The sequence below is a fragment of the Listeria fleischmannii subsp. fleischmannii LU2006-1 genome (assembly GCF_000344175.1).
GTDB classification, from domain to species: Bacteria; Bacillota; Bacilli; order Lactobacillales; family Listeriaceae; genus Listeria; species Listeria fleischmannii.
On record NZ_ALWW01000008.1, the window covers coordinates 1 to 57,671 of the forward strand.

At 38.7% G+C, this 57,671-nt stretch carries 52 protein-coding genes and 7 pseudogenes (1 of these 59 running past the window's edge); 42 read left to right on the plus strand and 17 right to left on the minus strand.

Going from position 1 to position 57,671, the window contains the following annotated elements:
- A partial coding sequence (locus tag LFLEISCH_RS03800; protein ID WP_007473162.1) for an ABC-F family ATP-binding cassette domain-containing protein occupies positions 1-942 on the minus strand: 942 nt, incomplete at its 3' end.
- 283 nt (positions 943-1,225) lie between these two features.
- On the opposite strand from LFLEISCH_RS03800, the gene LFLEISCH_RS03805 reads away from it, so the two are divergent.
- The 17 genes and pseudogenes from LFLEISCH_RS03805 (at position 1,226) to LFLEISCH_RS03880 (ending at position 17,817) form a co-directional block, all read left to right on the plus strand.
- Positions 1,226-1,870 carry a redox-sensing transcriptional repressor Rex gene (locus tag LFLEISCH_RS03805; protein ID WP_007473164.1) on the plus strand — a complete coding sequence of 215 codons (645 nt, stop codon included), beginning with the start codon at positions 1,226-1,228 and terminating at the stop codon, positions 1,868-1,870.
- A 55-nt stretch (positions 1,871-1,925) separates the two neighbouring features.
- On the plus strand, positions 1,926-2,630 hold the full coding sequence (locus LFLEISCH_RS03810; RefSeq protein ID WP_099048759.1) for a DUF2238 domain-containing protein: 705 nt from the start codon (positions 1,926-1,928) through the stop codon (positions 2,628-2,630).
- A gap of 135 nt (positions 2,631-2,765) precedes the next feature.
- A complete protein-coding gene (locus LFLEISCH_RS03815) occupies positions 2,766-3,470 on the plus strand; it encodes a sirohydrochlorin chelatase (protein ID WP_007473168.1) in 705 nt (234 codons plus the stop codon).
- A gap of 2 nt (positions 3,471-3,472) precedes the next feature.
- Positions 3,473-3,910, plus strand: coding sequence for a precorrin-2 dehydrogenase/sirohydrochlorin ferrochelatase family protein (locus LFLEISCH_RS03820; RefSeq protein WP_007473173.1), 438 nt, complete (start codon positions 3,473-3,475; stop codon positions 3,908-3,910).
- Between the two features lie 96 nt (positions 3,911-4,006).
- Positions 4,007-6,412: a nitrite reductase large subunit NirB gene (gene nirB / locus LFLEISCH_RS03825; RefSeq protein WP_007473175.1), complete on the plus strand. Its 2,406-nt coding sequence runs from the start codon at positions 4,007-4,009 to the stop codon at positions 6,410-6,412.
- Entirely contained in the window at positions 6,409-6,723 is a 315-nt protein-coding gene (gene nirD, locus LFLEISCH_RS03830) for a nitrite reductase small subunit NirD (protein WP_007473177.1), read from the plus strand. Before nirB ends, nirD begins: the two co-directional genes overlap by 4 nt.
- Positions 6,724-6,725: 2 nt before the next feature.
- The gene (gene cobA, locus LFLEISCH_RS03835) at positions 6,726-7,517 is read left to right on the plus strand and encodes a uroporphyrinogen-III C-methyltransferase (protein WP_007473179.1); all 792 of its coding nucleotides are present in this window, start codon (positions 6,726-6,728) and stop codon (positions 7,515-7,517) included.
- A 352-nt stretch (positions 7,518-7,869) separates the two neighbouring features.
- Positions 7,870-11,521: pseudogene (locus tag LFLEISCH_RS03845) on the plus strand (nitrate reductase subunit alpha).
- Positions 11,511-13,076, plus strand: a complete 1,566-nt coding sequence (narH, locus tag LFLEISCH_RS03850) for a nitrate reductase subunit beta (RefSeq protein ID WP_007473183.1) — start codon at positions 11,511-11,513, stop codon at positions 13,074-13,076. The pseudogene LFLEISCH_RS03845 and the gene narH overlap by 11 nt, the downstream one beginning before the upstream one ends.
- Complete coding sequence (gene narJ / locus LFLEISCH_RS03855) at positions 13,069-13,644, plus strand: nitrate reductase molybdenum cofactor assembly chaperone (protein ID WP_007473185.1); 576 nt, start codon at positions 13,069-13,071, stop codon at positions 13,642-13,644. Before narH ends, narJ begins: the two co-directional genes overlap by 8 nt.
- Positions 13,634-14,311 carry a respiratory nitrate reductase subunit gamma gene (gene narI, locus LFLEISCH_RS03860; protein ID WP_007473187.1) on the plus strand — a complete coding sequence of 226 codons (678 nt, stop codon included), beginning with the start codon at positions 13,634-13,636 and terminating at the stop codon, positions 14,309-14,311. The genes narJ and narI overlap by 11 nt, the downstream gene beginning before the upstream one ends.
- Before the next feature lie 64 nt (positions 14,312-14,375).
- Positions 14,376-14,663, plus strand: coding sequence for a hypothetical protein (locus LFLEISCH_RS03865; protein WP_007473188.1), 288 nt, complete (start codon positions 14,376-14,378; stop codon positions 14,661-14,663).
- Complete coding sequence (locus tag LFLEISCH_RS14580) at positions 14,635-14,859, plus strand: hypothetical protein (RefSeq protein ID WP_007473190.1); 225 nt, start codon at positions 14,635-14,637, stop codon at positions 14,857-14,859. Before LFLEISCH_RS03865 ends, LFLEISCH_RS14580 begins: the two co-directional genes overlap by 29 nt.
- Complete coding sequence (locus LFLEISCH_RS14585; RefSeq protein ID WP_007473193.1) at positions 14,843-15,310, plus strand: PAS domain-containing protein; 468 nt, start codon at positions 14,843-14,845, stop codon at positions 15,308-15,310. Before LFLEISCH_RS14580 ends, LFLEISCH_RS14585 begins: the two co-directional genes overlap by 17 nt.
- Positions 15,311-15,326: 16 nt before the next feature.
- Positions 15,327-15,881 (plus strand): sensor histidine kinase, encoded by a 555-nt coding sequence (locus LFLEISCH_RS14590; protein ID WP_077907949.1) that lies wholly within the window; start codon positions 15,327-15,329, stop codon positions 15,879-15,881.
- Positions 15,878-16,528, plus strand: coding sequence for a response regulator transcription factor (locus tag LFLEISCH_RS03875; RefSeq protein WP_007473196.1), 651 nt, complete (start codon positions 15,878-15,880; stop codon positions 16,526-16,528). The genes LFLEISCH_RS14590 and LFLEISCH_RS03875 overlap by 4 nt, the downstream gene beginning before the upstream one ends.
- Before the next feature lie 110 nt (positions 16,529-16,638).
- Complete coding sequence (locus LFLEISCH_RS03880) at positions 16,639-17,817, plus strand: nitrate/nitrite transporter (RefSeq protein ID WP_007473199.1); 1,179 nt, start codon at positions 16,639-16,641, stop codon at positions 17,815-17,817.
- Between the two features lie 42 nt (positions 17,818-17,859).
- On the opposite strand, the pseudogene LFLEISCH_RS03885 reads toward LFLEISCH_RS03880, so the two are convergent.
- Positions 17,860-19,682: pseudogene (locus LFLEISCH_RS03885) on the minus strand (LTA synthase family protein).
- Positions 19,683-19,868: 186 nt separating this feature from the next.
- Here LFLEISCH_RS03885 and LFLEISCH_RS03890 point away from each other — a divergent pair.
- The 6 genes and pseudogenes from LFLEISCH_RS03890 to LFLEISCH_RS03915 all read left to right on the plus strand — a co-directional run bounded on the left by LFLEISCH_RS03890 (position 19,869) and on the right by LFLEISCH_RS03915 (position 27,545).
- Complete coding sequence (locus LFLEISCH_RS03890; protein ID WP_007473204.1) at positions 19,869-21,254, plus strand: branched-chain amino acid transporter BcaP; 1,386 nt, start codon at positions 19,869-19,871, stop codon at positions 21,252-21,254.
- Positions 21,255-21,342: 88 nt separating this feature from the next.
- Entirely contained in the window at positions 21,343-22,182 is an 840-nt protein-coding gene (locus LFLEISCH_RS03895; protein ID WP_007473206.1) for a VOC family protein, read from the plus strand.
- Between the two features lie 105 nt (positions 22,183-22,287).
- Entirely contained in the window at positions 22,288-23,241 is a 954-nt protein-coding gene (locus LFLEISCH_RS03900; RefSeq protein ID WP_007473208.1) for a magnesium transporter CorA family protein, read from the plus strand.
- A 22-nt stretch (positions 23,242-23,263) separates the two neighbouring features.
- Positions 23,264-23,905, plus strand: a complete 642-nt coding sequence (locus LFLEISCH_RS03905; RefSeq protein ID WP_007473210.1) for a GntR family transcriptional regulator — start codon at positions 23,264-23,266, stop codon at positions 23,903-23,905.
- Positions 23,906-23,920: 15 nt separating this feature from the next.
- Positions 23,921-26,610, plus strand: a pseudogene (locus LFLEISCH_RS03910) (YhgE/Pip family protein).
- Between the two features lie 281 nt (positions 26,611-26,891).
- The gene (locus LFLEISCH_RS03915) at positions 26,892-27,545 is read left to right on the plus strand and encodes a GntR family transcriptional regulator (RefSeq protein ID WP_007473215.1); all 654 of its coding nucleotides are present in this window, start codon (positions 26,892-26,894) and stop codon (positions 27,543-27,545) included.
- A 74-nt stretch (positions 27,546-27,619) separates the two neighbouring features.
- Here LFLEISCH_RS03915 and LFLEISCH_RS03920 read toward each other — a convergent pair whose 3' ends face one another.
- Together LFLEISCH_RS03920 and LFLEISCH_RS03925 are read right to left on the minus strand one after the other, a co-directional pair.
- Positions 27,620-28,153, minus strand: a complete 534-nt coding sequence (locus LFLEISCH_RS03920; RefSeq protein ID WP_007473217.1) for a GNAT family N-acetyltransferase — start codon at positions 28,151-28,153, stop codon at positions 27,620-27,622.
- Positions 28,140-28,997 carry a DUF975 family protein gene (locus LFLEISCH_RS03925; protein ID WP_007473219.1) on the minus strand — a complete coding sequence of 286 codons (858 nt, stop codon included), beginning with the start codon at positions 28,995-28,997 and terminating at the stop codon, positions 28,140-28,142. Before LFLEISCH_RS03925 ends, LFLEISCH_RS03920 begins: the two co-directional genes overlap by 14 nt.
- Before the next feature lie 185 nt (positions 28,998-29,182).
- On the opposite strand from LFLEISCH_RS03925, the gene LFLEISCH_RS03930 reads away from it, so the two are divergent.
- The 3 genes from LFLEISCH_RS03930 (at position 29,183) to LFLEISCH_RS03940 (ending at position 31,161) form a co-directional block, all read left to right on the plus strand.
- On the plus strand, positions 29,183-29,383 hold the full coding sequence (locus tag LFLEISCH_RS03930; protein ID WP_007473221.1) for an Lmo0654 family protein: 201 nt from the start codon (positions 29,183-29,185) through the stop codon (positions 29,381-29,383).
- 69 nt (positions 29,384-29,452) lie between these two features.
- On the plus strand, positions 29,453-30,160 hold the full coding sequence (locus tag LFLEISCH_RS03935) for a metallophosphoesterase (protein WP_007473223.1): 708 nt from the start codon (positions 29,453-29,455) through the stop codon (positions 30,158-30,160).
- 98 nt (positions 30,161-30,258) lie between these two features.
- The gene (locus LFLEISCH_RS03940; protein WP_007473225.1) at positions 30,259-31,161 is read left to right on the plus strand and encodes an alpha/beta hydrolase; all 903 of its coding nucleotides are present in this window, start codon (positions 30,259-30,261) and stop codon (positions 31,159-31,161) included.
- A 36-nt stretch (positions 31,162-31,197) separates the two neighbouring features.
- Here the strand turns inward: LFLEISCH_RS03940 and LFLEISCH_RS03945 are convergent, their stop codons facing one another.
- The 3 genes from LFLEISCH_RS03945 to LFLEISCH_RS03955 form a co-directional block, all read right to left on the minus strand.
- Positions 31,198-31,761: a DUF420 domain-containing protein gene (locus LFLEISCH_RS03945; RefSeq protein WP_007473227.1), complete on the minus strand. Its 564-nt coding sequence runs from the start codon at positions 31,759-31,761 to the stop codon at positions 31,198-31,200.
- A gap of 112 nt (positions 31,762-31,873) precedes the next feature.
- Positions 31,874-32,689, minus strand: a complete 816-nt coding sequence (pdxK, locus tag LFLEISCH_RS03950; protein WP_007473229.1) for a pyridoxine/pyridoxal/pyridoxamine kinase — start codon at positions 32,687-32,689, stop codon at positions 31,874-31,876.
- Positions 32,690-32,704: 15 nt separating this feature from the next.
- Positions 32,705-33,571 carry a Cof-type HAD-IIB family hydrolase gene (locus tag LFLEISCH_RS03955; protein WP_007473231.1) on the minus strand — a complete coding sequence of 289 codons (867 nt, stop codon included), beginning with the start codon at positions 33,569-33,571 and terminating at the stop codon, positions 32,705-32,707.
- Between the two features lie 155 nt (positions 33,572-33,726).
- Here LFLEISCH_RS03955 and LFLEISCH_RS03960 point away from each other — a divergent pair, with 155 nt between their 5' ends.
- From LFLEISCH_RS03960 to LFLEISCH_RS15805, 4 genes are all read left to right on the plus strand, one after another.
- Positions 33,727-34,284, plus strand: coding sequence for a maltose acetyltransferase domain-containing protein (locus LFLEISCH_RS03960; protein ID WP_007473233.1), 558 nt, complete (start codon positions 33,727-33,729; stop codon positions 34,282-34,284).
- Positions 34,285-34,288: 4 nt separating this feature from the next.
- Positions 34,289-34,558 (plus strand): YwdI family protein, encoded by a 270-nt coding sequence (locus tag LFLEISCH_RS03965; protein ID WP_007473235.1) that lies wholly within the window; start codon positions 34,289-34,291, stop codon positions 34,556-34,558.
- Between the two features lie 16 nt (positions 34,559-34,574).
- Positions 34,575-34,958 (plus strand): DUF423 domain-containing protein, encoded by a 384-nt coding sequence (locus LFLEISCH_RS03970; RefSeq protein ID WP_007473237.1) that lies wholly within the window; start codon positions 34,575-34,577, stop codon positions 34,956-34,958.
- Positions 34,959-35,598: 640 nt separating this feature from the next.
- Positions 35,599-35,832, plus strand: coding sequence for a hypothetical protein (locus LFLEISCH_RS15805; RefSeq protein ID WP_241432867.1), 234 nt, complete (start codon positions 35,599-35,601; stop codon positions 35,830-35,832).
- Positions 35,833-36,197: 365 nt separating this feature from the next.
- On the opposite strand, the gene LFLEISCH_RS03980 is transcribed toward LFLEISCH_RS15805, so the two are convergent.
- The gene (locus LFLEISCH_RS03980) at positions 36,198-37,019 is read right to left on the minus strand and encodes a helix-turn-helix transcriptional regulator (protein WP_007473241.1); all 822 of its coding nucleotides are present in this window, start codon (positions 37,017-37,019) and stop codon (positions 36,198-36,200) included.
- Between the two features lie 120 nt (positions 37,020-37,139).
- Between LFLEISCH_RS03980 and LFLEISCH_RS15595 the strand changes: the two genes are divergently transcribed.
- Positions 37,140-37,655: an NAD-dependent epimerase/dehydratase family protein gene (locus LFLEISCH_RS15595; protein WP_007473242.1), complete on the plus strand. Its 516-nt coding sequence runs from the start codon at positions 37,140-37,142 to the stop codon at positions 37,653-37,655.
- Between the two features lie 52 nt (positions 37,656-37,707).
- Positions 37,708-37,983 carry an NAD-dependent epimerase/dehydratase family protein gene (locus tag LFLEISCH_RS15600; protein WP_206538441.1) on the plus strand — a complete coding sequence of 92 codons (276 nt, stop codon included), beginning with the start codon at positions 37,708-37,710 and terminating at the stop codon, positions 37,981-37,983.
- A 163-nt stretch (positions 37,984-38,146) separates the two neighbouring features.
- Here LFLEISCH_RS15600 and LFLEISCH_RS03990 read toward each other — a convergent pair whose 3' ends face one another.
- Complete coding sequence (locus LFLEISCH_RS03990; protein ID WP_007473246.1) at positions 38,147-38,356, minus strand: lmo0673 family protein; 210 nt, start codon at positions 38,354-38,356, stop codon at positions 38,147-38,149.
- Positions 38,357-38,359: 3 nt separating this feature from the next.
- A pseudogene (locus LFLEISCH_RS03995) lies at positions 38,360-39,278 on the minus strand (DNA-binding domain-containing protein).
- A gap of 468 nt (positions 39,279-39,746) precedes the next feature.
- Here LFLEISCH_RS03995 and LFLEISCH_RS04000 point away from each other — a divergent pair.
- The 6 genes and pseudogenes from LFLEISCH_RS04000 to LFLEISCH_RS04025 all read left to right on the plus strand — a co-directional run bounded on the left by LFLEISCH_RS04000 (position 39,747) and on the right by LFLEISCH_RS04025 (position 47,778).
- Entirely contained in the window at positions 39,747-40,139 is a 393-nt protein-coding gene (locus LFLEISCH_RS04000) for a MerR family transcriptional regulator (RefSeq protein WP_007473251.1), read from the plus strand.
- 95 nt (positions 40,140-40,234) lie between these two features.
- A complete protein-coding gene (locus LFLEISCH_RS04005; RefSeq protein WP_007473253.1) occupies positions 40,235-40,588 on the plus strand; it encodes a MerR family transcriptional regulator in 354 nt (117 codons plus the stop codon).
- Between the two features lie 15 nt (positions 40,589-40,603).
- A complete protein-coding gene (locus tag LFLEISCH_RS04010; protein WP_007473255.1) occupies positions 40,604-41,599 on the plus strand; it encodes an aldo/keto reductase in 996 nt (331 codons plus the stop codon).
- A gap of 313 nt (positions 41,600-41,912) precedes the next feature.
- Complete coding sequence (locus LFLEISCH_RS04015) at positions 41,913-42,344, plus strand: MarR family winged helix-turn-helix transcriptional regulator (protein ID WP_007473258.1); 432 nt, start codon at positions 41,913-41,915, stop codon at positions 42,342-42,344.
- A 70-nt stretch (positions 42,345-42,414) separates the two neighbouring features.
- Positions 42,415-43,727, plus strand: a pseudogene (locus tag LFLEISCH_RS04020) (MATE family efflux transporter).
- Between the two features lie 592 nt (positions 43,728-44,319).
- Positions 44,320-47,778 carry an immunoglobulin-like domain-containing protein gene (locus LFLEISCH_RS04025; protein ID WP_007473259.1) on the plus strand — a complete coding sequence of 1,153 codons (3,459 nt, stop codon included), beginning with the start codon at positions 44,320-44,322 and terminating at the stop codon, positions 47,776-47,778.
- 71 nt (positions 47,779-47,849) lie between these two features.
- Here the strand turns inward: LFLEISCH_RS04025 and hemQ are convergent, their stop codons facing one another.
- The 3 genes and pseudogenes from hemQ to LFLEISCH_RS04040 all read right to left on the minus strand — a co-directional run bounded on the left by hemQ (position 47,850) and on the right by LFLEISCH_RS04040 (position 50,463).
- Positions 47,850-48,605 carry a hydrogen peroxide-dependent heme synthase gene (gene hemQ / locus LFLEISCH_RS04030; RefSeq protein ID WP_007473261.1) on the minus strand — a complete coding sequence of 252 codons (756 nt, stop codon included), beginning with the start codon at positions 48,603-48,605 and terminating at the stop codon, positions 47,850-47,852.
- Positions 48,606-48,720: 115 nt separating this feature from the next.
- Positions 48,721-49,667: pseudogene (manA, locus tag LFLEISCH_RS04035) on the minus strand (mannose-6-phosphate isomerase, class I).
- Between the two features lie 64 nt (positions 49,668-49,731).
- Positions 49,732-50,463: an NADPH-dependent oxidoreductase gene (locus tag LFLEISCH_RS04040; protein WP_007473269.1), complete on the minus strand. Its 732-nt coding sequence runs from the start codon at positions 50,461-50,463 to the stop codon at positions 49,732-49,734.
- A 125-nt stretch (positions 50,464-50,588) separates the two neighbouring features.
- Here LFLEISCH_RS04040 and LFLEISCH_RS04045 point away from each other — a divergent pair, with 125 nt between their 5' ends.
- Complete coding sequence (locus LFLEISCH_RS04045) at positions 50,589-50,825, plus strand: helix-turn-helix domain-containing protein (RefSeq protein WP_007473271.1); 237 nt, start codon at positions 50,589-50,591, stop codon at positions 50,823-50,825.
- Between the two features lie 18 nt (positions 50,826-50,843).
- Positions 50,844-51,257, plus strand: coding sequence for a VOC family protein (locus LFLEISCH_RS04050; RefSeq protein WP_007473272.1), 414 nt, complete (start codon positions 50,844-50,846; stop codon positions 51,255-51,257).
- A 55-nt stretch (positions 51,258-51,312) separates the two neighbouring features.
- Here LFLEISCH_RS04050 and LFLEISCH_RS04055 read toward each other — a convergent pair whose 3' ends face one another.
- On the minus strand, positions 51,313-53,436 hold the full coding sequence (locus LFLEISCH_RS04055) for an MMPL family transporter (RefSeq protein WP_007473274.1): 2,124 nt from the start codon (positions 53,434-53,436) through the stop codon (positions 51,313-51,315).
- Between the two features lie 130 nt (positions 53,437-53,566).
- Here LFLEISCH_RS04055 and LFLEISCH_RS04060 point away from each other — a divergent pair, with 130 nt between their 5' ends.
- Both LFLEISCH_RS04060 and LFLEISCH_RS04065 read left to right on the plus strand, forming a co-directional pair.
- A complete protein-coding gene (locus LFLEISCH_RS04060; protein WP_007473276.1) occupies positions 53,567-54,124 on the plus strand; it encodes a TetR/AcrR family transcriptional regulator in 558 nt (185 codons plus the stop codon).
- A 3-nt stretch (positions 54,125-54,127) separates the two neighbouring features.
- Positions 54,128-55,201, plus strand: a complete 1,074-nt coding sequence (locus LFLEISCH_RS04065) for a threonine aldolase family protein (RefSeq protein WP_007473278.1) — start codon at positions 54,128-54,130, stop codon at positions 55,199-55,201.
- 250 nt (positions 55,202-55,451) lie between these two features.
- On the opposite strand, the gene LFLEISCH_RS16585 is transcribed toward LFLEISCH_RS04065, so the two are convergent.
- The 3 genes and pseudogenes from LFLEISCH_RS16585 to LFLEISCH_RS04080 all read right to left on the minus strand — a co-directional run.
- Positions 55,452-55,709, minus strand: coding sequence for a FeoB-associated Cys-rich membrane protein (locus LFLEISCH_RS16585; RefSeq protein WP_479481407.1), 258 nt, complete (start codon positions 55,707-55,709; stop codon positions 55,452-55,454).
- Positions 55,616-57,606: pseudogene (gene feoB / locus LFLEISCH_RS04075) on the minus strand (ferrous iron transport protein B). The gene LFLEISCH_RS16585 and the pseudogene feoB overlap by 94 nt, the downstream one beginning before the upstream one ends.
- Positions 57,599-57,671, minus strand: partial view of a FeoA family protein gene (locus LFLEISCH_RS04080; RefSeq protein WP_007473285.1) — the 3' portion only. It continues 158 nt past the right edge of the window; only the last 73 of its 231 coding nucleotides appear in the window; its start codon lies off the right edge, out of view; its stop codon occupies positions 57,599-57,601. Before LFLEISCH_RS04080 ends, feoB begins: the two are co-directional and overlap by 8 nt.

The following is a 57,671-nucleotide window of genomic DNA, read 5'->3' on the forward strand; positions in this document are numbered from 1 at the left end:
TTCGTTACCTTCTGGCCGAGCTAGGCGGTCCATTTTTYCTCTTAATTTTTTACGCCGGCTTTGCGCCCGTTTTGTAGTGGAGGCGCGAACAATATTTCGCGCAACAAAATCTTCCAATTTCGCAATTTCCGTCTGTTGTTTCTCGAACTCTTTCCAGTCCTTCTCAAGCTGCTCCGCCTTTAAAACAAGAAAGCGACTGTAGTTTCCCGTATAGTGCGTAATTTTAGTGCGTGAAATTTCATAAACTTGATTCACGACGCGGTCCAAGAAGTAACGATCGTGCGACACAATTAAGAGCGCACCCGAATAATTTTGCAAATAGCCCTCAAGCCAAGAGAGCGTCGCAATATCCAAATGGTTCGTCGGCTCATCTAAAATCAACAGATCCTGTTTGGATAAAAGGAGTTTTGCCAGTGCTAGCCTAGTTTTCTGCCCCCCGCTTAAAGCTTCAACAAGCTTTTCATAATCCTCTTCAAAAAAATGTAGGCCGTGCAAAACGGACCGAATTTCAGCTTCATACGTGTAGCCGCCCTGTTCTTTAAAAAGGTGTTGCAAGGTATCGTACGTCTCTAGAGCTTGTTTAGCCGTTTCAGCATCCTCATACATCCCGCTATCCGCCATCTTAAGTTCCATTTCACGAAGTTCTTGCCCCGTTCGCCTTAAATCTTCAAAAACTGTCAACATTTCATTCCAAATGGTCTTACTGGATTCAAGGCCCGTATTTTGTGCCAAATAACCAATCTTTACGTGTTTGGGTTTTGACAATTGTCCAGCATCATAGCCAATTTGACCGGCAATGATTTTTAAAAGGGTAGATTTACCGGCCCCGTTTCTTCCAACGAGAGCAATTCGATCATTCGTTTTAATTTCTAATTTTATATTTTCCAAAATCGTTTCAGCACCAAAGTACTTCGCGATTTGTTGTACTTGTAAAAGAATCATTTTTTTCGCTCCTATCTCTACCTTAGTTTAGCTTAAAGGAGAGGGACTTGCAATCACACAATTAATTTTGTGAATATATTAGCATTTATTGTGATTTTGCGATACAATGAGAGTAGTAAAATAAATTAAAGCTGATAAAATAAAGCTTTCCCAAAAATTTGAGCAAAAAGTTTGTGCATTCTATGTGAAATGTTTATAGTATATAAGCAAGCATGTGAATGAAAGAGCAGTTCACGGACTTGAGGAACAACCATATTTTATCAGGAAGAAGGGACTAATTGGCATGATGGATGAAACGACAAAAATTCCACAGGCGACAGCGAAACGATTACCTTTATATCATCGCTATTTGAAATATTTACATGAATCAGGAAAAGAACGCGTATCCTCAGCAGAACTAAGTGAGGCAGTGAAAGTGGATTCGGCAACGATTCGCCGTGACTTCTCGTACTTCGGTGCGTTAGGTAAAAAAGGATATGGCTACAATGTTTCCTATATTCTAGACTTTTTTGGAAAAACACTCAGCCAAGATAAAGAAACGAACGTTGCTATTATTGGTGTGGGGAATTTAGGGACCGCACTACTTCATTATAACTTTATGAAAAATAATAATATTCGCGTTTGCGCAGCGTTTGACGTGGATCCTTCAAAAGTAGGTAGTGTACAACAAGATATTCCTATTTACCATTTAAATGATATGGAAGAAGTTTTAAAAGAAAATAATGTCGAAGTGGTCATTTTAACGGTTCCGTCTGATGAGGCACAAACCACTGTTGATAAACTAATTGCAGCAGATGTAAAAGGAATTTTAAACTTTACCCCGGCTCGAATTAGTGTTCCAAAACAAGTGCGTGTACATCATATCGATTTAACGACAGAACTGCAAACACTTATTTATTTCTTAGAAAATTATCCATCTAAAAACTAAAAGAACCAGCGTACTCGCGCTGGTTTTTCTCTAAAGAGGTGAGAGAATGAAACGAATAAAAGGCTTAAACTGGACGCAGTGGGTCGCCCTTTTTATTTTTGTTTCGATGGGGATTTCGATGATTGTCACCATTTTTGAAATTTTTACTGCCCCATCTGTCCAACCCGCATCGGGACCAAAAGTAACACTTAAAAGCGATTATATTTTCTTACTGGTAGAAATTATATTAGGTATTATTATTCTAGCGCTACCATCTATTATTTCAAGACGATTCAAATTTGAAATTCCTGGACTTGTTTATTTAATGTTTATTGTCTTTTTATATGCTTCGATTTATCTGGGCACCATTCAGCAATTCTATTCAAACGTACCGCACTGGGATAAAATTTTACATACATTTAGTGGTGCGATGCTAGGCGCGATTGGATTTTCTTTTGTGAGCTTGCTCAATGCGAATGAAAATGTTGTTTTAAAAATGAAACCAGGGTTTGTTGCGATATTCTCTTTCTGTTTCGCAGTCACACTAGGCGCATTTTGGGAAGTCTATGAATATACGTTTGATGCTATTTTAAATTTAAATATGCAGCGTTTTGCGCTTTCTAACGGAACGCCGCTAGTTGGGCGGGCTGCACTTGAAGATACGATGACCGATATTATTGTGGATATCATTGGGGCGCTAGTGATTGCAATAATCGGCTATGTAGCACTTAAAAAAGGTCGTCCTTGGATGAAACAGTTTGAATTTAAACGAAAAAAATAAAGTGTAAAAGCGTTAAAGTCGGCGAAAACCGTTCTTTAGCGTTTTTTATTGAAATGGGAATTTCCCTAATAGACATAAGGGCTAGCATCCTTTTATAGTGAAGAGATAAGTTTTAAACGGCTAGGGGGGGACAAAATGAAATCAGGAATTTTATATATCTCACACGGGAGTAGAGTGGCACAGAATAACGAAAAAGTATCTCAATTTGCATCTGATATGCTCGTCAAAATAGGAATAGAAACCCCACAACAACTCGCTTTTTTAGAAGGTGAAAATCATCCTATTTCAGCGGGTATTCAGGATTTAGTTCAAAAAGGCGTAAAGAAAATCATAGTAGTTCCGCTCTTGCTCTTCACCGCGACACATGTGGGCGTGGATATTCCGAACGCACTCACGGAAGTTAAAAAAGTTTGGCCAAAACTTCAATTTGTAACACTACCGCCCATTGCTGAAATAAATGGCATTGTAGATGTGCTTGTTGAGAGAATTTGTATGGATGTGCACACGGAAAAAGCCACGCTCTTTTTAATCGCACACGGTTCTTCTAAATATCCGGAAATTATTGAAAAACTAGATGAGATTTGCCAAAATGTGAATGGTCAGCTAGGCATAGAAGTGAAATCAGCTTTTTTACATGGAAAAAGGCCTTATAAGAGAGCGTTGCGGCAGGAAAATGGGGAAATTATCGTCTTTCCGTTTTTTCTTCTAGATGGTCTTCTTGTCTCGAACCTAAAAGAAGAGGTCGAGGAGGCATTCCCGGAAGCTACCATCTTACCTTCTTTTAATTTGGATGATCGGTTAAAAGAGATGCTCATCGCTGAAATTAGGAAGGAGCTGTAGGATTGAGTTATCTCATTAATTTATCGCTAGCCCATAAACAAATTGTCGTAATTGGTGGAGGAAAGATTGCAAAACGGAAGGTAGAGGGGCTTCTAAAAGCGTCAGAAAACTGTAAAATCCACATCGTGGCACCGGAAATTAGGAGTGATTTTCCAACGGCTCAAAACCTTACTTTTGCCAAAAAAGTCTATGAAAAAAAAGATTTACAGAAAGCCGATTTGATTTTTGCTTGCACAAATGATGCTTTATTGAACGCCACGATTTGTCGTGACAAAGCACCGTTTCAATGGGTGAACGACGTAAGTGACAAGTCGCGTAGTGATTTTTGGAATGTCGTTCTAACCGAGTATGAAAATTTCCAAATCGGAATGGCAAGCCGCGATGGAAATCCACAAGAAACACTCCAATTTAAGCAATACTTAGAGGAAAAGTTTAGGTAAATCCCTAATTCTTTCCCTCTTTTTTTAATGCTATCCTAAAAGTGATTATTCGTATCATTTTATGTTCAAAACATCACAATTTTAGGAGTGAATGGGATGGAAAAAGAAAAATTAGTTGTCATTGGAAATGGTATGGCAGGGCTCAGATGTGTAGAGGAAATTTTAGAGCGTGACGCAAAAAAATATCAAATTACGATTATTGGAGCCGAAAAATATCCCAACTATAACCGGATTATGCTATCCAATATTTTGCAAAATAAAATGACGGTGGAAGAAACTATTATGAATCCATTTGATTGGTATAAGGAAAATGGCATCGACTTACATAATCATAACCCAGCCGTTCGAATGGATTGTAGCTTGCAAAATATTGAATTAGCTGATGGGTCCGTGGTTCCATATGATCGTTGTATTTTAGCGACGGGATCCAAACCGTTTATTTTACCAGTAGAAGGAGCCGAACTAGAAGGCGTTGTCGCATTTCGTACAATAGATGACACTAAAAAGATTTTAGATTATGCCCGAAAGTATCAAAAAGCAACCGTGATTGGCGGCGGGCTGCTTGGTCTTGAGGCAGCAAAAGGGTTAGTGGATCAGGGAATGGATGTTACGGTCGTTCATTTGGAAAAATGGTTGATGGAAACACAATTGAATGAAGCGGCTGGCAAACTTTTAAAAACTGATTTAGAAAAACAAGGATTAAAATTTCGTATGGAAACAAAAACGGAAAAAATTTTAGGTGAGAGTCGGGTAACGGGAATCGCTTTTTCAGATGGCACGCAAATGGATACGGATTTAGTTGTGATGTCAATTGGAATTCGACCTGAAACAAGCCTTGCTAAAGAAGCTGGAATCGCAACAAATCGGGGTATTTTGGTGAATGATTATTTAGAAACTAGCGAAAAAAATGTTTATGCCCTTGGGGAATGTGTAGAACATGCTGGAAAATGTTACGGTCTTGTAGCACCACTTTATGAACAAGGAAAAGTATTAGCGGACCTATTAGCGGGCATTGCAACAGAAGGCTATAAAGGAAGCATGACATATACCGCTTTAAAAGTATCTGACTGTGACTTGTTTTCAGCAGGAACTATTTTGGCTGACGATGAAACAAAAGCGATTGAAGCACATGACGAATGGAATCATAGTTACAAGAAAGTGTTTATTAAAAATGGACAAGTCGTGGGGACTATTTTATATGGAGACATATCTGAAGAAAATCGCTTTTTAAAAATGATAACGCAAAAATTAGATATTAGTGGCCTCAGTCCGATTTCCTTACTAACTTCAGCGGATGACTTATCAGGTGATGATGTGACGACTTGGGAAAATAGTGATACCGTTTGCGGATGTAATGGCGTTACCAAAGGGAACATTTTAGAGGCGATAAAGGATAAACAATTAAGTTCCGTTGCTGAAGTGACAAAAGTGACTAAGGCAGGCGGTTCGTGCGGGAAATGCAAAGATAAAATACATGATTTACTCGGTTTCGCATTAGGCGGGGAGGCCATCGAAACGAGTAAGGGAATCTGTAGTTGCACCGACTTATCGCGCGATGAAATCGTGTTACAAATCCATAAAAAACAATTGAAGACAAGTTCAGACGTTTATGAAGCCCTCCATTTTAAACAAAAAGAGGGGTGTTCGAAGTGTCGCCCAGCTATTAATTTTTACTTAAATGTCGCCTTCCCAAATGAACACCAAGATGAAAAAGCTTCGCGCTATGTGAATGAACGACTATATGCCAATATTCAAAATGACGGAACTTATTCAGTCATTCCGCGGATGAGAGGTGGTAAAACGAATCCTGAGCAATTGCTTTTAATTGCCAAGACGGCTGAAAAATACAACGTTCCTTTAGTAAAAATAACAGGTAGTCAGCGAATTGGCATGTATGGTATTAAAAAAGAAGATTTACCTAAAATTTGGGAAGAGCTCGATATGAAATCTGCTGAAGCCTATGCAAAAGCAGTACGTTCAGTCAAAACCTGTGTGGGAAAAAATTTCTGCCGATTTGGCACACAAGATTCAATGGGGCTAGGCATTAAGTTAGAGGAACGGTATGAATTTATTGACACCCCGCATAAGTTTAAAATGGGCGTTTCAGCATGTCCAAGAAGCTGTGTAGAAAGTGGCGTTAAAGATTTTGGCGTCATTGGTGTGGAAAATGGCTTCCAAATTTATATTGGTGGAAATGGCGGTACAACAGTTGAAGAGGGCAAACTTTTAACTACTGTAGAAACCGAAGAGGAAGTGCTGGATATTTGTGGGGCAATGATTGCCTACTACCGTGAAACGGGAATTTATGGAGAGAGAACGGCTCCGTGGATGAAACGACTCGGTTTTATGCATATTCAAACGGTGCTTTTGGATGAAGAAAAACGTGCCCTTCTGTTAGAGTCTTTAGACAAAGCTGGTAAGCGAGATGAGCCATGGCAAAAGGTTTGCCGGGACAAAGCCATACAACAAAAACTTTATACAGTTGGGAGCAGTGAAGCATGAAAACGAAACAAAAATTTTTAGTAGGTCGTTTGGAAGATTTACCGAAACAGATGGGATATGAATGTTTAATAGCAAACGAAAAAATTGCCATTTTTAGATTAAGCGATGACCGTGTAAAAGCGATTCGTAATGTTTGCCCGCATAAAAATGGCCCCTTAGCAGAAGGAACCGTTTCGGGCGATTTTGTTTTTTGCCCCTTACATGACTATAAAATTTCCCTCCAAGATGGCCGAGTCGAGGAGCCTGATGAAGGTTGTGTCGAAACATATGAGGTGGATATTTTAGATGGCCTTGTATATGTGAGGATTTAGTGATGGGGAAAGTTTATTTAGTTGGAGCAGGTCCAGGTGATCCGGAACTTTTGACATTAAAAGCAATGCGCCTTTTAAAAACAGCGGATGTTGTGATTTACGATCGTCTTTGTAATCCTCTTTTTTTACATTTAACGAAACGAACAGCCAAACTGATTTATTGCGGGAAAAAACCTTACCATCATGCGATGAAACAAGAAAAAATCAATGAAGCCTTAGTGGAATACGGCAAAAGTGAGGGGGAAATTGTTCGTTTAAAGGGCGGAGATCCGAGTATTTTTGGACGTGTGCGTGAGGAAATTGATTGTTTGGAGCGAGCTAAATTGCCATATGAAATTGTACCGGGGATTACGGCTGCATCAGGCGCTGCCGCGTATGCGGGGGTGACACTAACGGACAGGGAGAGTAGTAGCCATGTCACGCTTTCGACCGCACACCGAAAAGGAGATCATGGGGAGAGCGAACAAATGGCGGGCTTTACGAAGCACGGAACGGCCTGTTTTTATATGGGCATGGAAAACCTTCCTTTTATTAAAAAAAAGCTTCTAGAACAGGCGGTAGCGTTGGATTTACCGGTTGCGATTATTTCGTGGGGGAGTTACGGACGGCAGAAAAAGATAGTGGGGACGCTTTCGTCGATTGAACAACTGGTAGAGCAAGCAGACCTTATTAATCCGGCGTTGATTATTGCCGGTGACGTTGTGAGCCGGGCGCCTGCTGAAAGTTGGTTCGAAAAATTACCCCTTTTTGGGAAAAAAAATTCTATATATCACAGAAAAACCTTTTTCTTTTGAGAAAATGGTGGAATTCACATCACGCGGAGCTGATATTTGGTTTCAAGAAGTGGGCCCAAATCGAGACAAGCGTTTTGATGCGCTCACAAAGAAGTTTTTAAAGGAAAATGATTTTACAGATTTTTACTTTGAAAATGAAGGAAGCGAAGCGTTGTTTAAAACGAAATGTTAGTAAGCGACATGGAGGCAGTTGTAAGAGATGCTAGAGCAGCTCTTGCAACTGTCTTTTTAACCAAATTAGAGAAATCCCTAATATATAAATCTGCTGACAATCAGTATAGTTGAGGGTAAGGAAGTCTCTTAATTTATAGACAGAGGTGAGAATCGTGAAGTATCGGAAAAAAGGACTGAAATTTTTTTAAAAAAGACGGAAAAATTTAATGGCAACTGGACGATTTTAGAGGAAAAGAGCCGTTCCTGGGAGAAAATGTACCGCGATAGATGGGCGCACGATAAAGTGGTGCGGACGACACACGGAGTGAATTGTACGGGGTCTTGTAGCTGGAAAGTTTTTGTGAAAAATGGGATTATTACGTGGGAAAATCAGGCTACGGACTATCCTTCTTGTGGTGTAGATATGCCAGAATTTGAACCCCGTGGTTGCCCGCGTGGTGCTAGTTTTTCATGGTATGAATATAGTCCACTACGCGTAAAATATCCGTATATTCGCGGTTTGCTTTTTAGAATGTGGCAAAATGCGTTAAAAAATCATCCGAATCCTGTTGCGGCTTGGGCGAGCATTGTCGAAGATCCTGAAAAAGCAGAAGCGTATAAAGCGTCGCGCGGTAAAGGTGGACAAGTTCGTGTCACATGGCAGGATGCTTACGAATTAATTAGCGCGATGTTACTTTATACAATAAAAAAATACGGGCCAGACCGGGTGGCGGGTTTTACGCCAATTCCAGCCATGTCCATGATTAGTTACGCAGCAGGTTCACGCTTTATTACATTACTTGGCGGCGAAATGCTAAGTTTTTATGATTGGTATGCCGATTTACCTCCCGCTTCCCCGCAAATTTGGGGCGAACAAACGGATGTACCAGAATCGAGTGATTGGTATAATGCAGGCTACATCATGATGTGGGGCTCAAACGTGCCGCTCACAAGGACGCCGGATGCCCACTTTATGACAGAAGTGCGCTATAAAGGAACAAAAGTCGTCGCAGTCGCCCCCGATTACGCAGAAAATGTAAAATTTGCAGATAATTGGCTAGCGCCGAATCCAGGTACAGACGCAGCACTAGCACAGGCGATGACACACGTTATTTTAAAAAGAGTTTTATGATGAAAAAAAAGAAACCTTGTTTTTAAACTATGCCAAACGATATACGGACTTACCATTTTTAATTTTACTGGATGAAGCAAAAGAGGGCTATCAAGCAGGAAGATTTCTTCGGGAAACGGATTTAGGCTTAGAGAGCGAACACGGTGAATGGAAAACCTGTTTGATTGACGAAAAAACAGACCGAATTATAACGCCTAACGGGACAATTGGACAGCGATGGGCTAAAAATGAAAAATGGAATTTAAGCCTCGAAAACGAAGACGGCACAGAAATCGCGCCTAAACTTTCATTAAAAGAAGAAGGCCATGTTGAAAAAATTGTTTTTCCTTTCTTTGATGAACTTGGAAATGGCACGTTTAGCCGCCACATACCCGTTCGGAAAATTACGCTTCATGACGGTAGCGAAAGACTTGTTGCGACTGTTTTTGATATTATGCTTAGCCAATACGGAATTAGCGCAGCAGAAGGCGATACACTTTCGGCAAAAAGTTTTGATGATGAAACAAGCCCGTATACGCCAGCTTGGCAAGAAAAAATAACAGGCGTAAAAGCAAGCATCGTCACACAAGTCGCGCGTGAATTTGCCCAAAATGCGATTGATACAAAAGGGTGCTCCATGATTATTATGGGAGCAGGAATTAATCACTGGTTTAATAGTGATACCATTTACCGTTCCATTTTAAACTTGGTTATTTTAACAGCCTCACAAGGTGTAAACGGCGGAGGATGGGCGCACTACGTCGGCCAAGAAAAATGCCGACCAATTGAAGGCTGGCAAACTGTCGCTTTCGCAAAAGACTGGCAAGGAGCTGTACGACAACAAAACGGGACTAGTTTTTGGTATTTCGCAACCGATCAGTGGAAGTATGAAGAGATGGAGCATTCCGCACTCCAATCACCACTTTCAAAAGATTTACGCTATAAGCACCCAGCCGATTATAATGTGTTAGCAGCACGCCTAGGCTGGCTACCTTCCTTCCCGCAGTTTGATAAAAGTTCATTATCTTACGGGGAGAAAGCACCAGAAAAAACGAATGAGGAGTTAATTCAAGAACTCGTAAAGGATCTTATCTCCGGTGAAACAAAATTCGCGATTGAAGACCCGGATAATCCTGACAACTTCCCAAGAGGACTTTTCGTCTGGCGCTCCAATTTAATGTCCTCAAGCAGTAAAGGACAAGAATACTTTATGAAACATTTGTTAGGGACAACCGATAATTTGCTATCCAAGCCAAATGATGAATTTCGTCCAGAAGAGATGGTGTGGCGCGATGAAGAGGTACGCGGAAAACTAGATTTACTTGTCACACTAGATTTTCGAATGACAGCTACACCCATGTATTCCGATGTGGTATTACCAGCCGCCACTTGGTATGAAAAAACCGATTTATCAAGCACCGATATGCATCCGTTCGTGCATCCATTTAACCCGGCCATTAACCCACTTTGGGAATCAAAATCAGACTGGAATATTTTTAAAGATTTGGCGCAAGTCTTTTCTAAAATGGCCCGCCACATTTTTGATAAACCAGAACGAGATATCGTAATGCTCCCGCTCGGTCATGATTCAGAAAAGGAAATTGCCCAACCATACGGAGAAATTAAAGATTGGAAAAAAGGAGAGATAGAGGCGATTCCAGGTAAAACTATGCCGATTTTCCAAGTTGTCGAACGCGACTATACACAAGTTTTCGATAAATTTATTTCGCTTGGCCCAAACGTTTCAAGTGGTCTCGTTGGTGCACACGGGACACAGTTTTCAGTGGCGCCTGAATATGAGGAAATCAAACAAATGAACGGCACATACCTAGATGATACGATTAAAAGTGGCAAACCGATTATTAAAGATGAACGGCAAGTCGCCGATGCGATTCTTAGAATTTCAAGCGCGACAAATGGAAAAGTGGCGGTGCGCGCTTGGGAAAGCGCCGAAGAAACAACCGGCGTAGCACTCACAGATCTGGCAAAGGACCGTGAGGCGGAAAAAATTACATTCCAAAGTATTACCGTTCAGCCGCGTGAAGTTATTCCAACACCTGTTTTTACGGGTTCGAATACGAACGGGAAACGTTATTCACCGTTTACGACCAATATTGAACGCTTAGTGCCGTTCCGTACGCTCACTGGAAGGCAGCAATTTTATATTGATCATGAGCTGTTTTTACAGTACGGCGAAGCCTTACCGATATACAAACCGACACTGCCACCTCAAGTTTTTGCCAAAAGAGACGATGTTAAAAAAGAAGCAAGTGAAAATACGCTGACGCTTCGCTATTTAACACCGCACGGGAAGTGGAATATTCACAGCATGTACCAAGATAACCAGCATATGTTAACGCTCTTCCGGGGCGGGCCAAATGTTTGGTTAAGCGATGAAGATGCCCAAGCTTCTGGGATAAAAGATAACGATTGGTTAGAGGTGTATAACCGAAATGGTGTCGTAACTGCAAGAGCGGTCGTGAGTCACCGGATACCTAAAGGCACGATGTTTATGTATCATGCGCAAGACAAACATGTAAATGTACCTGGTAGCGTCTTAACGGGAAATCGCGGTGGTAGTCATAATTCGCCAACTAAAATCCATGTGAAACCGACGCAAATGGTTGGGGGATATGCCCAGTTAAGCTATGGGTTTAATTATTACGGACCGATTGGGAACCAGCGTGATTTATATGTAAATGTGAGAAAACTAGAAGAGGTGAATTGGCTTGAAGATTAAAGCGCAAATTGGAATGGTGATGAACCTTGATAAATGTATTGGTTGTCATACGTGTAGTGTGACATGTAAAAATACCTGGACAAATAGGCCGGGTGCTGAATATATGTGGTTTAATAATGTAGAGACAAAACCAGGCGTCGGTTATCCGAAAAGGTGGGAAGACCAAGAAGAGTATAAGGGTGGTTGGACTTTAAATAAAAAAGGAAAACTTGAATTAAAATCGGGTTCAAAATGGAGTAAAGTGGCTCTTGGAAAGATTTTTTATAATCCAGATATGCCAGAGTTAAAAGATTACTATGAACCATGGACGTATGATTATGAAAATTTATTTTCTCCTGAACAAAGAAAAAACCAACCTGTTGCACGTCCCAAATCGGTTATATCGGGTGCGAATATGGAGATTGAATGGGGACCAAACTGGGAAGATGACTTGGCTGGCGCGCCTAATACGCTTCCAAAAGACCCGAATATGAAAAAAATCGAATCTGAAATCCGCTCTAATTTTGAGACTACTTTCATGATGTATTTACCACGACTTTGCGAACATTGTTTAAATCCCGCTTGCGTGGCATCCTGTCCAAGTGGTGCGATGTATAAGCGCGATGAGGATGGTATCGTTCTTGTTGATCAAGAGGCGTGTCGTGGCTGGCGTTACTGCATGACCGGCTGTCCTTATAAAAAAGTATATTTTAACTGGAAAACGAATAAAGCTGAAAAATGCACGTTTTGTTTCCCAAGAATTGAAGCGGGCCTTCCAACGGTTTGTTCTGAAACATGTACGGGGCGAATTCGCTATTTAGGTGTTATGTTATATGATGCGGACCGTGTAAAAGAAGCGGCGGAAACAAAAGATGAAAAAGAACTCTATGAAGCACAACTCGATTTATTTATTGATCCATTTGATCCGGAAATGATTGAACAAGCACGAAAGGATGGAATTACGGAAGACTGGATTACAGCAGCCCAAAATTCACCGATTTATAAAATGGCAAAAGAATATAAAATTGCGTTTCCGCTTCATCCTGAATATCGGACAATGCCGATGGTGTGGTATGTTCCGCCACTTTCACCCATTATGAATTATTTTGAAGGAAAAGATTCCATTCAAAATCCAGATATGATCTTTCCGGCAATTGAAGAAATGCGTCTTCCAGTAGATTACCTGGCAAGCATTTTAACTGCCGGAAATACAACCGTTATAAAAGAAGCCCTTCATAAAATGGCTATGATGCGCCTTTATATGCGAAATGTTTCTTCAGGAAAAGAATTTGATACCGCACGTTTAGAACGGGTAGGCTTGACGGAAGAAAATTTGAAAAAAATGTATCGCTTATTAGCCATTGCAAAATATGAAGATCGTTTTGTTATCCCTACAAGTCACAAAGAAGATTATATTGATACGTACCGTGCCCAAGGGGAGGCTGGATTTAGCGATGCGTGTAGTGGATGTAGTTTAGCGCCTGATCATGCGCAAATTATGCAAGCCCATACGGACGGAAAAACAACACAAGAAATGTATGAAGAAAGCTTCTACGGAGGGATTTGGCGTGATTAATGCAGCGATTTTAAATAAAAAACGAGTCTTATTTGGTAAACTATCTCATTTGTTGGATTATCCGGATAAACAATTTTTGAATGAACGTTATATTACAGAAAACCTTGAGTTTGCGGAACCTGACACGAGAATGCATCTTGAGCATTTTTGGCAGTTTTTAAAAAGTAAACGCCTGTACGAAGTAGAACAATTTTACGCAGAAAGTTTTGATTTTACCAAAAAACGCTCTCTTTATATGACCTACTACAAATTTGAAGATGCACGAGAACGCGGCCAAATGCTTGCTAAATTAAAATTTTTATATGAAATGTTCGGACTGCTTGCAGTGGACGAAGAATTAACCGATTTTTTACCCCTGATGCTTGAATTTTATGAAGCGGGTGATTGGTACATGGACGAACGTTTTCAAGATTTACAAGTATCTTTTGGTGTAATCGAGGACGGGACCTATTTTTTACTCCAAAATTTAAAAGAAGAAGAGCATCCTTACGCTTCGCTAGTGGAAGCTCTTCGAATAGAATTAAAAGCGTGTATGGTTAAAAAGGAGGGTTCGGCTTATGTGGAATAATTTTTTATGGGTCATTTTGCCGTATCTTATCTTTGCAAGCTTTATTGTCGGCCATATTTTTCGCTATCGCTACGATAAGTTTAGCGTGACCGCGAAATCCAGTGAATTAATTGAGAAAAGGCAGCTGATGATAGGCAGCATTTTATTTCACGTGGGCATTTTATTCGTAGTCGGGGGACATTTTGTCGGCCTAGTCATTCCAAAATCCTTTACAGAAGCCATCGGAATGAGTGAACATACGTATCACATCATCGCAGTTGGCATTGGATCTGTTTTTGGTGTTATGACATTTATCGGCATGTTTTTACTGACCTACCGGCGCATTAGTCATAAAAGTGTGCGACGCCTAAGCTCATCAGGCGATATCATTGTAAATCTAACCTTACTTTTAACACTTCTTTTAGGGATACTAAGTACTTTATTTGGGACAAAAGAAGTGCCTGGTTTTGACTACCGAGAATCCATTTCCATCTGGTTTAGACAAATTTTTATGTTTAGACCGGACGCTAATTTGATGGCAGAAATCCCGCTCCTTTTTAAACTACATATCTTGAGCGCTTTTGTGATTTTCGGACTTTTTCCTTATACGCGGCTTGTTCACGCGTGGAGTGTACCGCTTAGTTACCTAAAAAGAAGATATATCATCTACCGGAAAAATCCGTCATAATGCCACTATTCATTTTATTTGAGTTGCGTTATAGTAGTAGTAAGAGACTACGGGAGGCGCAAAGATGAAGAATGAATTAGCCAAAGAGATAACGGACTTTTTAATTGAAGCGAGGCTAGATTTATCTGTAGATTTCCTTAGCATCGCGATGAACACAAGCAAAACGAGCCTGAAAGAAATCAAATGGTTGTTTGCTTCCGGAAACCGCAACAATCGCTATCAAAAGATTGTTTTACAGGTTGGAAAAGGAATTGCTGGAATAGTATGGAAAACAGGCCGGCCCATGGCCGTAACTAATTTAAAAAAACGAAATGAATGGCACTTTGGAAGAGTATCCTATTGCCATTACTGAAAACCTCATTTCTATTCTAGCCATTCCTATTTTAATTGATCAGGAAGTCATGGCCATTTTTCTTGGCGGGTACCGAAAAGAAACGCAACTCGAAAAAACAAAATTAGAACAGCTAGAAAAAATTTCTACTGAGCTAGCACCTAAGCTTATACAGTTTATAAACGGAAAGGATAATTTAGATGAGCTCATTCACTGAAAATTCTTCTCTTATTCAGCTTTTTTTTGAAAAAACGAGTGATGCGGTTTTTATTATGGACTATGAGCAAAGAATCATTAATCAAAATAAAGCAGCACAAAAGTTGCTTCATGATGCTTTAACGGACTGGAAACAAATCAGTAGTTTTTGCTACGTTTGTAAAGGCTGCACCTCGTCAATGGAGGAACATACGTGTCGTGATTGTCGAATAAAAAAACGCGAAGACGGAAGTTCTTTTCAAATCTACATAGAATTAAAAAATGGGCTTGAAATCCCGTATAGTGCAAGTTTCTCTGTTATTGATGAAAAAAGCGAACGCTGCGTTTTGATTCTGCGTAATTTAACCGAACAACAAGAAATTGCGAAACAATTACAGAAATCCACCTTAACGAAATATGTTTTAAATGCCCATGAAAATGAACGAAAAAAACTAATCACGGGAACTGCATGATGGTATCGCACAAGAAATGTACAGTGCATTAATGGAAGTTAGAAAGCTGAAATACATGGAAAAAGGCGGAACGTTTGATAAGCAAATGGATGATGTTGAAACATCTGTTACCAATTTATTAACAGAAATCCGCAATATGGCAGTTGACCTACGCCCGGCAGCACTGGACGATTTAGGTTTATATTCGGCATTAAAATCATATTGTAAGCGTTACGAACAAATTTTTGGTGTGGAAGTAGCTTTGATTTCAGATGTGCAAAACGAGCGTTTCTCCTCAACTGTTGAAACAACGCTTTACCGAGTGGCTCAAGAAGCTATGTTAAACGCCGCCAAATATGCTGACATTGATGATATTGTGGTCACCCTTAGAAAACGCGAAAAGTTGCTGATTTTAGAGGTGATTGATGATGGTGTAGGTTTTACGTTAGCTGACATGGAAATTAAAGGTTCCGGTTTAGGTTTATTAAATATGCAAGAACGTGTAGAACTTTGCGGCGGAATATGTGATATCCAATCTGAACATGGAAAAGGCACAGAAGTGATCGTCAAAATAGGGGTTGATAGCATATGATACGAATTATGGTAGCAGATGATCATGTTGTTGTGAGGCGAGGCTTGTCATTTATCATTAATAAACAAGAAGATATGGAAGTGGTTTGTGACGCGGCGGACGGACTTGAGGCGATGTTAAAACTTGAACAGGCAGACGTAGATGTGGTTTTAATGGATTTGAGCATGCCTCCAGGTGAAAATGGTCTTGTGACAACAAAGAAAATCAAAGAAAAATATCCACAAGTAAAAGTACTTATTATGACCATGCATGACGATGAGGAATATTTATTTCGGGCACTAAAAATTGGTGCTTCTGGCTACTTATTAAAAAACGCGCATGATGGTGAAATGCTTGAGGCTATTCGTGCTGTTTATTCAGGCGGGATTTATATCTATCCAAGCGTGGCTCCAGCATTAGTTCGTGAATTTTTATCCAACCAAGAAGTTGATGAAAAAATAAATTCATATGAGCTACTCTCAAACCGAGAGCAAGAAATTTTACCCCTCATCGCGCTTGGCTACGGCAACAAAGAAATTGCACAAAAGCTTTTTATTTCCGTGAAAACGGTGGAAGCACATAAAACGAGTATTATGCATAAACTTGAGTTTGAAAAAAGAACGGAACTGGTACATTATGCGATTAAGAAAAATTTAATTGATTTATGAGATGCTATAAGCTTTTATAGTATCTTTTTTTAGGTATTTCCCCTATAGAGGTTTAATTGTGAAAGGGTTATCATGAAATAAGATAAAACTTTACAAAGGGGAAATAAGATATGTCTAACACAAAAAAAGATTCGATTACAGCACTTATTATGGCCACAGTAGCGATGGCAGTTTCATTTATGGTGTGGGCCAGCATATCACCAGTCGCAAATCAAATTGCGGTTAGTTTCGATTTGTCTGCTTCGCAAAAAAGTCTTTTAATTGCCACACCCGTTCTACTTGGCTCTATCATGCGCATACCAATGGGAATCCTTAGTGATCGGTTAGGAGGTAAAAAAGTATATATCGGGACAATGATTTTCATTATTTTACCACTTATTTTTGTTCCAATGGTACAGTCTTTTCCGCTCCTAATTTTATTAGCCTTACTGCTTGGGATGGCAGGGACAACATTTGCTATTGCTATTTCATATGTATCTGCTTGGTTTCCACCTGAAAAACAAGGCCTCATTCTTGGAATTGCCGGCATGGGGAATATTGGTAACGCGCTCGCTGGCTTAATTATTCCGCAAATTAATAGCAACTTGGGATTCGATTGGATTTATTATTCCTTAATTATCGCCCTTATCATTATCATCCTATTATTTGCCACTTTAGCAAAAGAAATGCCCATCTCTTCAGAAAAGAAAACCCTTAAACAGCAACTTTCGGTAGTAAAAGATAAAAATACTTGGTTCTTATCACTCTTTTATTTTTTAACTTTCGGTTCTTTTGTGGCGCTAAGCAATTATTTACCATCCTTTATGTCCGATCAATTTTTAATGAATCCTGTAAATGCAGGCTTAGTTTCAGCTGCTTTTGCCGCAGTCGCGACATTAATGCGTCCAGTTGGCGGGGTTGTCGCGGATAAAATGAATCCAACTAAATTATTAAGCGGACTTTTCATTTGTGTCATTTTATTTGCCCTTGGAATGGCCGTGCTGTTAGAAAATTATGTTATTTTCACAACATGTATCTTCCTTACTGCTTTAGCCGTTGGACTCGGAAATGGTGTCGTGTTTAAAATGGTCCCGATGGTTTCAAAAGGAAATACAGGTGCGGTCACAGGTTTTGTAGGCGCAGCAGGGGGACTTGGTGGATTCTTCCCACCATTAGTTCTTGGAGCAGTCAAAGAGTCTACAGGTTCATTTGCATTAGGTTTTGTTTTCCTAGGCATCTTTGCTTGTATTTGCCTCATTGTCGTTTGGATGGTTTATATTCGTCCAAAAATGAGCGAACAAAAAATATAAGAAAAAAGCCACTCTTCATTTCAAATGAAAAGTGGCTTTTTATTATTTTTCAACATCTTTTTGTTTAGGTAAGTTGTTAACATAGCTGTCAGAATACTGGAGTAGTTTTCTACTTGCTTCAAAGCGTTTTTTCACGTCAGATGAAAGTTCTTTATTTTGACCATCATAATAGGTCGCTTTTCCTGTTTCAAAGCTTTCATCAGGCATGTACATATAATCATTAGCTAAATAACTACCTTCTGGCATGGTATATCGCTCTGGAACAAAATTCGTTTGCGTATTTAAGATGTCTTCCCCAAACATAATTTGGTCCGTTGCTTTAATCCCGAGAAGGTTAAGAACGGTCGGCATAATATCGATCTCGCCACCAATATTATTAATTTTGCCGCTCTCATCTACGCCAGGGATGTGGAGGTAAAACGGAATGCGGTAATCATCTGCTGGCTGCGCTTTTAATTCACTCGAGCGGTTCACATAGGTTTTTTGCTCATCAGGCAATTTTGTCGTGTCAATGATGTGATGATCCCCGTACATAACCACAACAGAATCATCCCAAATTCCACTTTTCTTCAACTTTTGAATGAAAGCACCAAGCTGTTTATCGGCGTAATGCATCGCTTGGAAATAGTTGCCAAGCTCAGTGCCATTTAAGTTTTCAGGTAACGTAAGCGACTGCTTCGACTCAGGAATTTTAAAGGGCATATGGCTACTGACCGAAATAAGCTGCGCATAAAAATTCTCATCATTTTTGTAATGTTCTTCTAAAATAGGAAGGGTTTTATTATAAAGCACCTCATCACTTGGAGAAAACCCGATAACATCATCATCCCCGAAGAAAGAACGATCATAAAACTTATTAAAGCCCACTGCTGGATAAAAATTGTCCCGATTATAGAAACTCGCATCGTTCGTATGGAAGGTTGCCGTCTTATATCCCTTATCAGAAAGTGTACGTGGTAAAGAAGGAATCACACGGTCTCCGTACGTTTGAGTATTCGTATAATACCCACTTGGGAAAGTAGATGTATAAACGGACCATTCCGCGTCAGCCGTATTTGATTTTGATACAGTCTGGAAAAATGAATCCGAATAAAAAGTTTCATTTTCAAGCTTATCAAGCGTAGGTGTAACCGACTGACCATTTAGTTTAACGCCCGTCAAATTACGCTGAAAGGATTCAAGTTGAATAATAATTAAATTTTTTCCTTTCGCAGCACCGAAATATTTCGGATTTTTCTTTAAGGAAACGCCTTTTATTTCGCGGATATTATCAGCGGTTATATCAGCCGCCCGAACATTTGTCGTCCCTGTAAAAGCTGTAGCTAAATTAAACGTAAAAACACCCATTCGCTCGGCACGTTTAGTATCACTGATAATATTTTTATTCATCATATCATATGTGAAAATGCCAATTAAAAGAACGAGCGAAAGAATAGCTATTCCGAACGGACCTCTTTTAATGGAAAAGGCTTTAAAGCGAACACCTTTTTTAGATCAAGATAAAGCACAACCGGTAGCAAAAGAATACTTGCAAAAAATAACCAATCATACCATTTTAATAAACTCGTTGCGCTATCTTTCACCACACCAACTTCGCCGATTAGAGAAAGACTATGATAAGTCGGAATCTCATTATAAAAGCGACCGTAAAGAACAAACACAAGCATTAAAATGCCTAAAAAGAGCGTAAGACCTGCATAGACATAAACCTGAGCTCTCGGCTTAACAAAAGTATGGATGAGAAGAAGAAGCACGATAACAAAGGATAAATCCGCAATAAAACTGAGTATATTCGGGTCTTGGAAAACCTGAAAATAGGCTAGGGCAAACTGGCCAACAATTAAAATCAAATAAATAATTAACAAAATAAAAGCCTCTTTCTTTCAAAAATTAGGTAAACGGTATTACTCCCAATTATATTCATTTTAACGCACTCAATTTTGAAGTGCAAATATTCGAAGGGAATAATTTCTCGCTTTAATGCTATTGACCTTTAAAGCGTAAAAGTGTATGATGTAAAATGTAATTTATTTCGTAAAGGGGATACAACAATGACAATTTTTAGAAAAAAATCAATTGAGGAATTACTGCCGAATAAAAGCGGACATACACAGCTAAAACAATCACTTGGCGCCTTTGATTTAATGTTACTAGGCGTAGGTGCTATTGTTGGAACGGGGATTTTTATTTTACCAGGAACGGTTGCGGCGCTTCATTCAGGACCCGCCATCGTCTTTTCATTTGTTATAGCAGCAGTAGTATGCGCACTTGCTGCGCTTTGTTACTCTGAATTCGCCTCCTCGGTACCAGTTGCCGGGAGTGCTTATACGTACGGTTATGTTATTTTTGGTGAATTTATTGCGTGGATACTAGGCTGGGCGTTACTACTTGAATACGGATTAGCTGTTGCCTCTGTTGCAACTGGCTGGTCATCTTATTTAAACGCCTTTTTAAGAGGTTTTCACTTAGAAATTCCGGCAGCTATTTCCGGACCTTTTAATCCGGCAGAAGGAACTTATATCAACCTTCCTGCCATATTTATTATTTTGCTCATTGCTTTTCTGCTAACAAAGGGCATTCGCGAATCCACTCGCGTTAATACCATTATGGTTATTTTAAAAGTGAGTGTGATTTTACTTTTTATTGTCGTGGGCGCGTTTTATGTGAAACCAGCTAATTGGCAACCGCTTATGCCTTTCGGTTTTAGCGGTGTACTAAACGGGGCTGCTTTAGTTTTCTTCGCGTACTTAGGTTTTGACGCCGTTTCAAGTGCAGCTGAAGAAGTTAAAAATCCAAAGCGAAATATGCCAATTGGAATTATCGGTTCACTTTTAATTTGTACAGCTTTATATATGCTCGTGTCGATTATTTTAACGGGAATGGTACCTTATACACAATTAAATGTCACAGATCCAGTGGCTTATGCGCTTCAAGTAATTAATCAAGACTGGGCGGCAGGAATTATTTCGCTCGGGGCCGTCGTAGGGATGATTACCGTTATTTTAGTCATGACTTACGGTGGAACGCGTTTAGTTTACGCTCTTGGGCGAGATGGGCTCTTACCAAAAGTGCTTGCAGAAGTAGATTCTAAACATAAAACGCCGGTTAAAAATACATGGATTTATGCAAGCATTGTCGCGGTTATAGCGGGTCTCGTTCCTCTTGGTAAACTGGCCGAACTCGTCAATATGGGAACACTCATTGCGTTTATGATGGTATCACTCGGCATTTTATTTTTACGAAGAAATAAAAATATCGCTGAAGGAAGTTTTAAAGCGCCATTTTATCCCGTCTTACCAATCGTTTCCTTTCTTATGTGTGGCTTTCTCATTACGCGCTTAGCATCCCTTACATGGATTGTTTGTGGTATTTGGTTTGTGATTGGTGTCATCATTTATTTCAGCTATGGGAAAAAACATAGTTCTTTAGAAAAGTAACGAACTTATAAAAAGTAAGTAAAATAATTCGCATTTGTCTTCTAAATATGCTGTAATAGAGTTAGCAAACAAAAAGGAGACGTGTGTGATGAGCGAGAATTTTAAATTAGGTGAAGTTGTTTTAAACGTCCAAGACTTAGCTAAAATGACCACTTTTTATTCTGATGTCATTGGCCTAGTTAAGCTAAATGAAACGGAGCGTTCTGCCGCTTTCGGGGCAAAAAAAGACGGAGAAGTATTACTTGTTTTAGAAGAACTGAAAAATGGGAAGACGCCTAGTTCCCCTAGAACAGGGCTCTTTCATATCGCTTTTTTATTACCAAGCAGGGAAGCACTTGGGGATATGCTTATTCATTTAGTGAAATCCAAATATCCGCTTGACGGAGCTGGGGATCATGCTTATAGTGAGGCGCTTTATCTTTCTGATCCTGAGGGGAATGGGATTGAGCTTTACCGCGACCGGCCGTTTGATGATTGGCGTGTTACGGAAGACGGCAAGTATCCTGCTGTGACTGAAGAGGTGGATATAGATGCGATTATTGATGCGGCTTCGAGGGCTCCGTTTCAAAAGATTCATCCGGAGACCAAAATGGGGCATATCCATTTGCAGGCGAGAGATATGGATAAAACAGAAGATTTTTATAGTGGTATCCTAGGTTTAAACGTACCAACTAAAATTCCGACAGCGCGCTTTTTTGCAGATGGCTCCTATCACCATCATATTGGGAGCAATAACTGGGCGGGGTCGTCTTTGTCTGAACGCTTACCAGAGGAAACCGGGCTAGCCTATTTTACGATTTTAACTTCTCATTTTTTGGAATGGAAAAGTGCGCTAAATGCGAAAGGGATTTTAATGGATGAGTCTTCATCAAGCCTAAAATTGAAAGACCCGAACGGCATTTTTATTGAGATAAGAGAAATTTCTTAAGCTTTGAGTTTACTCAAAGCTTTTTTTATAAAAGTCATCAAAAGACAAACTATTGAAAAATTGATAGAATAAAGGTAACATTTTTTGGAGAACGGGGGATTTGAAATGATTGAAGTCTTTGGCACAGATAAAAAACACGCGATGAAAAAACTTCAGGACGTGCAAGATGGCTGCTGGATAAAAATCACATCACCGACTCAGACGGAAATAGAAGACATAAGCAATCGTTTTCATATTCCTAAACATTATTTTCATGATGCGCTGGATGAGGAGGAACGTTCAAGAATTGAATTAAAACGAGGCGATACGGACAGGAGCCATTCACTGGTTATTGTGGATTGTCCATATGAAACAATCGATGAAATGGGTTATACAATGTATGAAACGATACCAATTGGGATAATACTTGTTGAAAAAGTGTTTATTACGATTTCACTTAGGGAAGTCCCTGTACTAACATCGATTATCCAGAAACCTTTAGATACTTACGATACGTCCCTTCATACGCGTTTTCTACTGCAAATTCTTTATGCGGTCTCCTACTTTTATTTAAATTATTTGAATAAACTCATCCGTTTAATGAATAAGTTAGAAGGGAAAATTAAGCAATCCATGAAAAATGAACAGCTTTACGCCTTTATGGCCATTCAAAAAAGTCTCGTTTTTTTCGCTACAGCCTTGCAATCCAACAAAGCTATTTTAGATAAAATGCAAGATGTTGAACATTTTATGCAAAATGAGGCGAACCACGATTTGCTAAGAGATGTTGTAATTGAAAATAAACAAGCGATTGCAATGACAGATACATATACTCAAATTATTAGTGGTATGTCAGATATTTTTTCATCGGTTATTTCCAATAATTTAAATATGGTGATGAAATTTCTAACATCCTTTACCATTATTTTATCGTTACCAACTATTGTGGGAAGCATTTACGGGATGAATGTGTCACTTCCATTTGCCCACGAGGCTCATGCGTTTTCAGGTATTATGATTTTTACGATTATCCTAACACTGATTGTTACCGTTATTTTTTGGCGAAAGAAATACTTTTAATTCGGCATAGGGAGGAAACAGAATGGAAAAACAAACTTATGAGAAACTAGCTTACTATACGATAAAAGAGAAAATTTTAACTGGTAAACTGCGAGTAGGGGAACGGATTACAGAAAGTATCATCGCGGAAGAGTTAAAGATTAGTCGCACACCAGTCCGCAAAGCTTTGGCTATTTTAGAAAAAGAGAATCTGATTGAAGTTCGTGCCAATCGCGGTGCTGTGGTGATTGAAAGTAGTATGTCGGTCAACCGGTTTGTGGAATTGCTTGAAATTGTCGAAACCCTAGTCAAACAGACGCTTGTTAAAATGGAAAATAAGCGAATTAAAATGGATATAGAAGAATTTGAACGAAAAATCAAGCAACTTAAAAAGCTCTATCAAGATGGCAGTGAAGAGTCTTTTATTATGGCGCTATTTGATTATTTATTTGAATTTATTCGTTTAATGGGAAATCATTATGCAAATCGTTTTATTCAATTAATTGAAAATGACTTTGATTTAAAAGCGCAAAAAGAAATTAAAATTATACCGTATCTTTTAGCAGAAAAAACGCTGCAATGTTTAGAACGATCTTTACAAAATATACGGGATTATAATTTTGCCGCAGCAAGAGAAGAAGTCGAACAAATTATGAATCAATATATTGTTCAAACATTTAGATAAAAAAGGGGGAGCGAAATGAAAAAAATAGTTGATATTTTTATTTTGGACTGGCGTCGACTATTTCAGGCACCGTTAGCCTTGCTTCTTGTAATCGCCTTAATCATTTTGCCTTCCTTATATGCCTGGTTTAACATCGAAGCGTTGTGGGATCCGTATTCAAACACCTCGGGTATTAAAGTTGCTGTTGCAATTGATGATAAGGGGGCAGAAGTTACTGTTCCCGGAGAAACAAAAAAAGTAAATGTTGGGCAAGAACTAAAAAAAACCTTGAAGAAAAATGATAAATTAGGCTGGACCTTTGTATCAAATGACGAAGCGCAAAAAGGAGTGAAAAGCGGCAAATACTATGCAGCGATTCACATCCCTGCTGACTTTTCAAAAGATATGGTATCCGTTGTAACGGGCGAAGACAAAAAACCGACTGTCGATTATTCGGTTAATGAAAAAATAAATGCGATTGCACCTAAAATGACGGATAGTGGGGCAACGACCATTGTGAATCAAATGAGTGAGGAATTCGTTGGTACAGTAAGTAAAGCTGTTCTAGCAGAATTTAATCAGGCAGGAATAGATATTGAGAACGAATTGCCAACGATTCGTAAGGTAAAAGCTAAAATTTTTGATGTCCAACAAGCCATGCCGGAAATTAAAAAAATGGGCGAAGAAGCTCAAAATATTGAGAAAAAGTTACCTAAAATAAAAGAAAAAGCCAATCAAGTGGTCGAACTTAATGGACGTGTTGGGGAGTTAAATGACGCGGCAGATGAAATCTTAAAAGTAGAGGCAGCCCTCCCTAAAGTAGATGAACTTTTCCAAGAAGTTGTGAAGCTGCAAGCCAAAATCCCAGAACTGCAAAAAGTGGCAAGCGGTGTTAAAGAAGTACAGGAAAATTTCAGCACTGTGAAGAAAACATTAAATGATGCCTCAAAAGAATCAGAGGCCGCACTGGGCATTATTAATACAAGTTTAGAGGCGTTACCGGAAGTCGCAAAAATCGTGAAAGACGGCTCTTCTTATGCCAAATCAGCCAGTCAGTTTGCGAATCAAATTGATGCCTCCTTTGATCAAGTAGCGCCAGCGATTAAAACGAATTTACAACTAGCAGAACAAGTTTCAGAGACGATTGTGGCGATTACAGAAGAACTAAAAAACGGGAACTTATCGCAAGAGGACGCGACAAAAGCTTTAGACAAAGTTGAAAAAGAACTTACAAACAGTAACAATATGCTAAAATCCCAAATTTCTCTACTAACAGAACTAAATAACACATTACCTAATCACCCCTTGTCACCCACGATTGATGGTTTAAAAACAGTCCAAGAAAGCGTGGAACAAGAACTAGCAACAGTTAACGCAATTCGTTCGGAGATAAATTCAGGGAAGATGCCATCTGATGAGCTGACTAACCGCTTGAATGCTCAAGCAAGACAAGTAAATAGTGAACTCAAACAAGTTTTAAATGCGTATGATAGTGCGATTGTTCCAAAAATAAAAAGCGGCCTAACTACTTTAAAAAGCGATTTAAATAAGAGCAGTGGCCTATTACAAAACGCTCAAAATAAACTGCCGGAAATTAAAACGGTGCTCCAAAATTCGCGTGAAACACTCGAGACGGGTCAAAGTTATTTACGCGCGTTTCAAGAACGTCTGCCTGAAATTGAAGCGATTTTAAATGATGCTAGTCAACTAATCGATATGAAGCTCAGACAAGTCATTCAAGGGATAAATACGGCGGTTCTTTTTTACCAAAACGATTATCCTGCTGTAAAAGAAAAGATTCATACCGCTTCTAATTTTATTCGCGAAGACTTGCCGGAGTTAGAAGCTGAAATCGCAAACGCGTCAACGCTTATACAAGAAAAAATGCCTGAATTTGAAAGAGCGGTTAAATTGGCCGCTAGCCTATCCCGTTCAGACTTACCTCAATTTGAAGCCGCAATTAATCAGGCCGCCGAAAAAATAACGGATTTTGATAAACAATATGACCTATCAGAAATCATTTCTTTTTTTAAAAAAATGATGCAGAAAAAGATAGCGAATTTATTCAAAATCCAATTGATTTGAAACAAACGTCTTATTATGCGATTCCAAATTACGGTTCTGCCTCTTCCCCGTTTTATACGGCACTTTGTTTATGGGTGGGCGCATTGCTACTCATTTCGTTGCTCAGGGTGGATGTGGAAGTTCCAGCGGGGATGTACTCCAATATACAACGCTATTTTGGCCGCTTACTAACATTTCTATCGATTGGTTTTTTCCAAGCGATAACGGTCTCACTTGGGAATATCTTTTTGCTCAAAGTAGCTATTAAGGAGCCGTTTCTTCATGTTGTCTTTAGTGTGTTTATAAGCGCGATGTTTCTGATTATTGTCTATACACTCGTTTCGCTATTTAATAATGTCGGCAAGGGGCTTGCGATTATTTTACTTGTTCTGCAAATTTCGGGCGCTGGAGGAAATTTCCCTATCCAAGTTTCTCCGCCGTTCTTCCAGGCCATTTATCCTTTCTTGCCGTTTACGTATGCGGTTAGCCTGCTCCGGGAAAGTGTTGGAGGAATTTATTATCCAACGATGATTCTAGATATTATTGTTCTGTCCGGTTTTGGCGTTCTGTTTATTCTTATTGGCACATTACTGAAAAAACCATTAGATAAAATTGTTCCGAAGTTAGCGGCAAAAGTGAAAAAAAGTAAACTTATCCACTAGTAGTTAAAAAGACCTATTTTTTTGTGTACAAACAACACGTTTTAAAAGAACAAAAATATTTAACATGAAATTTGAGAAGAGAATAGGGAACAAAATGGCTTTATGAAGCTAATTCACATACTCTATTTTAGAAATAATCCACACTTTGAGTTTTTCTGTTTACTATTTGTCGTATTTCGATAGAATAGGGAAGATGATGCATTCAAAAAAACGAGCTTTGTTTCATCGAGGGCATATGATATAATATGAGAAAGTTCATCGGTTGAAGGAGCGTTAGAATTTTGAAAAGTAAACGAGAATACAAAACCCTCGACAAAGTTGTTTATTACAGTGTCATTGAGAAAATTAAGAATGGTGAATTAAAACCAGACGAACATCTTACAGAAGAACGACTTTCAAAAGAGCTAGGTGTAAGCCGTTCACCAATTCGTAAAGCCATCACTGCTTTAGTTGCAGAAGGTGTTTTAGATTACCGGACATATAGCGGGGTTGTTGTAAAGGATTCTTTAGTTGATTCCACACGTTACGTGCAACTTCTTGAAGTTATTGAACTGTTTGTGAAAGCAACTTTCGATAAAATTGAACAATCAGAAGAAGAAATGGATATCGAAGAACTTGAAAAATGTGTACAATCAATGGATAGAGCTTCTTATCTTCGTGACCTAGATGAATACACTTTTAATGAGCATCAATTTTTCTTACGTTTAATTAATTATTCTGGTAACCCTTATTTTAAAGATATGGCGAAAAAAGTATTTTTTAACATCAAGTATTTTTCAGCAGATGGCATCACGAATCATAATGAAGAAATGCGCGAGCGCAATATCAAGCAATTTGGTGTTATTATTTCTTATCTGAATAAAAAAGATTATGAAAATGCCTTTTCAGAAATCAAAAAATTATTTTTAAGTTATAGTACACATGCTTTTCGTTAAAAATTTAGAATGAACTTCAAAAAAACGCACTTTTCAATATTGAAAAGTGCGTTTTTCTTTGAGCTACATGTCGTCTATTTTAAAGGTTCAACCTTCTTTTCATATAAAGCATAGCCGTCTTTACTAAAAAGAAAGGTAAAGCTTTGACTATAGAGGCGATTTAATGCCACGTTTGTTGCTAATGTATCTAAACGTAAATAAGAGACACCGTTTAGTGCGGCTTGCTTTTCAGCGAATTGCAGCATTTTATTTGCGAGTTCCATTCCTTTATACGTTCGGCTTATCATTAGGCGATGCACATAGTAGGCGGTTTCTGTCGCCTTTTCGCCCCATAAATTGTCATCCCATGAGCTAGGTGTTTTTCTCACAATCATTGTACCTGCTGTCTCTTTCCCTTGGGTTAAAATAAAAACTTCATTTTGGTGAATGCGTTCCCCAATTTGATGGACATCGGTACCCTCCAAAATATCATTCCACTGGGTTGAACCCGCGTTTTTTAGCCAGGTTGCAGTTTTTTGCATGAGTTGATCAATTTGTTCGCGGTTTTCTGCTGTGGCTTGATGTATTTCAAAAGTAAGATTATTTTTTGTAAATTTATCTAGGGTCATTAGGTTTTTCTTCCTCCAATTTATCAGGACCAAATTCATCTGGATGTGATGGGGCATCAAAATCATTGGTTGTATAATCTGTTTCTGTAAACACTTCTTCCTCAAGCGTTGTTGTATCTCCGAAAAGTTCATCATGGAAAACGGCAAATGTTGTTGCCATGTAAGGGAATAAATAAATCGAAATTGCGACCATAACTAATAGGCCTAGGAAAAATAGGACAATCGCACCCATCGAGATACCAAATCCTAGGGCATTAACCACAGATCCATTACCATTCATATAATTATAATCACCTGTTAAAACACCAATTGAAAAGATAACAGCAGAGGCAATCAAGATGGCGATGGGAATTAAATACCAGAGTAAGAAAGTTAAAGATAAACCAAATAGTTTGCCTTTATATCCGTTCATCATATGTCTACTTTCTGTAATCGCATCTAAAGCAGAAATACTCGGATTGTCTCTTAAAATAAAGAAGGTTTGAGAGTAAGAGTAGCCTTTAATAATTCCAGGAACGATAAATAATAACGACCATAAAAATGTAAAAAGACTAACGAGTAAAAAGGCTAAAAAAGTGCGTCCAAAATCTTTAAAGGCACTGAACATATATGAAACATCTGGTTCATCCTGTCTACTAATCGCAAGAAAGAACCATACTACCCCAATCGAAATGGGTCCAGTTATAAGCATACCTAAAATCCATCCAATAACAGGAATCCAGCCTAAAAGAGAAGAGACAGCAGAGGAAATAATCACACTAAGCAAATATACCCCAATCGATATCCCCCAATGACCTTGCAACGTACTTTTAGCTGTACGACGAATTTCCGCATTCGTTAACATAATAATCTCTCCTTTTATTAAAAAATTTGCGTATTTATGTATTAAAAATAGCATATTCTGTGCTGTAGTTACAGTAAAAGGGTAGAGAAATTAAATTTCTTCTAAATTATCAAAAAAATAGGATTGTTTTCATTAATTTGGGGAAAAGAAAGATTAAGCTTTAATTTATAGTGGAGGTGTTGTTTTTGAAAGAGTCGGAACGAAGAGAATTAGAAGACCGTTTAATTGAACTTAGACAAGAATATCAAAATCAAGTGGCTGATTCACGTGATTTTGAAGACCCGCAGTTGCAAAACGGTCCAATGAATGCAGCAGAAGTTCGTCTAAGTGGTCTTAGACATGAAATTAAAAAAATTGAAAAGCACTTAAAAAAAAGATGCGATTGAATAGAGGAGTAAAGACGCCCATATGATAAACTTCCGGGCGTTTTTGCTTAAAAATTGAGGTGAAGCTAGTTGAAACCTATTTTTGTAATTGGTGATGTACATGGTGAAATTGGTTTGCTTGAAAAAATTCTTGAAGACTGGGATAGAGAAAGAGAACGACTTTTATTTGTAGGTGATTTAATTGATCGTGGTGAAAATCCTGGAGCAGTGCTTCGGCTTGTGAAAGAGTTATCTCTGGAAGAGGAGGTCATTGTTTTAACCGGAAACCATGAAAAAATGCTTTTAGACTGGTTAGCCGCCCCGTCAGAAAAAATGGCATATTATATCAGTCAAGGAGGTATGGAAACCATCCAATCCCTTCTCCCTGAAAATATTGAAGAAAAAGTAACACCTGAGGAGCTCGCTAAACGTGTGATGGAAGAATCAGCCGACCTTATTACGTTCATCGAAAACCTCCCTTTATTTTATGAGGAAAAGCAGTACGTTTTTGTTCATGCTGGTGTAGATTTAACTATATCGGACTGGAAAAAAACGGAGGAGAAACAATTCTACTGGATACGCGAACCATTTTTATTCGGTGAAAATCATACAGGTAAAGTCTTTATTTTTGGGCATACACCCGTTCAAAATTTACATAGTGATGGATCAAGTAATATCTGGATATCCCCTGACCAAACAAGGTTAGATATTGACGGGGGCGCAGTATATGGCGGGAGTTTAAACGCCATTGTCGTAGAAGAACATGCAGTAACGAAACTATTTCGTGTTGATAAATGAGTCTTTTGCAGTAAAATAAAGTGCATCCTTTGTTGGATAGTGATTTTAATAGGGTTTTGTTACAATAAGCACATGTTAAAATTAAAGGATGTGTCAGTATGCGGAAAGCAACCATTATTAGCTTGCTTGCCGTGTTTTTAATTAGCGTAGTCTCGGTTTTTATCGTTTTCTACGTCAAAACACAACAAGAAGAAGCGAAAGCGAGAGAAACTATTATACCAACCGTCTATGTCCATGGATATAAAGGAACTGCAAATTCATTTGGACATTTATTAAACCGTGTTGGAAGTAATTCAGGTACGAAAGATATTGCCATGCAAATTATGGTTAAAACAAATGGTAAGCTAAAAGTAAATGGAGATTTAGATAGCACGAAACAAAATGGTGACTCGGCTATTCAAATTATCTTTCAAGATAACCGTGCAAGCCTCGCCAGACAAACGATGTGGCTCCAAAATGCCATGCGTTACATTCGCGAGGAGGAACATATTAAAACAGTCAATTTAGTCGGCCACTCCATGGGAGGTCTAGCGATTTTAAATTATTTAGAAGATACGCCAGTTGATGCCGCTTATCCTGTGCCACAAAAATTTGTCGCCATCGCGACCCCTTTTAATGGGATAAATAAAGCGGATTATTTTAAACTACAAAAAGATCCAGCGGCGCATGATTTAAAAACAGGCTCCGATGCACTAAAAAATCTCGTGAAAAATAAACAAAAAATCCCTAAAAATATTCAAATGCTAGCTATCGCCGGAGATAGAAATCATTCTGGTTCTGATGGACTTGTTGATGTGGATAGTGTTTTTTATGCAAAAAACTTTTTCCCAAAAACAAATTACCAGGAGCGATTAATTTCCGGAAAAGATATTACGCACAGTGGATTACATGAAAATTTTGAGGTAGATGCTTTACTTAGCCAGTTTCTTTGGAATTTACCAGATGGACTAAAAGGCGAAAACAATGCAAATTTAAAAACTGTTCCTAATATGGAAAAATAAAAATGCTTAAGCCACACAGGCTTAAGCATTTTTATTTTAATAGTAAGGAGCCATAAACAGATAAACGAGAACACCTGTTAAGCTGACATAAAGCCAAATTGGCATGGTCCAGCGTACAATTTTCTTATGTTTAGTAACTTGATTCGTCCAACCCCAAACGAGCGCGAAAAGCGCAAGTGGTACAACAACAGCAGCAAGAAAACTATGTGTGATTAAGATGAAGAAATAAAGCGGGCGAACAAAACCAGTCCCGCCAAACGTAGTTGTTTCAGCTGATAGAAAATGAAACGTTAGGTATGATACAAGGAAAAATAATGTTGACGTAAACGCTGCTAAAATAAAGCCACGGTGCATTTTAATATTTTTTTTCACAATAATCGCCCAAAGTGCTATCACTAGAAAAACAAAGGTAAAACTATTAAAAATGGCGTTCATTCTAGGGAAAATCGTTAAGTCAAAATGAACGGCTCCCTGATAGCCAATAGGTGAGAAGAAAAGTAATAAAATAATAATGACGGCTACGGCTGAGAAAATCATAATCGGCCAAAAATAATTTTTATCTGTTGACGGTGTCGATAGTTTTTCTTTGTTTTGCTCCATATTTAAATAAATCCCCCTTAAAATCAGTTCAAATCCATTATACATGATTTAAACCAAATAAAAAATCAAATGGATATGAATAAGCATTCCACTTGATTTTTTTATCAGAAACTTAACGTTTTTCAGCGTGATTATAGGCCCCGTGCCAAACCGGACCAATGAACTGGTTTAACGCAAATCCATTTTGAATAGCCGCTGTTACAAAATCTTTTGCCTTTTTGACCGCATCAGGAACAGATAAGCCTTTTGCAAGTCCAGCCGTAATTGCCGCTGCAAATGTACAACCGGCTCCGTGGTTATAATTAGTATTTACTTTTTCCACTTCATAAATTGTAAAGTCATGACCGTCGTACATTAAATCAATCGCTTTGTCACTTTCTAGCGCTTTACCGCCCTTAATGACCACGTATTTAACACCTAAATCGTGAATTTTTTTAGCCGCTTCCTTCATGTCTTCAACTGTTTTTAACTTGCCAAGACCTGATAGCTGGCCAGCTTCAAATAAATTTGGTGTAGTAACAGTCGCAACAGGTAGAAGCAAATCACGTATTGCCTCAGCATTTTCCGGCTGAATAAGCTCGTCCTCACCCTTACAAACCATCACCGGATCAATCACAATATTGGTTAAAGCGTGTTTATCGATAGCTTCGCGAGTCGCTTTAATAATATCTACCGAGCCTAGCATCCCCGTCTTCATTGCGTCCACTTTTCCACCAGATAAAATGGTTTTTAATTGTTCCCGAACAAGTTTAGCATCGATTGGCGTTACACCATGCGACCAGTTATTATCTGGGTCCATTGTCACAATCGTTGTTAGTGCCGAAAAACCAAACGTACCATACTCTTCAAAGGTTTTTAAATCAGCTTGTATACCAGCACCACCACTAGAATCAGATCCTGCAACGGTTAATGTTTTTTTGATTGTCATGTTTATTCCCCCAAATTAATTATTTGTTTCAAGCATTTTATAAATTGCTTCAGCAACGCCGTGTTCGTCATTTGTCGTTGTTTGATATTTCGCGCGTTTTTTTACCTCAGGCTCCGCATTCCCCATCGCAACACTATAACCGGCCATTTTAATCATTGAAAGATCATTCATATTATCGCCAATTGCAAAGGTCTCCTCAAGTGACACACCAAGATGCTCCACATAATACTGCAGAGAAATCCCTTTTTGCGCCGAACGATTCGTAATTTCAATATTATCAGAAAAAGAAGAGGTAATCGCAAGTTCATTAGACACACTAAGTTCTTTTTTTGCTCGTTTTAAAATTTCAGGATCTGGTGAAAATGAAATGAATTTCAAGATTTCCATCTCCTCATTTTCAAAAATGCGATTAGCATCTGTAATTTCGTGTATGTCTTTCGCTTCAAAGCGTTCTTCAATTTGTTCGATAATATTGTCGACAGGCTTTTCAGGATGCATTTTACGATACATATCAATGAGGAATTCTTTGCCTTGTTTTTTATTGGTTGAAATCGGGCCAATATCCGTAAATAATTCCGTATACATGCCTAAATCAGAAAGAATTTGAAATGTTTTTTTCGCAATATCTTTATCAATAACATGCTTAAGTAAAATTTTGCCGTGCTCATCACGAACTTCTGCACCATTCATGCAAATGGCTGGTGCATATAAATTGGCTTTGTGAATCAGCCCCATTGCGTCATCATACATTCGACCAGTACATAAAACAAAATGAATCCCTTTTGATCTTGCGTATTCAATCGCTTTTACGTTCTCCGAAGCAACACGTATGTCAGAATTTAAGAGTGTACCATCCATATCAGAAGCAATAACTTTAATCATAAATAATAATCCTCCTAGTGTTTTCCCTCCCTAATAGAATAGCACTTTTTCAGGAAAAAAGCAGTTGTATTGTTTAAAAAAGCGCCACATTTTGCGTCCCATGTAAAAGTTAGCTATAATAAAGCATGAAGTATAGTGGAAAGAGGTGCTAGAATTTGAAAAAAGAAGTGGAAAAAATGCTTGCAGGCGAATTATACGATCCATCTGACCATGAACTTGCACATGGACGCGCACGCGCACGTAAATTAATTCGCGAAATTAACGATACAATGGACGCAGCGGCGCGAACAGAATTATTAAAACGACTATTCGGAGGAACAGGAGAAAAAGTGTTTTTAGAGCCAACTCTCCGTGTTGACTACGGGTCAAATATTTATCTTGGCGAAAATTTCTTTGCTAATTTCGATTGCGTCATGCTCGATGTATGTGAAATTCATATTGGTGATAACTGCATGTTTGCGCCTGGAGTGCATATCTATACAGCCACGCATCCTCTTGAACCAACTGAACGAAATAGCGGGCTCGAATTAGGGAAGCCTGTTAAAATTGGAGACAACGCCTGGATTGGCGGTCGGGCCGTTATTAACCCTGGCGTTACACTCGGCGATAATGTTGTCGTCGCATCAGGCGCTGTTGTTACCAAAAGTTTTGGTGATAATGTGGTAATCGGCGGGAATCCCGCACGTATTATTAAAGAAGTAAAAGGAGTTTAGATTAGTGAAAGTTTCAGACCAAGCTTTATTTCAAAAAATGGAAGATGAGTTAAAGCAAGCGAAACAAGGCGGTGCCGAACAAAAAGCGCATCTCCATGCCTTGAAAATCCTTACAGAACTTGCTCTTTCTGAAACAAAAACGGATGTTGTGATCCAAAATGATGCGGCGCAAATTGTCAGTGAGCGTCAGAAAACGGTTCCTCCGGCTTTAAACCAAGGGAAAAAACTCGATATGTCAGACGATGCGAATGGTGATTCGCTGTTTGATTTTTAGAAGGGGGGAGTTAGGATTGAAAAAAGGACTCATAATAGGTGGCATTTTTGCTATGCTTGCGGTTGCTATTGGCGCATTTGGAGCGCATGCTTTAAAGGATATTTTAGGTAGCTATCGCACTACGTATGAAACGGGCGTACAATATCAAATGTTCCACGCTGTCGCGATTTTAGTTTGCGCCCTAGCCTACGAAAAATTAAACAGCCGTCTTGTCGGTGCTGCTATCATCCTATTTTCTGCAGGCATCATTTTATTTTCCGGCAGTTTGTACATACTGAGCATAACCAAAATCACCGTTTTAGGTGCCGTAACACCAATTGGCGGTGTATGTTTTATTGCGGCTTGGATTTGTTTCATCATCGCCGCAGCCAAATCGCGTCCGACTTTCCGTTCATTTTAAAAAGGAAAACGACATTTTATTTCAAAAAAAAGTCGTTCGTCATAAAATTTTAATATAAAAAAATCAAAAAAAGAGGATTAGTTCTATTTGGACGGGGTATTTAACTGTCATAAGCAACGATAACTTATTTACTTTTTCTCCCTTTTTAGTAGTAAGTTATCCTTTCTTACCTTAAACTCCCTTTTTGTGGCGCTAGTTGGCTTATACGAGTCTATAGCGTTCTTTTTTTTGTTTAAGGCAATTTGTTGTATTTTTTATTTTTCTTGTATAATCGCATGTGTAAATAAGACAGAATATGCAAGTTTTTGGGTGCCTAATTCATTTTTTATCCACAGACATTGAGCCGTTTCTATGACATACTGAATATAGTGCTTTGGCGCTAGAAAACTAGTAACCAGTTTTCATTAAATCTCTTTTGCCAGCTCTTTTTGAGCTGGCTTTTTGATGTGTTAGGGATAAAATGAGCAATAAAAAAGGTATTTTGAGAGAAAAATTCAAAAAATAGCTACAGGTTTTTAATTGAAAAAGTGATATGATTTATTTTGTGGTTGATGTATAGCATCACACAGCTTTGTTCCAAATATCTTTTCTTTCTAAAAAACCAGGTGTCGACAAAATTACTTTTGAAGTTTTAGAGCGTGTGGAAGTAAAACCTGAGATGGCACGTGCGGACATTGAAGAAGAATGTGATGTGCTTTTTGAGATTTGGGAAGAAAAACTTGAGTCTAAAAAAATAACTAAAATAATAGATGGCAGACAAAGTAATAAAATTCTTTGTCTACCGTCTATTTTTGTTTTACTGGATGTATCAAAAAGGAGTGTCATCCAAATATCAACAACAAGTGTAAGGAAAATTGGCTGCCATTATGGATGAACTTATACCTAGTGATTATTTAATGAAAAAGTAAATGGAGTTATAGGTTCCGAGTCTATTTATCCATTTGCACAACATAGCCTATTTGCACCCCAAAAGTTAGACTAAAAAGCCAACTTTTGGGGCTAAATATATAAAGAATTTCAGGTTCTTTTCCTAATTAGAACTTTAAGACTTCTACTACTTATTCGTATTGCTTCAAGGTTCCCACTAATATTTGAAAGTTAAGAATACAATCAACGAGAACGGAAGCTATAGTGTTGGCAATTATGAGAGTAATGAGTAGTGAAATCTCCTCAGGTGAAATTTCGTCTAGGGTAGGCTGTGATATGCTATTTTAAGAGGTTTCTATAGCAAATATCTTTTCAGTTAGTATTCTTTCTCATTTGCTCTAATTTATCCTTAGTTTCTTCGCTGGCCATAAATGTCATAATTTGGTAGTTTGCTAACTCAGGTGAACTTAAAATAATTTGGTCAAAGCATACTTCTCCGATTAGTGGATGCTGCCATTTTTTATTACTATTTTCTAATATTCTTACATCATTTCGAGCCCATTCTGTTCTAAAAAAAGCACTCTCTTTTTTTAAATAATCAATGTTGTCCAAGAAATCAGGGTCTTGGGGTGATTTCAAAAAATCAGCTCTATAGCGAGCAATCATAATTTTTGCTCGCATTTCCCATTCATCAATCAAAACCATCATATGGTCACTTAACAAGAAATGATTCAGCAAATTGGGTTGCTTGATATTTAATTTTTCAAAAGATGAAAAATTAAATATCAGTGCTGCTGATTCATTCCAATCGATAAAATTCCATTGGTGATTAATAACATATACAGGATTAGGTTCTAAGGCAACAACCATAGCCCTCATTGCATCAGGGAACTTTTCTATGTGATCATGAGAAAATTGTTCAGAAGTTTGAGCCAAATTAAATAGGTATTGTTTTTCAGCTGTGTTTAGTAGCAACGCATTCGCAATACTTTCTAATACTTGAATAGATGGGTGGGCTACTTTCCCCTGTTCAATTGACGTATACCAAGAAACTCCTATATTAGCAATTTCAGCAACCTCCTCACGACGAAGTCCAGCTGTCCGGCGACGCTTTGTTCGTGTTAGCCCAACCATTTCGGGTTGAACCCTTTTTCGAGCAGACATCAAGAATGCACCAATACTTTTCTCATCCATCTTTCTCTCCTTCCTTATCCTGCTATTTAGCACCCTATGATAACAAGAGTCAGGATAACCATCATTTTTTTTACTATAATAGTAACATAATCAAATTATAATTCTAAAGGAGAAAATATTATGAAAGTTTTTTTAACGGGTGCTACCGGAAAAGTTGGAAGTCGTTTTGCAACTTACTTGCTAAATCAAGGGATAGAAGTTCGTGCTTTGATACGGGACTTAGACCGAGGCAAAAGCTTACAAGAACAAGGAGCTGAGCTTGTTTTAGGTGATTTGTCTGATAAAGAAAAGCTAGTGGCTGCAATTTCTGGAACAGATGTGGTGGTCCATTTGGCAGCTCAATTTCGTGGTGTAACAGAGGAGGTGGCATGGAAATCGAATGTTGTTGGCACACAATGTTTAGCTGAAGCTACTTTGAAAGCAGGGATAAAACGCTTCGTTTTTAGTAGTACTAGTCTTATATACATGGACGTTCCTCGCCTAGCTCCGTGTGTTGAAACAGATGCTCTTAATCCAAAAGCTTTGTATCCTAAGACAAAAAAGGTCGCAGAAGATACCCTTATTCAATTAAAAGAAGTAAAAGGGTTAGATGTAAGAATTTTACTGTTTTGCTTTTGTCTACGGAGATGGCGATGAACATCTAGCCGAGTTTATGCCTATTATGCGCACCTGGAATCCAGAGCAAAAAATGTCAATGATTCATCATGCAGATATTTGTCAAGCGCTTTATCTGGCAAGTATAACTGAAAATGTTTCAACTGGGATATATAACGTTTCAGATTGTTTTCCGTCATCGGTCCGTGAACTATTAAATATAGTGGGCGTATCATCTGCATTCAGTAAAAACTCTCCTGAAATCAATCCTTTTGGAATGATTTTATCAACTAATGCTATTGAAAATGAATTAGGCTTTGAAGCTCAATATCCTTCCTTTAAGGTTGCTAACATAAAAAAGGCATTATAGAAAGAGAGCCTAACTAAAAGTATGGCAAATTGTAATACTTTTTTTGCTTTTCATATAGTATATGTTTATCTATTTCCATGTTGAGCAAAAAAGGCGTTAGGTTTCGTAATAGAAACTTAACGCCTTTTTTATTTACTGGGATTTATGTCCCAACCGCGTTTTTTTAACGGATACCTTTACTTGTTAAAAACCATGCAATTTGATTGGTGTTCACAAAATAAGTTAAGTCATACTTGGTTAATTCGATACATTTAAGTTCAAAAAGTGCCTTTAGTTCCTCATTTGTTAAATCTTGGATGGGAATACCATTGATTTTAGCGTCATCATCGAGGCGAATAGATTCGCCACTTGCCGTATAAATTTCAATATACAAAGTTTACATCTCCTCATAATTTTCTTTAAAAACACCTAATTTGTTTAAAGAAACGATGGATTCTTGTGTAAAAATAGGAAGTGCGCTGATTTGATCCATTTCTGAGGTGAAAACAAATTTGGCGATTAGGGAAACTAATTTTTGAAATTCTACTGTCATTGTCTCATTTTGTTGGCGCAAATAGAAGTTTTCTTTCTCAAGTTCTTGGGTTTTATTTTGTAGCCTTTGATATTTCCGGTCGAGTTCATCTTTTTGAATAGTTAAACTTGATAAGGAGTAAATACTTTTAAGCAAGTTATAGACGCTACTATAATCGCCATCACGCTCACTTAAAAGTTGGACATTACTTTTCATGCCGGAAAGTAAATCAATTAAATTTTTTTCTGCGTTTTTATCAAAATTCTTTTTTCCTTTTAAAGTTGCGTCAGAGGGGATGCCTGTGACCACTTGTCCAAAAATATTTCTTTTTTCTTTTGTTGCATTTTTTTCAGATTTCCGTTTGCGGCCTGGTTTATTCTTAGGAATGTCTTCAAAGGAGATAATGTTTTTTTTGAGCTTATAATAGGTATTTTGAAGCTGACTAGGTGTTTTTGGGAAAATATTTAAATCATTTAAACTAAGCATTTCAGAGATATCCATAACTTTCATGCCACATGAAGCTGCTAATTGATAACACTTGTTTAATAATGTGAGTTCAATTTTGAGCCAACTAAGATTAGAATGCATATATTTTTCAATTCCACCACGATTTTCAACTTCCTGGTAAAAGTTTTTTATCATTTGAAAAACATCTTGTGCATCCGTTTCGCTTATGCCAGCTTTTAGAGCTACTTTTTTAATTTCTTTATTGGGGTTTGTAGTGGGTATTTTCAACCTGTTTTTTTATTTCTGTAAGCAATTTTCCTATTTCTGTACTAGGCATAGAATCACATACCTCTCGATATTATTGTTAACGATAATTCTGTTAAATTCATAATAACAGCAAAGGAATAAAGTGTAAAGCGCCTTTAAGTGGGTTTAAAAGCATCTGAAATTACGAATTGTTTTTTGTGAAATAAAAAAATAAATATATAAAAAGAAAGTATTAATAGTATTTTATTCATTGTATAATCAGCGTTTTTCATTTTTTGTTTTAAAATTTTTTTTAAAAAAAAACGTGAACTTTTGCGATAGATAGGAGTTCATTATCTTAATTATAAATATTACAAATTATTGACAATTTTTATAAAAACTCATCATTTTAATAGCGGTTAGAAAAGAACTCGCTTTATAAGCTCCTTAAAAATTAAAAAAATGAAACGTAGTGCTAAAAGAAATGTGAGATTGGTCTATTATTGGTTGACGTGTATAGTAGGGAGTGCGGTAAACTAGATGGTGAGGAGATGATTAAATGAATATAAAAAAGGTGAGCGAAATCACGGGTGTTTCGGCGGATACGATACGATATTATGAGCGTATTGGTTTAATTGCACCTGTGCGGCGAAATCAAAATGGAGTGCGGGAATTTGACGAGGAGGACATTCGCTGGATTACCTTTAGTCGTCAGATGAGAAATGCTGGTCTTTCAATTGAATCATTGGTAGAGTATTTATCGTTATTTCGGCAAGGTGATGAGACGGTTGACGCAAGAATAGCTTTAATCCGTACACAAAAAGAGGAATTAGAGGCGAAGGCAGCAGAACTTTCTGAGGCGATTCATCGTTTGCAGTTTAAGCTTGATAATTACGGGCATGTACAGCAGGCGGAGAGCAGATTACGAGATTTTGATGTAAACAGGGTTTAGGCTCTGTTTTTTTTGCATAAAAAGCTTGACTTGGAGTTCACTTCAAGCTTTATTCTTAAAATGTAAGTGAAATTTAATTTTGGGGTGAAGAGTCAATGAATATTTCAGAAGTAAGTCGAGAAAAAGATATTTCAGCCGATACCATTCGTTATTATGAACGAATTGGTCTTATTCCTCCAGTTAAACGAACAAGCGGAGGGATTCGTGATTTTGATGAAGAAGATATGCGGTGGATTGATTTCGCAAAGTGCATGCGCGGTGCTGGTTTATCCATCGAGAGTTTGATTGAGTATATTAAACTGTACGGCGAAGGCGAACATACTAATTTAGCTAGAAAAAACCTTCTAATGGAAGAAAGTGAGAAATTAGAAGCTAAAATGAATGAACTTAGCGCAGCACACACGCGCTTAAAAATGAAAATTGAACATTACGATGAATTACTGAAGTAAAAGGGAGGCATTAAAATGGAATATGTGAAATTTGGAAATACTGGGATGGACGTATCTAAAATTTGTTTAGGGACCATGGGGTTTGGCGATGCGGACAAATGGATTCACAAATGGGTGCTAGATGAGGCGAAAAGCCGTGACGTCATAAAAAAAGCGCTCGATTTAGGAATTAACTTTTTTGACACAGCCAATATTTACTCTTATGGGGAAAGCGAAAAAATTGTTGGGCGTGCACTAAAAGATTTTTCAAACCGCGATGATATTGTACTTGCGACAAAAGTGCACCAAACAATGCGAGAAGGTCGTCCAAATAGTGGTGGACTTTCCCGAAAAGAAATTTTAGCAGAAATTGACCATAGTTTAAAACGGCTTGAAACCGATTATGTCGATGTATATATTATTCACAGGTTTGATCAGTTTACACCGATTGAAGAAACAATGGGAGCATTGCATGATGTCGTGAAGTCTGGCAAAGCCCGTTATATCGGCGCAAGTGCGATGTACGCTTGGCAATTTCAAAAAGCGCAGCGTGTGGCAGAACAAAATGGCTTCACTAAATTTGTTTCCATGCAAAATCATTACAATTTAATTTACCGAGAAGAGGAACGGGAAATGATCCCATTTTGTAAAGACGAAAAAATCGCCTTAACCCCTTACAGTCCGCTCGCATCTGGCCGACTAACGCGTGATATTTCTGAAACAACTGCGCGTTCCAAAACGGATACCATTCAAAGCTCGAAATATGATGGCATGATAGAATCCGATAAAGCGGTCATTGAACGAGTAGCTAATCTCGCGAATGAATATGCAGTTACACGCGATCAACTAGCGCTTGCTTGGCTACTAAACAAACCTGAAATTACAGCTCCTATTATAGGGGCGCAAAAAATTACGCATTTAGAAAGAGCAGTTTCTGCGCTTGATTTGCAACTTACAAATGGCGACATGAGCTTCTTAGAGGAACTATACCTACCTCATCCCGTTGTTGGAGCACTGTCTAATCAGCAATAATTTTAAAAAACTACCTTCTAGGTAGTTTCAGACTGCTGACAAACGGCAATCTTCGTCGTTAGTGCCTCCGTTCCGGTGCTCACGTACTCGAGTACGCTCCGCTCCGGTACTCGGCCCTGCTAGAATCTCACCATTTATCAGCAGTCCGATTTTGGCGTGCGTCGTTTTGTTTTGCGTAAACTTTGCGTTTTTCTACAAGCCGAAACTACCTTCTGGGTAGTTTTTTTATTTAGATACTTGACAGTTAGAAATCTAACTATTATAATCACTATGTTAATTAGAATTCTAACTAAACGAAAATGAGGTTATGTTTATGGAAAAAGATGTGTACACACCATTATCTAATTTAGTTCGAGAAATTACTATTCGAACCAAGCAACAAGCTGACGAGCGACTTGCTGAACTTGGCTTAAATGCCGCCCAAGGTCGTATGATAGGTTATATTTATGGGCATCAAGAGGAAGGCGTTATTCAAAAAGATTTGGCAGAGGTTTTTCAGCGGCGCGGTGCGAGTATCTCTAGTATGCTCCGGGGTCTAGAGGAAAAAGGTTATATTGAACGCGTTAGGCCGGCTGGAAATGAACGTCAAAAAAATCTTTTTGTCCTTGAAAAAGGCGTTCGCCTTATTGATGAATTTAATGCCAATTTTTTAGCTGTTGAGGAAAGCTTAAAAGCAGGACTCACACCTCAAGAAGTCGAGACATTAATTGCTCTTTTAACCAAAGTACGCAACCATTTACTTTAATTTGAAAGAAGTGTTTGTGTTGAAAAAATTATCAGATCAATATTATTTAGAAGAAGCGCCGATTAGAAAAATGATGATGCACTTGTCGATTCCGATGATGATTGGAATGTCTGTTGGAACGATTTATAACGTGATTAATGCGTATTTTATCGGGATGCTTCACAATACGCATATGATGTCAGCCATTACGTTAGGACTACCGATTTTTACAGTCCTTATGGCGCTAGGCAATGTGTTTGGTGTTGGTGGTGGGACCTTTATTACGCGTCTTATTAGCCAAAATGAAACGGAACGCGCTAAAAAAATTGCGGGCTACACGTTTTATGGCAGTTTGATTTCGGGGATTTTATTTGCGATTCTCGCCTTCTTTATCGTTGACCCTGTTGTAAGTGGACTAGGCGCGGACCAGATGACCTACCTTTTTACCAAACAATATGTTCTTATGCTTTCATCTGCTGGATTCATGATTATTGTGAACTTTGCGCTTGAACAACTCGTTCGGGCACTGGGGGCTTCCAAAGAGTCGATGTATGGCATTTTTATCGCCACCGGGCTAAGCCTGATTCTTGACCCACTTCTTATTTTGGGATTCGGATGGCACGTGGCAGGGGCTGCGCTCGCAATGGCGCTTTCCAATTTAGGGTCAGCCGTTTACTACATCTATTTTTTGGAAAAAAGGAGTACGGCGCTGTCGGGTTTTATGAAGCATTTCTTCCTATCAGTTCGCGAACAATTGGAAATTTATAAAATTGGGATGGCGGAGTTATTCCAGTCTGCCTTTATGATTGTATCTACCTTACTTTTAAACCATTTTGCGATTTTTTACGGGGACGATGTTGTAGCTGGTTTCGGAATTGCCCTTCGTATCGTTCAAATACCAGAGTTTTTAACGATGGGTTTATTTTTAGGTTTGATTCCTATTTTTTTGCTTTTAACTACGGGAAACCGAATTTTAAACGGTTAAAAGAGGGAATTAAAGCAGCTAGCGGTTGGATTGCTGCCATTTCCATTTTGTTTGTTGGTATTGTTTATATTTTCCGAACACCAATTTTTGCGCTATTTACAGAAGACAAGGAATTATTAAGTGTTGGAACTCTCATTTTAGTGGCGATGCTAATTTCCGCTTTATTCAATGGTTTTGCAGGCTTATTTATGGGGATTTTCCAAGCAACTGGTCAAGGGATACCAACAACAATATTAGCTGTTTTACAAGGTGTGCTTTATATTCCGATTATTTTTATTTTGCATATGACATTTGGCTTGCAAGGTGTGATTTGGTCGATGACGGTAACGGAAATAATCACTTGCCTAGTTGGCGTTATTTTGTTCATTCCCTTCCTGTTTCGATTAAATAAAAAGTCAATAGCGGCTCATGAAGCTTAGGAATCATAGATTTCTAAGTTTTTTATTTTGAAAAATGGGTCATTCATATATAAATGGTATCTCTAGATGTTGTGGGGAGGCTATTTTGCTTTTTTAGGTTGTGTACAAATTTTATATAAAAGCTCTCTCTAATTTGAATAAAAGATAGTTCAGTATTGTAGTGTGATTCTATTTTAATATGAAGAAATAGCCCTTTTTCTTGTTTATTTTCCTCGATTTTAAGATAGTCATAAAATGTAACAAATTGTTCACAAATAAGAGGGGTTTTTAGATAAACCTTTTTTTATCGATATTTAAAAATCAAATGAAATGTTCTACAATAAGTTTTGGCTATTGAATGTTACAGTGTCTATCGGCTCAAAAAAGGAAATTCTAAATGAGTGTTGACTATCTAAGACATACCACTAGCACACAATGTATAAGAACGAAGAACTTTTTATACAGAAAAATCAATTATGTATTCACATGTCTAAGCTTAAAATAAAATGAGTTGACGACATGTATCATATAGAACTTCCTTAGGAAAGAGGTTCTAAAATCCAAAAAGGAAATCCTAATGAAATACACTAAAACTTAAAGGAGATTTTACTTTATGAACAAAAAATCAAAGTTAAAAAAGGTTACTATTGGTGCTGTTACAGCAACTGTTATCGCATCGACACTGGCTACAAGTATTCCGTTTAATGTGTTAACGGCAAAAGCATCAGAAACTACAGAAACATCTACAACAAAAACAAATCAATTAGGCGCGTTACAAGCAACTTCTGAGAACGTACTTAAAAATACCGAGTTTAATGGTTTTGATCAGTGGTATCTGACATTCCCTTACACATCTATTACACATGATGGTTGGTATTGTACACAAGTTTCAGGTGCGTATGTGAATTCGTCCGTTAAACCATTCGGTGATGGCCAACTTGGATTATGGGCTGTAACAGATGTAGGGAATAGAGGAGAGTTAAATCAAGATGTTAAAACTATTCCAGGCCATCGTTACCGCTTTACGGCTTCAGTAAGTAATGAAAGTAACGGTTTGTATGCGGTGTCCGCATCTAGTGGTTCACGTAAAGTATATGATTCAGGATGGAGAGCTGCACCAGCTAATGCTGAGGCGACGATTACTGCGGATTCCGAAAACACAACGATTACGTTAAGTGGTTTTGGTACAAAGCAAACAAGAGTAGGATATGTTATCTTTTCTAATGTAAAATTAGTAGATTTAGATGCTAATAATGTAGCAATTAATCCGCTAGATACTACAAGTACGGTCGCAAGTGGGAAAGCAAATCCACTAGCAACTGTTAACATTACTGTAAATGGCAATGTGATTGGAACAGGAAAAGCAGATAGTAATGGGAATTATAGCATCACCATTCCTAAACAAGGTAAAGGGACTGTCGTAGTTGCAACAGATCCTGGAACAGGAACATCCGCTTCTACAACCGTGACACAAGGCACGATTCGTCAAACAACAATTCGTGAGCTAACAACTACAAGTCAAACGGTAAGTGGAACCGCAGAACCATATGCAAGTATGTTAGTAAGAAATGGTGCTGGCACATTAATCGCTTCTGGACAAGCAGATGGAAATGGGGCTTATAGCTTCACGATTCCTGTCCAACGTTTTGATGATACGATTACAGCAACCGCTACAGTGGATAGCCAAACTTCTACTGCCAGCACTAAAGTAAAAGATGGTTCTACACCGAATAGACCGACTCTAAATCCTGTAAGTGATACGGATACAACGGTTACAGGTACAGGAGCACCAGGCAATACGATTCGCGTTACAATTGGTGGGAATACGTACACAGGACTAGTTGACCAAAACGGAAGCTACGCTGTTGTCATCCCCAAACAAAATGGTGGAACAAATATAGCAGTGGTGCAAGTGAATCCAAACAATCAGAATGTGAGCCCACAAGCGACTGTAACAGTGAGTGATATGACATTAGCTAAGCCTGTGATTTCCGCGATTGCAGCAGGGGATACCAAAGTGACTGTGACAGGTGTGCCAAATGCGCTCATTACCCTAATCACACCAGACGGCGAGGAAACAGCAAAAGCGGCTGATGCAACAGGAAAAGCAACCTTTAACGTATACTCAGCTCCGGCAGGAAGCACATACAGAGCGACGCAAAAAGGAGCGAACGGAAAAGCAAGTCCAGTTGCTACAGCTGTTGTAGCTGCTCCTGTTGTGACAACCGGAACGATTACAACCAAAGACTTCACACTTGGGAAAGATAGAAATATCGAAGGAACATATACAGGTGATGTGAAATCCTTCCGTATTACGATTGATGGAACGGTTTATACAGGCGGAACTATCAATGCTTCTGCCAAAACGTATGCTTTTTATGCGCTAGATAAGATTACAAAAACAGGTACTTTCAGGGTTGAAGGACTAGATGCAAGTGGGAAAGTCTTAGATACCAAAACAGGGACGATTGTATCAAATAATACACCTAACATTCCTGGAACAGGAACGGTTGTAGCTAATTCGTTTACGATTCACCAAGATATCAACGTGACTGGAACGGTAACAGGTGATGTGAAATCTCTTGGTTTACTCTATGATGGAACTGAATATCGTGGTGGAACCGTGAACAGTAACGGAACTTTCTCCTTCTATGCGTTAAATACAATTAAAGATAAAACAAAATCTGCGGTGATGTACGGGTATGATAAGAATGGGAATCGTATTGCGACTTCTGCGATTACGTTATTTGATGCCCAAGATCCTGGCTCGATTGGAACAGGAACTGTTTCTGCAAACAACTTTGTCCTTGGTGTAGACCGAAACATTACAGGGAGCTATACAGGTGATGTAAAATCGCTTGGCGCTACAATCAATGGCGTAGAATATCGTGGCGGAACATTGAATAAAGATGGTACTTTTAATTTCTATGCGGTGGATAAAATTAAAAATACCACGGATTCCGTTGTGGTGAATGGCTATGATAAAGAAGGCAATCGTATTGCGACTTCAGCGATTAGCGTGACCAATATAAATTCATCGGGTACGATTACACCGAATACGTACACAATTCCAACAGACAGAACATTAACAGCCACGTATACAGGCGATGTGAAATCTGTTAAAGTAACCATCAATGGTACTGATTATGTGGGTGGTACTGTGTCTGGCGGACAAGTAAGTTTTTATGTTGGGGATAAAATTAAATCCGCAAGCGACATCGTGAAAATTACAGCGTATGATATGTCTGGCCAAATGTTAGATCAAAAACCGGTGGCAATTGCAAGTGCATCTGCAACAACAAAAGGAACTGTAACACCTAACCGTTTTACAGCTGGCCGAGATACGACCTTAACAGGTACGTATACCGATGATGTGAAGGCTGTAAAAGTATCGATTAATGGTACGATTTACTCAGGCGGTACGGTAGCAGGTGGTACGATTAGCTTCTATATTGGCAACAAAATTACGTCTTCTAGCGATGATGTGAAATTGTATGGATATGATGCTTTTGGAAAACAACTTGATGTGAAATCTGTGGATATTGCAAATGTTAGTGGTGATATCCAACCAGATGTGTTTACCGTTCCTAGTGATAGTACTTTAACAGCAAATGTTTCAAGCGCTGTGAGTTCTGTTAGAGTGACGATTAATGGCACAAATTACTCAGGTGGAACGATTACGAGTGGTCGTTTAAGCTTCTGGATTGGGGACAAAATTAAATCGACTTCGGATACGGTGGCAGTTACTGCACTGGATCGTAATGGTGTGGTACTAGACACTAAACCAGTTACCATCCGCACAGCCCAACCAGCCGTTGGGACGATTACACCAGCTACTTTCTCCTTGAAATCAAGTTCTGTAACAGGGACGTATACAGGGGAAGGGAAATCTATCCGTTTAACCGTAAATGGTACAGTTCTTCCAGCAGGTGGAAATGTTACAGGTGGAAACTTTAGTTACTATGTTGGCATCAACAATCGCATTACATCTACATCAGATAATGTGAAAATTGAATTGCTTGATAGAAATGGACTTATAATGGATACAAAATCCGTTACAGTGACTAACTAATTGAATAAAAAAAGACTGTAGATAAAACTCTATCTACAGTCTAACCTCTTCACAAAATGTGAAGAGGTTTTTTAAATAGCAAAAAATCCTTCGATTTCCTCATGCGGAAGCAGGTTTCCAATGAAGAAAGCACCAAATTCTCCGTAACGAGCACTTGTTTCATCAAAACGCATTTCAGTGACGATACGTTTAAATTCGAGCGCATCGTCTGCAAATAAGGTGACGCCCCATTCGTAATCATCAAGGCCAATTGAACCGCCTATAATTTGACTGACTTTCCCGGCGTAGCTGCGGCCGATTTGGCCATGATCGCGAATCATTCGCTGGCGCTCATCCATTGGTAGCATATACCAGTTGTCTTCACCGTCGCGTTTTTTATTCATCGGGTAAAAGCAAATGTGTTTTTTCTCAGGTAGTTTTGGATAAAGTCTGGCGCGGACGTGTTTATTTTGATAAGGGTCCTCACCGCCAGTCATATGGGAGGCTAAATAATTGCTTAGCTCTACAACGGAAATATAAGAATAGGTAGGGACTAAATAATCGGCAATCGCTAATTTGTTAAATTCATTTTCAACGGCATTTAATTCTTCCAATGTTTCGCGAAGAACTAAAAATACAAAATCAGCTTTTTGGCCTAAAATAGTATAAAGCGTATGTTCACCCGCACCGATATTTTTAGTTACTTCTAAATTTGCTAAGAAGGTATTCCATTCTTTTAAAATCCGCTCACGATCTGCTAGCGAAGTTTCCCGCCAAGATGTCCAGTCTACGGCTCTAAAATCATGTAGAGTGTACCATCCATCTAATGTTTTGACTGCTTCATTCATTAGGGTCACGCCTTTCTTATGTAAAATTATTCACTAAATTAAGTTTAACATAGTGAAATGCGAAAGTCTTTTTTGCTGTTTAAAAAAATACGGGGAAAATCCCCGTATACTAGTTTTAAGGTGTCGATACAATTGCGGTTATCGTTCCGTCTAGTGACCAAGACTGAACTTCATTCGGCAAAATAAAATGATCACCTTTTTGAACAGGTGTTGCGACCTGATCAATATAAAGCGTCGCGTTTCCGTCTAGAATGCTCACGAGCGTATAAGGCGCTGTTGCCTTAAATGCCGCATTTCCGTCAATGTCCCATTTATAGACGCTAAAAAAGTCATTCGATACAAATGTAGTGACAGTTGCCCCGTCGCGTTTTTCAACTTGTATATCAAGTTTGGCATCGTGATGAGGAATGGTTGTAACATCAATTGCTTTTTCCAAATGGAGTTCACGTGTGTTCCCATCTGCATCTTTTCTGTCATAGTCATACACGCGGTAAGTCGTATCCGAACTTTGTTGTGTTTCAAGAACGAGTGTGCCAGTACCAAGCGCGTGGATGGTACCACTTGGCACATAGTAGAATTCGCCTGGCGCAATTTTCACCTTGCGAAGAAGTTTATCCCACTCACCATTTTCAACCATTTTTATAAATTCCTCTTTGGACTGCGCATGATGCCCATAAATGAGTTCCGCATCTTTTTCGCAATCAATAATATACCAACACTCCGTTTTGCCAAGTTCGCCGTTTTCATGGACTTTCGCATACGCGTCATCTGGATGCACTTGGACGGATAAATCCGTATTGGCATCTAAAATCTTTGTTAGTAGGGGGAAAACTGGGTCTTTCGGATTTCCAAAAAGTTCCGGATGTTCGGACCATAGTTCAATAAGCGTTTTCCAGCAAATTCGCCGTTTTTAACAGTGGAAGGGCCGTTTGGATGAGCAGAAATTGCCCAATCCTCGCCTGTTTTATCAGACGGAATATTGTACCCAAAGTAATCATGAAGTTGTGTACCGCCCCAAATGCGGTCTTGAAAAACGGGATTTAAAAATAATGCTTCTTTCATTATGAACCTCCTCAAGTTAAATAAGTTATCTCATCAAAAGTATATACCAATTGAAATTTAAATGCTACCTATTTCCGCCTAAATAGCCTTGTTTTTTTAGGCCTTCTAGAATTCCCTTATAGTAAGGTTCTGCATAGGATTTTGCTAGGCGCTCTGTATATCCGATAGAGCCTTCACGTTCTGAGTAGGGAATAATTTCTGTGTCATATTTTTCAAGTAGCGGAAGCGTATCTGTTTGATAGGTTTCTTCAAAGTAAACGGCTTCTTTAGGTAAGCGAGGCTTTACTTTTGGATTTGTATCTGGATAGCCAATACAAAGACCTACAATAGGGATAACAAATTCTGGTAAGCCTAGAAATTCGGAGACTTCTGTAAACTCACGCCGGATACCTCCAATGCAAACTGTACCGTAACCAAGGCTTTCGGCCGCCGTAAGGGCGTTTTGGCAAGCTAAGCCAACATCAGTCGCAGCAACAAGTAGTAAGTCTTCCTCACTTTTAGCCCGAAAAGGTGTATCATGTTTAGCACTTGCAAGACTTACGCGGTAAAAATCGCCAACAAATACAAAAAAGATGGAACATTCTGCTACATATGGATTTTTCGTTAGCTCAGCCAGTTTTTGTTTGCGAGCGGGATCTTTAATGCCGATTATGGAGTAATGCTGGCCGTTTATCCAAGAGGGAGCGCTTTTTGCAGCTCGGATAATTAGGTCTAAATCCTCTTCTGGAATACTTTTTCCTGGTATGTACTGACGAATGGAACGATGATTTAACATTTGCTCGATCACTTTATTCAAAACTAGAACCTCCTTCAATTTGCTTTACTATTTAGTATAGCGTTCTTAAGTGAAAATGTTAACGCTATACTTGAAAAAAACGCTAATTTTTTCTACACTAGAAGAGTAGAAAGGATGTGCTTTCTTTGGAAGTAAGTAAACAAGAACAAGATCGGCTATTTTTAGAAGAAACTTTTTTGACATCAGAAGAGTCTGCAAACTACTTAGGCATAACCAAACAAGCCATTCAGTCGCTTGCTAAACGAAATATTTTGCCCCATATACGGAAAGGAAACGTCCTTCTTTTCCACCGATTAGATATTGAAAATCGCCATGCCACACAGGAAGGGCTTCGAAAAAAATATCGTCCGTATGAACATTAAATGAAAGGGGATAATACTATGAACGATTGGAATAAATTTAAAGAACGCGGCTTTGTTGTAAAAGAAACTGGCCCAGTGTACTATACGGAAGACATGGATGCGACCATCGCCTGGTTTACGAAAACACTTGGTTGGTACTGCGAAATTGATGAGCGAAACGAAGAGGGACAAGGTACATACGGCTGCGCGTTTGATCTCCCCCGCGAATTTGAAAGCCTACACATTGCGCCATTTACTGGCCTCCACTTCCTATACGGCGAACCAAAAGGCGGTACCGTCGCTTTTATGAAAGTTCAAGGCATCGAAAAACTGCACGCCCACGTCATAAATAGCGGTTGGGAAAAAGTAAACTTAAATGATACCGCTGACTTTGAAACCAAGCTTTGTCAAATCGAGACGATTGATGGTTATATATTGCAGTTTTTTGAATGAAAATAATTAAAAACGCAAGGGAAATCCCAATTTAACGGGTTTCCCTTGCGTTATTTTATTTGTCTTTTAAATCATGTCCTTCAATATCTAAAGAAGGTAAAATTTTGTCGAGCCATTTTGGAAGGTACCAAGAGGCTTTTCCAAAGAGCTTTGTTAGCGCAGGAATGATGGTTAGTCGGACGATAAACGCGTCAAACAGTACACCAAAGCCTAGCGCAATGCCGATTGATTTAATCATGGAATCTGGGGCGAATACAAAGCTTATGAACACGGAAAACATGATGAGCGCAGCGGCTACGATGACAGGACCGCTTTCGCGTAATCCTGTTTTAATCGAGTGAACATTGTCTTTTGAAAGCGTATATTCCTCGTGAATACGCGACATGAGGAACACCTCGTAGTCCATGGCTAGCCCGAATAAAATCCCAATTGTTATGACGGGTAAAAAGGCGAGTATAGGACCTGTTTCGCTAATGCCAAATACATCTTTCAAAACGCCTTCTTGTAAGATAAGGGTCGTAAAACCTAGTGTTGCTGTGAGCGTTAAGACGAAACCTAATACCGCTTTTAACGGGATTAAAAGGGAGCGGAAGACGACCATAAGGAGTAAAAAGGCAAGGATGACAATTACGCTTGCGAAAACCGGAATGGCGTCATTTAATTTTTGCGACATATCAATATTAATCGCGCTTTGCCCTGTGACTTCAAGGTTTAGATTATATTTTGACTCGGTCGTTTTGTTATAATCGCGTAAGTCATGAACGAGGTCAGCGGTTTTAACATCTGTAGGTCCCGTTTTTGGAATAACAGAGATTAAAGCATAATCTTTCGCCTCGTTTAACTGTGGTATGGCGTAGGCGACATTTTTCATGCTGGAGATGTGTTTGACAACCGTTTCAAGGTTAGCGGCATCTTCTGGCTTTTCAATATGAACAAGCGCGGCAAGAGGTCCGTTAAAGCCTTCTCCAAATTTATCAGATAAGATATCATAGGCTTTTTTCTCCGTGGAATCAGCTGGTTTCGTCCCGTTATCGGGGATACCGAGCTCCATATTGGCGAAAGGAATGCTTAAGCCACCAAGTAAAATGATGGAACAGAGAAAAGCGATAAGTGGCTTACCAATGACAAATTTAGTCCATAGTGTGTCTTCTTTGCCGACTTTTTTCGCTTTTTGCGGCTTAATTTTCTTATACAGTAAACCTATAAATGCTGGCATTAAAATGAGTGCCGATAAAACAGCGAAAAGGACGCTGATGGCGGATGCAAATCCCATTACGGCTAAGAAATCGATGCCGACAAGGGATAGACCACAAACGGCAATGATGACGGTAATACCCGCAAATATAACAGCGCTACCGGCGGTTCCAGTGGCTAAGCCAACTGCTTTAATAGGATCTTTTTCTGTGCGGATAATTTGACGATATTTAAATAAGATAAATAAGGCGTAATCAATTCCAACAGCAAGTCCAATCATGACAGCAAGCGTTAGTGTAACATTTGGCATATCGATAAAGCTTGAAAGAATAGCTACAATCCCGATACTTGCGCCTAAACTTACAAGCGCGGAAAGAATAGGAAGACCTGCTGCGATAAGTGATCCGAACGTTACAACTAAAATAATAAGGGCAACGATAATCCCGATAGCCTCAGAAGTTCCTCCGATTTCCATTGGCGAAATCATCACATTACCGGTTAGCTCAGTTTGAATACCCGCTTTATGAAGCGGTTTTAAAGCATCTTTTACATCGCCAACCATCTTTTCATTCACTTGCATATAATCCACATCGTAAGTCAAATCAGCGAAAGCAGTTGTCATATCTTGGCTAATCGTTTTTGATTCATAGGGGTTGCTTGTACTAACCACATGTTTTTGTTTGCTTATGTTGTTTAAAGCTTGGTTGATTTGTGCGATATTTTCCGGTTGAACAATCCCCTTTTTATCTTTTGTTTGAAAGACAATGCGAATGTTTCCTTTTTGGGAATCTTGCTTAAATTCTTGTCCAATTTTTTCGGATGTATCAAGTGATTTTAAGCCATTCATTTTAATATCATCTGAAAAATGAATCCCATCTATACCGAGTGTTGCTAAAATAATACCTAAGACAATGAGCCAGCCAAAAATAGTTTTCCATCTATGCTTTGCAAACGTTTGTCCTAGGCGAAATAGTAATTTTGCCAAAAGTTTGTTTCCTCCTTATGTTCGCGTTATAATAAAAAGATACATTGTAGTTTATCATGACTTGACTTACAAGAGATAGAAACAATTTTAAAAGCGTGTATAGTTATGCGACATTTAAGGAGAAATGTAGATGAACGAAAATGATTTACGTGTTCAAAAAACGAAAAAGGTGCTCGTTGAAACTTTTTTAGAAATATTAGAACATGAAGAAATGAAAGCTGTGACGGTCAATAGTATTTGTAAAAAAGCGCTCATTCATCGCACCACTTTCTATAAACATTTTTATGATAAATATGATTTGCTGAGTTATATTTTAAAAGAGAAATTTCAAAATTATTTTTCAATTGATATTAAAGAACGCATTAACCACCCGTTTGAATCTATTATGGATAACCTTTATAGTGATATGAAAAGCATCTTTGAAAAACAAAAAGAGGATGAAACTTTTTTTAAAACAATGGGGGATTTCTTTTTAGAACTTCTGCGGCAGGATATAGAAAAACATGCCGATATGTTAAAATTTCCAAAAAAACTACCTGTCGATTTACTCACATATGTGTATACAGCAAATTTAGCGGCTGTTTTATATTGGTCAGAAAAAGGCGGGCATCATTACGACGGAAAGAAAATGGACCGGTGGTTTCAAGAAATTCTTCCTGTTAAAATTGAATTTCAAAAGGAGAGGTGACAGATGGAAAACTCGGATCAGTTAAAACAAACCTATCAAGCAACGACTTATAAATTATCGAATAATGGCCCTAGAAATATTGCCGTCCTGCAAGAGGCCATTTCTGGAATTTGCGGTGATGAACTTAGTGATATTTACGGGACAGGCGAAATCATCACTCATTTTGAAGAAAAAATTGCCCATGTTTTAGGCTTGGAAGGAGCTGTGTTTTTTCCTAGTGGGACAATGGCTCAACAAATTGCCTTGCGTATTTGGGCTGACCGCAAACAAATCCCAAAAGTGGCGTATCATCCGCTAGCGCATCTTGAAATTCATGAGGCAGATGGGCTCAAACAAATTCATCATATTGAAACCTTGCTTTTGGGCGAAAGTGACCGTGTCGTGACCTTAGCGGACATTAAAGCGCTTAGTCAAAAGGTTTCCTGTGTGCTTCTTGAGCTTCCGCAACGTGAAATCGGCGGGCAGTTACCAAGTTTTCAAGAACTAGTCGAAATTTCTATGTATTGCAGAGAACATCAAATTGCTCTCCATTTAGACGGAGCAAGACTTTTTGAAATTCTCCCTTTTTATCAAAAAGAAGCAAAAGAAGTTTGTGCTCTCTTTGATAGTGTATATGTTTCTTTTTATAAGGGGCTTGGCGGGATTGCGGGTGCGATTTTAGCTGGACCAAATGACTTTTTAGAGGAAGCAAAAATTTGGAAAAGGCGCTATGGTGGGGATTTAATTAGTCTCTATCCGTATATTTTATCCGCCGACTATTACTACGAAAAACGGAAAGATAGTATGGCGCTTTATTATGAAAAAGCAGTGGAGCTTGCGAAACAATTTAATCAGCTTCCGGGCGTTCGCACAATACCCGAAATACCCGTTTCGAATATGTTTCATGTCGAATTTTTAAAACCCGTGTTAGAGGTCAAAGCACGTTTAGCTCAGGTTCATCAAGAGACTGATATCGGGGTAACAGGCTATTTGGTCGAAAAAGATACGAACACTTCATCATTTGAACTGACTGTTGGAGATGCCATTTTCAAAATCCAAGCTAAAGAACTTCTTCATTTATTTCAAGTGCTAAGCTGAATGCAAATCCCGCTATTTAAATAATAGCGGGATTTCAGACTGCTGACAAACGGCGATCTTCGTTGTTAGTGCCTCCGTTCCGGTGCTCACGTACTCTAGTACGCTCCGCTCCGGTACTCGGCACTGCCTAGAATCTCACCATTTGTCAGCAGTCTGATTTTGGTGAGAAGCGTTTTGTTTCGCTTAAACTTTGAGTTTTTCTACAAGCTGAAATCCCGCTATTTTGATAATAGCGGGATTTTAAAATTTATTAATGCGGCTTATTTAATTCACAGTTTTCCTCTAATTCGCAAGCCGCACACTTGCCTTTTTTACTTTTTTTAACGTAGCGTATGAGGGCATAAAGCGTATAGCCGAAAATCAGGCTGCCAAGGAAAAGATTGGTAAAAAGAGCTAACATTTTTTTCATCCTTCTTAAACGAAAAGTCGGCCAATTTGATAAACAAGAAAAACAATGAGATAGGCGGTTAGTAGCGGATACAGGGTAGCAAAAGCCGTCCATTTCCATGAGGCTGTTTCTTTTCTAATTGCTGCAACGGTAGCTAGGCACGGAACGTAAAGTAAGATAAAAAGCATAAAACAATAGGCAGAAAGAGGTGTGTAAAATGCGCTAACAACGCTCCCAAGGCTATTTTCTCCTACTGAATAAATAATGGCCATCGTCGAAATAATCACTTCTTTGGCTAAAAAACCGGGAATTAATGTGGCGCCTGCTTGCCAAGTTCCAAAACCGAGCGGAGCCAAAATAGGCGCTAGTACGCTCCCAATAATCGCAAGAAAGCTTTCGCCCATTGGAACATTGAAGCCGCTAGGGCCAGCGTAATTGAGCAGCCAAATAATGACTGAACCTGCGAAAATAAACGTCCCTGCTTTTTTCAAAAAACCTTTTCCTTTTTCTGAAGTGCTACGCCAAAGCGTTTTATAGAAGGAACGCGGTAAGGCGGCAGCTCTACGACAAAAATAGAATCATCTTTTTTTAATAAGGTTTTGGATAAAATTTTTGTGACGATAAGCGCCAGAATAATGCCGATTACATAAAGAGACAAGACCACAAGTGCTTGGTATTTTACGAAAAAAACACCTGCAAAAAGGGCATAAACAGGTAAACGGGCTGAACATGACATAAAGGGCGTAATTAAAATGGTAATCGTCCGTTCTTTGGATTCTTCGATGGAACGGGCCGCCATAATCCCGGGAACATTACATCCAAATCCAATAATCATTGGAATAAATGCTTTTCCGTTCAAACCAAACATTTCCATCAAGCGATCCATCACAACGGCAATCCGTGCCATATAACCTGAATCTTCCAAAAGAGAAATAAAAAAGAAAATGACTAAAATTTGTGGGATAAAAACCAGTACGCCTCCAACGCCAGCGATAATACCATTTGTAATTAAATCAATTAAAAACTGGCTTGCTTCTATGGAGGATAAAAATTGAATAGTCATGTCTGTTAACGGGCCACTAAAAAAGCCATCTAATAAATCCGAAAGCGGCACGCCGACCCATGTAAACGTAATTTGAAAAATTAGCCACATGAGCATAAGGAAAATAGGGATACCCAAAAAACGGTGCGTCACAATTCGGTCCAGTTTATCCGACAGAGGTACATCCGCCGTTTTCGTGTACGTGACGCTCTCTAAACAAATATCTTGAATAAAATGGCGCCGCGTACTATGGATGTGACTTTCAATACTCCTTGCAAGTTCAGATTCCGCCGTGCTACGAATCAAAATCGCCTTTTCAAAAAAAGCCTCTTCTTGAAGGGCTTGTTCGATCACCGGATTTTCAACGAGAAATTGAAGCGCGAAAAAGCGCACATGCTTACTTGGCAATTTATTTTTAAACAGAGGAGTGAGCGCTTCTATGGCCTTTTCAATCGGCGCTGGATACACCAATTTGAGTGGGCGATTTCGCTTCGGCAACTCTTCGGTTAGGGTTAAAAGAATATCTTCAACGCCTTTGCCGGAGCGTGCAATCACAGGGGAAATAGGGATTTTAAGAGCACGAGCCAGTTTCGGAATATCGATTTTAATTCCTCTTGAGACGGCCACATCCACCATGTTAAGTCCCATCACAATCGGCGCCCCGTATTCAAGCAGTTGGACGGTCAAATTTAAATTCCGTTCAATTTGCGAGGCATCCACAATATTTAGCATCGAATCAAAATTTTCTTCTAATAAAAACTGCGTTACAACGGTTTCATCTCGTGAGATAGGGTTGACGTCATAAATACCCGGTAAATCTACCAGTTTCCCTTTTTTTCCTTTTAAAGTGCCAATTTTTTTCTGAACGGTCACGCCGCTCCAATTGCCTACATATTCGTAGGAGCCAGTTAGGGCATTAAAAAGGGAGGTTTTCCCAGTATTGGGATTCCCTAGTAAACAATATGTATTAGTCATTCCGATTCACCACAATTTCACAGGCGTCACAGCTTCGAATGCTGATATATTGGCCATTTGTCTCA

Excerpts from the sequence above, each read along its gene's own strand:
- nirD (WP_007473177.1), top strand. The coding sequence starts at position 6,409 with ATGAAAACGAAACAAAAATTTTTAGTAGGTCGTTTGGAAGATTTACCG.
- LFLEISCH_RS14590 (WP_077907949.1), top strand. The coding sequence starts at position 15,327 with ATGTACAGTGCATTAATGGAAGTTAGAAAGCTGAAATACATGGAAAAA.
- LFLEISCH_RS04005 (WP_007473253.1), top strand. The coding sequence starts at position 40,235 with ATGAATATTTCAGAAGTAAGTCGAGAAAAAGATATTTCAGCCGATACC.
- LFLEISCH_RS03955 (WP_007473231.1), bottom strand. The coding sequence starts at position 33,571 with ATGATTAAAGTTATTGCTTCTGATATGGATGGTACACTCTTAAATTCT.
- LFLEISCH_RS04025 (WP_007473259.1), top strand. The coding sequence starts at position 44,320 with ATGAACAAAAAATCAAAGTTAAAAAAGGTTACTATTGGTGCTGTTACA.
- cobA (WP_007473179.1), top strand. The coding sequence starts at position 6,726 with ATGGGGAAAGTTTATTTAGTTGGAGCAGGTCCAGGTGATCCGGAACTT.
- narI (WP_007473187.1), top strand. The coding sequence starts at position 13,634 with ATGTGGAATAATTTTTTATGGGTCATTTTGCCGTATCTTATCTTTGCA.
- LFLEISCH_RS03890 (WP_007473204.1), top strand. The coding sequence starts at position 19,869 with ATGACAATTTTTAGAAAAAAATCAATTGAGGAATTACTGCCGAATAAA.
- LFLEISCH_RS03940 (WP_007473225.1), top strand. The coding sequence starts at position 30,259 with ATGCGGAAAGCAACCATTATTAGCTTGCTTGCCGTGTTTTTAATTAGC.
- LFLEISCH_RS04060 (WP_007473276.1), top strand. The coding sequence starts at position 53,567 with ATGAACGAAAATGATTTACGTGTTCAAAAAACGAAAAAGGTGCTCGTT.
- pdxK (WP_007473229.1), bottom strand. The coding sequence starts at position 32,689 with ATGACAATCAAAAAAACATTAACCGTTGCAGGATCTGATTCTAGTGGT.
- LFLEISCH_RS03805 (WP_007473164.1), top strand. The coding sequence starts at position 1,226 with ATGATGGATGAAACGACAAAAATTCCACAGGCGACAGCGAAACGATTA.
- LFLEISCH_RS03980 (WP_007473241.1), bottom strand. The coding sequence starts at position 37,019 with ATGGATGAGAAAAGTATTGGTGCATTCTTGATGTCTGCTCGAAAAAGG.
- LFLEISCH_RS04010 (WP_007473255.1), top strand. The coding sequence starts at position 40,604 with ATGGAATATGTGAAATTTGGAAATACTGGGATGGACGTATCTAAAATT.
- LFLEISCH_RS03920 (WP_007473217.1), bottom strand. The coding sequence starts at position 28,153 with ATGACCCTAGATAAATTTACAAAAAATAATCTTACTTTTGAAATACAT.
- LFLEISCH_RS03880 (WP_007473199.1), top strand. The coding sequence starts at position 16,639 with ATGTCTAACACAAAAAAAGATTCGATTACAGCACTTATTATGGCCACA.
- LFLEISCH_RS03895 (WP_007473206.1), top strand. The coding sequence starts at position 21,343 with ATGAGCGAGAATTTTAAATTAGGTGAAGTTGTTTTAAACGTCCAAGAC.
- LFLEISCH_RS03815 (WP_007473168.1), top strand. The coding sequence starts at position 2,766 with ATGAAATCAGGAATTTTATATATCTCACACGGGAGTAGAGTGGCACAG.
- LFLEISCH_RS03900 (WP_007473208.1), top strand. The coding sequence starts at position 22,288 with ATGATTGAAGTCTTTGGCACAGATAAAAAACACGCGATGAAAAAACTT.
- LFLEISCH_RS04015 (WP_007473258.1), top strand. The coding sequence starts at position 41,913 with ATGGAAAAAGATGTGTACACACCATTATCTAATTTAGTTCGAGAAATT.
- hemQ (WP_007473261.1), bottom strand. The coding sequence starts at position 48,605 with ATGAATGAAGCAGTCAAAACATTAGATGGATGGTACACTCTACATGAT.
- LFLEISCH_RS03875 (WP_007473196.1), top strand. The coding sequence starts at position 15,878 with ATGATACGAATTATGGTAGCAGATGATCATGTTGTTGTGAGGCGAGGC.
- nirB (WP_007473175.1), top strand. The coding sequence starts at position 4,007 with ATGGAAAAAGAAAAATTAGTTGTCATTGGAAATGGTATGGCAGGGCTC.
- LFLEISCH_RS03865 (WP_007473188.1), top strand. The coding sequence starts at position 14,376 with ATGAAGAATGAATTAGCCAAAGAGATAACGGACTTTTTAATTGAAGCG.
- LFLEISCH_RS15600 (WP_206538441.1), top strand. The coding sequence starts at position 37,708 with ATGTCAATGATTCATCATGCAGATATTTGTCAAGCGCTTTATCTGGCA.
- LFLEISCH_RS03905 (WP_007473210.1), top strand. The coding sequence starts at position 23,264 with ATGGAAAAACAAACTTATGAGAAACTAGCTTACTATACGATAAAAGAG.
- LFLEISCH_RS14585 (WP_007473193.1), top strand. The coding sequence starts at position 14,843 with ATGAGCTCATTCACTGAAAATTCTTCTCTTATTCAGCTTTTTTTTGAA.
- LFLEISCH_RS04000 (WP_007473251.1), top strand. The coding sequence starts at position 39,747 with ATGAATATAAAAAAGGTGAGCGAAATCACGGGTGTTTCGGCGGATACG.
- LFLEISCH_RS16585 (WP_479481407.1), bottom strand. The coding sequence starts at position 55,709 with ATGGAAATGGACGGCTTTTGCTACCCTGTATCCGCTACTAACCGCCTA.
- LFLEISCH_RS04065 (WP_007473278.1), top strand. The coding sequence starts at position 54,128 with ATGGAAAACTCGGATCAGTTAAAACAAACCTATCAAGCAACGACTTAT.
- LFLEISCH_RS03925 (WP_007473219.1), bottom strand. The coding sequence starts at position 28,997 with ATGTTAACGAATGCGGAAATTCGTCGTACAGCTAAAAGTACGTTGCAA.
- LFLEISCH_RS04050 (WP_007473272.1), top strand. The coding sequence starts at position 50,844 with ATGAACGATTGGAATAAATTTAAAGAACGCGGCTTTGTTGTAAAAGAA.
- LFLEISCH_RS15595 (WP_007473242.1), top strand. The coding sequence starts at position 37,140 with ATGAAAGTTTTTTTAACGGGTGCTACCGGAAAAGTTGGAAGTCGTTTT.
- LFLEISCH_RS03945 (WP_007473227.1), bottom strand. The coding sequence starts at position 31,761 with ATGGAGCAAAACAAAGAAAAACTATCGACACCGTCAACAGATAAAAAT.